Genomic DNA, 57,671 nt, shown 5'->3' on the forward strand with positions numbered 1-57,671 from the left:
TAATTTCCGGAGCATGCTGAATCAAGACCCGCTTCTCATCATAATCATGATTAGCTAATTCTTCTTTTATCATTTCTTCAGGGCCTACTAAAAGAACAGTAAGTTTACTGTTCTCTTCGATTGCCTGAAGGGCTCCCTTTACCGGATTTTGTGGGTAGTAATCTCCACCGGCTGCATCTAAGGCAACAATCATAAATATCTTTTTTAGTTAGCTGCTTTCATCACCTGACGACCGCGGTAGTACCCGCATTCTGCACAGGCATGATGGTAACGATGTAGTGCTCCGCAGTTAGAGCATTTAGCTAAATTAACGCCGGCAAGTCCGTGGTGTGTACGTCTTTTGTTCTTGCGGGAATTAGAGGTTTTTCGTTTTGGATGTGCCATTAATTTATTTTGTAAGTATTAGTCTTTTAAGTCTTTCAATTTTTCCCATCTTGGATCGATCTGATCTTCGTCTTCATCAGGAATGTCACCGAATTGTTCATTCAGTACTTCCTTCGGATTTCCATTTTCGTCCAAGAACCTGGGGTGTAATTTCTTTGTCGGGAGATTAAGCAAGATTGTATCACGAACATCCTGCTCAAGATCTATTTGCTGAGATGCGTGATCGTAACTGCGCACCGCGCCATTCTCATCTGCAGATTCTTCAATTTCATCTGCTTTGAAAAGAACTTCATAATTCTGGTGCACTTTATGATCAAAAGCATCAAGTGAGCGGTCACAGATCAATTCTACAGTGGCATCAACCTCAAACTGTGCGCGAATGAACTGCTCGGTGCGATAGAAATCAATTTCTAACACTCCGCCCCTAAAAGTAACGTCTTCCCCCAGATCCAATGCATCCGCATCCAACTCAAGGGTTTTGTTACTTTGTCCTTCAGGTAATTCAAAGATCTTAAATCTAAACATAGAACATCTCCTCAATAGCTACCCAAAATAAGCATTATAGTTCTGTGGTTCAATCAATTAAATAACCCAAACATTCGTTGCTCAATCATCTCTATAATTTTCCCTAAATCTTCCTGGTTATTCACAAAATCGATGTCATCGGTATCAATAATCATCTTTTCGTGAGGATAACGGTCGATCCAGTCTTCATAAAGCTTGTTCAGCCTCTCCAAATATTCAATACGGATGGTGTTCTCATAGTCTCTTCCCCGCTGCTGAATTTGCTTCACGAGCGTGGGAACTTGTGCACGTAGGTAGATCAGAAGATCCGGCGGACGTAAGTAATGGCTCATCTCATGAAAGAGCGCTTCATAGTTACTGAAATCTCTGTCACTCATCAGGTTCATTTGATGAAGGTTTTTGGCAAAAATCTCTACATCTTCATAAATAGTTCGGTCTTGAATCAGGTTAATGTCATCCTGAAGCATTTCTTTCTGATGACGAAACCGGCTGGAAAGAAAGTAGATCTGAAGATTAAAACTCCATCGGCGCATGTCTTCATAAAAATCCTGCAGGTAAGGATTATCGTCCACAGACTCATAAAATGCTTCCCAGTTAAAGTGTTTAGCAAGCAACCCGGTTAAGGATGATTTCCCGGCACCGATATTACCGGCTACCGCAATGTATTTTGATGAAGTTTTCTCGTTATCACTCATAGTTTATAGTTAGCGTCGGTTAAATCTATTTATTTTCCCAGGAGTCGGTACATAGCTTTTTTGTAATCTTCCACGCCCGGCTGATTAAATGGATTTACACCGAGACTATATACAAATATACCCGTTAAAAGTTCAAAAAAGTAAATGAGTTGGCCTATGTGTTCTGCATTCAAAACCGACATTGCAATTCGGACGATCGGTACATTTCCCTCAAGATGTGCTTCAGTAGTACCTTCCCTGGCTTTCATATTGATCTCGTGAAAAGATTTTCCCGCCAGATAGTTCAGCTCATCATCATTACCGTCCAGTTTATTTACTTTGAGATCTGAAAAAGGTTTTTCCACTATAATCATGGTTTCCATCAGGCTTCGCTGCCCTTGTTGAATAAACTGGCCAAGACTATGAAGATCAGTTGAAAAGGTAGCCACGGTAGGAAATATTCCTTTTCCTTCCTTACCCTCGCTTTCTCCAAGCAGTTGCTGAATCCATCCTCCTAAAGAAGTCAATTCCGGTTCAAAAGTAGCAAACACATCGATCGTTTTGCCTGATTCATGTATCGCATTACGCAGCGCAGCATACTCAAGGATATCCTCGGCATTCTCTTCAAATTCGTTATAAGCTGAAACGGCTCCGTAAAACAACGTTTTAATGTCAATGCCCGCTACTGAAATAGGCAACAGTCCCACCGGCGTTAACACGGAAAAACGGCCGCCCACATCATTCGGAATCACAAACTTGCGATATCCCTTTTGGTCGATCAGCTTATTCAGGATCCCTCCTTCCTTGCTGGTAGTACAAATGATATGTTCTGCGGCATCTTCATACATTTCTTCCAGCAGTTCTCTCAATAAACGAAAAGCGAGTGCAGTCTCCAGCGTTGAACCGGATTTTGAGATCACATTTACGTAAATGTTTTTTTGTGAGCCATCCGCTTTGGGTTCTTTAAGATAGGCAAGTAATTCTTTTAAATACTTTCCCCCAATATGATGTCCGGCATACAGGATCTCAGGACCTTTCTTATTAAAGTGCGGAGTTAAAGCATCAATTACGGCTTTAGCACCCAGATAGGAACCTCCAATTCCACAAACCACAAAGACATCAGCTTTGGCACGAATCTCTTCACCTAAAGAAGTCAATTGCTCAAGTTCGGCATCATTTGGATCGGCTAAAATATCTCGCCAGCCCAACCACTCCGAGCCGGGTCCGGTTTTGGATTTTAGCTGCTCGAATGCCAGATCGGCTTTATGCCTGGCTTTAAGGTATTCTTCATCTTTAATGAATTTACGGGCAAAACCTATGTCGCATGTAATCATAATTATCTAAGTAATTTGGCTAATTCTATCAGTGTGTGATCTAATTCTTTTTTCTTGGAAATAGCTACCCGAAGAGGTGTGATCTTTAATGCATTATTTACCACCCCAACCATAACTTCGCTGTGGCCTTCGAGCAGTACCCGAACAGCAGCCGCTCCAAGCCTGCTGGCAAGTACCCGATCCCGTGCTGTTGGAGCTCCGCCCCGCTGAATGTGTCCCAAGATACAAACCCTCATGTCATAATGAGAGAAATCATCTTTAATTTTTTCAGCCAGCTTTATCGCCCCTCCGGTTTCATCTCCTTCAGCTACTACAACCAAACTGCTTCGGCGTTGTGCTTTCAACATGTCATGCAGTTGGCGCTTAACCTCTTCTACATGGGTCAATTCTTCCGGGAGTAAAGCAAGTTCTGCTCCGGTAGCTATGCTTGTTTCCAGCGCTATGAAGCCAGTATCGCGCCCCATAACTTCTACCAGGAACATGCGCTCATGAGCATCAGCTGTATCACGGATTTTATCAATCGCTTCCAGCGCTGTATTTAAAGCTGAATCGTATCCAATGGTTTCATCCGTGCCAATAATATCATTGTCGATGGTTGCAGGAACGCCAACCACATTAAATCCATGTTCTTTGGCTAAAAAATTTCCGCCGGTGAACGTGCCATCACCGCCTATTACGACCAAAGCATCAATGTTGTATTTCTTGAGATTTTTTGCGGCCTTCTCTCGTCCTTCCTTTGTGCGAAACTCTTCCGAACGGGCAGACTTTAAAATAGTACCTCCCCGCTGAATGATATTCGATACGGAATGGGTATCTAATTCTGTGAATTCTTCGTGTATCAAACCGTAATAACCGTGTTTAATACCATATACTTTTAAATTTACGGTTGATGCTGCGCGTACAACCGCTCTTATTGCGGCATTCATACCGGGAGAATCGCCCCCGCTTGTTAAAACTCCGATAGTCTTAACCTTGATGATATCGTCTGTCATAAAATTTCAGTGAGAGTGAGTGATTGAGAGTAAATAATTGTTTCGTATTATCAGTAAATTATTCACCGGCAAGTTTAAGAAAATTTCAACACAATTGATGATTGATAACCAAGAGTTAACAAAGATAAATTCTGAAACCGTTACGCGAAAAACGCTCAAAGAGATAACCGAACCGGTTGCAGATAACTTGTCGGAGTTTCGGAGCTTTTTTAAGGAGACTATTCGCTCGGATGTATTCCTGCTCGATCAGATCATCAATTACCTGCTTAGACAGAAAGGAAAAGAGTTACGCCCCACCCTGGTGTTCATGACCGCTAACCTTTTTGGTAATATCAATCAACGAAGTTATATCGCAGCAACCATGATTGAATTGCTGCATACTGCCACGCTCATCCATGATGATGTAGTGGATGAAGCCGATACCCGACGGGGGTTTGTGAGCATCAATAAGATCTGGAAAAATAAAGCAGGAGTGCTTCTTGGAGATTATCTGCTCTCAAAAGGACTACTCATTTCATTAGAAAATAAAGAATACGATCTGCTGGAAGTGCAATCCCGGGCGGTTCAAAAAATGAGTGAAGGGGAATTGAGACAACTGAAGACAGCCGGTTTATTCAATATGACCGAGGAGCGTTATTTCCAGATCATCTCAGAAAAAACTGCCAGTCTCATATCTACCTGTTGTGAATGCGGCGCTGTTTCCGCCACCGATGATGAAGATATGCACACCCTGATGCGTGAGATCGGTATGTGTATAGGGATCGCTTTTCAGATCCGTGATGACTTGTTCGACTATGGCGTTTATGACGTCGGTAAACCCACCCGCAATGATATTCAGGAACGCAAGGTAACCCTTCCTCTCATCAAAGCATTTGAACATGCTCCAAAACGGAAAGCAGCTCACATCCGGGCTTTAATGAAAAAAAGGAAAAAATCCTCCAAAAACGTCGATGAAATCGTGGAGTTTGTTCATGAAAATGGTGGTATGGAGTATGCAAAAAAATCGATGTATGAGTATGCCAATAAAGCTATTGAAGGACTCAGTACCCTCCCACCTTCCTCAGCACGGCAAGACTTTGTAGACCTTATCCACTTTGTGATCACCCGAAAAAAATAATCGGTATGAATTTTGAGCAGCATGTATTCATCTCTGATGTTCACCTCGGTGCGTTTTCTACAAAAACTAACCTGGAAATAGAAGAAGATCTTCTTTCCCTTATCGAGCACTGTGCAGTGCATAATATTGAGCTTCACATTCTAGGCGATCTTTTTGATTACTGGATGGAATTTCCCGAAAAAGGATTTATACCGAAACTGGGAAAGCGGGTACTGGATGCCCTTCAAAGCTACAATGATGAAATTTCTCCGGCTTTATTTGTTACAGGAAATCATGACAACTGGACGTTTGGTCATTTTAAAGACCGTGGCTTTGACGTAGAAGAAAACTTCCGGTTAAAGGAAATACAGGACAAAAGGTTCCTTTTAATGCATGGAGATGGCGTAGCGGCTGCAAAAATAGATTTTCCGCGTGCAGCTTTTCACCAGATATTAAGGAATTCGAAGTTTATCAGTGCCTACCAGAAACTACTTTCACCGGAAGCCGGGCTGGCAGTAATGAAGAAGTTTTCTTCCCTCACAAGACTTCGAAATAATCATAACCCCGAACCGTTGAACCGGCAGGCAAAAAAGATCTTTGAACGGCATCGCCTTGATTTCATAATCACCGGACACGACCATGTAGCAAGAGTGGAAACATTTCCTCAGGGAAGTTATATAAATTGTGGTCCTTTCTTTAAGCATCGGACGCTGGCTTTATACTCAAAGGAAAAAGTCCAACTTGTTAAGTGGAATGCAAAAGACAAAAATTTCATACCTTTTAGCTGAAATTAAATCACATTATGAGCGACGAAACGAACGAACCCATTGATCATAAAAGGTATTTCAACGACCCGGAATATCGCAAGCGCATATTGCAGGAACGCAAGGAGAAGGGCAAAGGGCAAAAAAAGTCTTCAACTCCATCTGAAACGAAAAAGACCAATCCATACCTGCAAAAAATTAAGGTTTGGGGTGGCGGTTTCGCAGCTGCATTAACGATCATTATTGGAGTTTATGTAATCTATCTTTTCCAGGGATTACCCTCTGCCGATGAATTTGAAAATCCTGAAACCGCGATCGCTTCAGAAGTTAGAAGTCGTGACGGCGTTACCCTCGACAAATATTTCACTGAAAACAGGAAGTGGGTTCGATACGAAGAAATTTCTCCAAATGTAATTGATGCTCTTATTGCCACAGAAGATCATCGTTACTACAATCATTGGGGTATGGATATGTTCAGAACGCTGGCTATTCCCTGGCACCTAATTAATGGCCGCTGGCAGGGAGCTTCTACTATTTCACAACAGTTAGCCCGAAACCTGTACAAAAAAATTGGTCAGGAGTTTTCAGTTACCCGGAAGTTTAGAGAGATGATCACCGCGGTGCAATTGGAGCGCCGATATACGAAACGTGAGATTGCTGAGATGTATCTCAATACGGTTGAGTTTCCAAATTCTACTTTTGGGATCGAAGCTGCTGCTCAAACACATTTTGGGAAGCCCGCTAAAGAATTGAATATTCCGGAAGCTGCAGCTATGATTGGTTCATTAAAAGCTATCTATGCTTATAACCCGCGTATTTTTCCGGAGAGAGCTCAAGGCCGGCGAAATGTTGTACTCCGCCTGATGTACGATCGTGGCTTTATTACAGAATCAGAATATGCGGTAATGGCAGAGCAACCCATCGAACTCGATTATCACCCCCCATTTAAAACAGGACGGCAAAGCCGCTATTTCGGTGAGTATGTTCGCCAAAAAGTTCAGCCTTGGCTGGAAGAAAATGGGTATGACCTGTATAAAGACGGGCTGGTCATCTATACCACTATAGATTCGAGACTGCAAAAACACGCCGAACGTGCTGTTAAGGCAAAAGTTGATTCCATACAATCCATATTTGAAGATGAGTGGACCTCCCCCGGCGGTGAGTACATGGATGATTACTGGGATCGATATCCACAGTTTTTGCGTGAGTTCATCAGAGAAACAGACCGCTATAAAAATGGTTTTGCAGAATATGACACCCGACTCGAAAAGGTGGTTTTTGATTCCCTTTTTGCAGATACCGCTTTTGTTGATTCCGTTAAAAAAGCACGCACTAAACTACAGGCCAGTTTTGTAGCTATTGAACCCAGCAACGGAAATATTCTGGCATGGGTGGGAGGAACCGATTATGGTAATGTACAGTTTGACCACGTCTATCAATCCAGAAGACAGGCAGGTTCTACTTTTAAACCTTTTGTTTATGCCGTTGCCATTGACAACGGCTATAAACCCTACCACAAATTTTCGAAATATCCCATCTCATTTTATGACAGAGAAGGAAGAGTTTGGAACCCTAAAGATGAATCGGTAGCGGAAGGCCCGGTGGAGGTCCCTCTTCGGGAGGCTCTTGCCCGAAGTATGAATAATGTGACCGTACGTTTATTACCGGAATTAGCTGGAGCGCCCGGTACCAATAAATTGTGGGAATTAGATCCCGCCGCTCGCAAGATCAAGGAAATGGCTTCAAACCTTGGCATTGATATGAGTAATACCCGTGCTTTCCCTTCTATCGCTTTGGGAACGGCCCGTGTTTCTTTGCTGGAACTAACCAGTGCCTACACAACATTTGCCAATAAAGGAGTTCATATCGACCCGATCGCCATCACCCGCATCGAAGATCGGGAGGGAAATGTGTTAAAAGAATTCTTTCCAAAATACACCAAAGAAGTGATCAGTCCTGAAACGGCATATATCATCACAGATATGCTCCGCGGGGTGATCCGGGGTGGGGAAGATTTTTACGGCACCGGCGTTCGTTTGAGAAATGTGTATGGTGTTCGCCAGGATGTAGCCGGTAAAACAGGAACCACCAATGATGCCTCTGACAACTGGTTTGTAGCCATGATGCCTCATATTGTGATGGGCGCTTGGGTGGGAGGTGCTGACCGCAGGATCCGGTTCAACCAAAAAATTCCCAGCAGTGTCAGTATTGGTCAGGGCGCCAGAACAGCACTACCCATTGTAGGAACTTTTATCAACAACGCTACCGCGGATGAAAGTGCTTTCTGGAAATATGATGCCTTCGAACCGCCACCAGGGTTTGTTCCGCCGGAAGATCCCGATAAAACAAAAAATGAAATGGTAAAAGACGGAAACAAAGGAAATATTGGCTGGTAACTATTAATCCAGCCAGTGTATCAGGTTCAACAGAAAAGAAATATTTTGAGGAGCCATCTCTTTGTTATTTAATCCCACATTAAATGTGCCGTTCGGTGTTTGAATGGTTTGAGCAGTGAACATAGCGGCTTCTCCAAAAACAGCCAGTTTACCTTCTCCATAATTCATGAGTGCTCCTTGTGCATATCCGTGGATGGGAACGGTTTTGGTATTTTCTTCAAATTGCCAGGCGATCTGCGGATCAAGACTAAAATCTCCCTCTGTAAAAACCATAACAGGTATGGCAGATTCAGGATATTGGAAAGAAGATCCGGTAAATGAGGTTACACTCGTTACGTTGTTACCCGTAATTGGGCTTTCTTTCAACCTGCCATTCTGAATGGAAAATACATCCGGTTGGTTTTGCTCTTTTTCGACCGTTGCAAACCCATTTCTGAACTCAAAGCCAAATGATTTTCCTAAATCAGAAGCAGCCCCGGCAAACGGCATGTGGTCAGCAATCAAAAAGAATGCTCCTCCAGACCTTACCCACTCATTTACGATCTCAATTTCTTCCTCCAAAAAAGCCGATGGCGTTGGAAGGACCCAATTTCCTAAGTTGGTTTGATGAAGCGGGTTTATAATCATCAAAACGGAGCAATCTGCAAGTATACTTTCCGAAGTTAATTTTTCGGTTATTCCTTTTACTTGATATCCATCGGCTTTAACTACCCGGGCAAATGGACTAAAACCCCCATCAGCAGTATGAAAGTTATTATGTGCGGCATCAATACAGATCACCGGCCCCTCACCTATCTCGTGTTCAGGTTCGTTAATGGAAAAGGCAAATGTAGTGTCGGGCCGTTGCTGAGCACACAAAAGAACCGGACAGAGTAAAAGAAGTAGAGATAAAAGACGTTTCATATCTTTTTTCCGGGATGATAGGAAATCCGGGGCATAAAAAAAGCCGACATGAAAATTCATGTCGGCTTAAGTTCGTTCACTTTAAACTAAGTTATTCGGCTTCTTCCACTGATTCAGCTAAAAGTGTAAGCTTATTATTGTTCACTTCCACAAAGCCGCCGGAGATATTGAAATTGGTATCTCCATCCTTCTTGCGAACCAATACGCTTCCTTTATCTAACGTAGATACAATAGGCGCGTGATTGGCTTTCACTTCAAAACTGCCTTGTGTTCCCGGAAGCTGTACGCCGGTTACCTCTCCTTCAAAAAGAGAACCGTTCGGAGTAAGAATCTGTGCATTAAATGTGCTCATAATAATTCTTTAGCTCGTCTTAATTTACGCTGCTTCTTCTTTCTCAGCTTCAGCAAGTAGTTTCTCGCCTTTTTCAATCGCTTCATTGATATCCCCTACCATATAGAAAGCATTCTCCGGAAGGTGATCAAGTTCTCCATCGAGGATCATCTTGAATCCTTTCACGGTGTCATCTACTTTCACATACACACCGGGTTGACCTGTAAACTGCTCGGCCACGTGGAAGTTTTGTGACAAGAATCGCTGAACACGACGTGCACGGTGTACTACCTGCTTATCTTCGTCAGATAGCTCATCCATACCAAGGATAGCAATGATATCCTGAAGATCTTTGTAATTCTGCAACAAACGGGTCACGCGGTTAGCGACATCATAATGTTCTTGTCCTACCACTTTAGGATCCAAAATTGTTGAGGATGAATCCAGGGGATCTACCGCAGGATAAATACCGATCTGCGTAAGTGCACGGGAAAGTACGGTAGTTGCATCAAGGTGAGTAAATGTTGTTGCCGGAGCAGGGTCAGTCAAGTCATCGGCAGGTACATAAACAGCCTGAACAGAAGTAATAGACCCCGCTTTAGTAGAAGTAATACGCTCCTGAAGATCACCCATTTCAGTAGCCAATGTTGGCTGGTAACCTACCGCAGAAGGCATACGTCCCAATAGTGCAGATACCTCAGAGCCGGCCTGCGTAAATCGGAAAATGTTATCAATAAAAAGCAGAATATCACGGGATACTTCATCACGGAAATATTCAGCTACTGTAAGTCCGGAAAGTGCCACTCGTGCACGCGCTCCCGGAGGCTCATTCATCTGGCCGAATACCAATGTAGCCTGAGATTCTTTCAATTTGGTCTTGTCTACTTTATCGAGTTCCCACTCGCCTTTTTCCATAGACTCTTTAAATTCATCACCGTAATTGATAATACCGGACTCAATAAACTCACGAAGAAGGTCATTTCCTTCACGGGTACGCTCACCAACACCGGCAAATACGGAAAGCCCACCGTGCTGCTTAGCAATATTGTTGATAAGCTCCTGGATCAAAACTGTTTTACCTACACCGGCACCGCCGAACAAACCGATTTTACCACCTTTAGCATACGGACAAAGCAGGTCAACTACTTTAATACCGGTTTCAAGCATTTCGGTAGAGGTAGCAAGTTGATCGAAAGCGGGAGCTGAACGGTGAATGGGATAGGAATTCTTGCCTTCCGGAGCATCAATCCCGTCGATTGACTCTCCCACTACATTGAAAAGACGACCTCTGATGTCTTCTCCAACCGGCATTGAGATGGCTTTACCGGTATCAACCACTTCCATGCCGCGAACCAGTCCATCGGTAGAGTCCATCGCGATGGTACGCACACGATCTTCCCCAAGGTGCTGGGCTACTTCAAGTGTAAGGGTTGAACCGTCCGTCATCTTGATCTCAAGCGCGTTGAGAACGGCGGGAGTTTTACTTTCTGAAAAATCAACGTCAACTACAGGTCCAATTACCTGTGCGATAGTTCCTTTATTCATGTGCTAAATCGCGATTTGTTAAATTTTTTCTTTAAAATTTTAGATCTAAATATGCTTTGTGGCAAAGGCTGGTTAAGATAGGGAGATCATTAAAGAGAGGCAACGAAAAAACAATCTTTAATTTCATCTCCTCCATCACACCTAAACTTAATGATCTTTCTGAAATATCCGTGAAGAATAATGGGCTTTTGAGCCCTGAGAGCAGAACAGGATCCGAAGAAATAATCACTCCACATTTCCGCAACAGGTACTATCTGCCTGCAGGAATAAAGTTTTTCAAAAAAACTGCTCATACAGCGAACTATCATTAGCAACTCCCCCTCTAAAATTTTATCTTTACGGCTTGCTAAGCCACGCCAAAACCGTGGCTTGTTTTTATTACTTCAATGGAAAACGAAGGTGGTCTGAATCACCTTTTTTTATAGCAGGTAACCCCAATTTTAAACTATTACTCTTTTGGAAACTGAATTATCAGAGCGCTCGGTAAGTGTAGATATCCTCATTAACTTCGATGAACATCAGCGAATCGATTATTATATGGCTGATGAGCTTGAAACCCGCGAACGAGCGCAAGTTCGTGAATATGTGCAGAATATTTTACGAAAGCGCAGTTACCTCGATTTCCTCATCGATGAATTTTCAAGTGTTTCTGTGGAAGAAATGAAGCCGGGACTGAAAAATATCCTGCGACTTGCTATTTATGACCTGCTCTTTATGGACAGTACACCCGATTACGCAGCTATTAATGAAGCCGTTGAGATCGCCAAGATGAAGCTCGGTTCAAAAACCGGAGATCTCGTAAATGCTATTATGCGAAATCTGCAGCGCGATCGGGATAAACTTCCAAAACCAGCCTTCAAAGATCGTAATAAATTAGTGGCTACCACTTTTTCACATCCCGAATGGATGGTGGCTCGCTGGAGAAAACGTTTTGGTGAGCGTGAGGCTTTTCAACTGATGCAGGCTAATAACTCCCGCCCACATTATTATGTTCGGGTAAATAGCCTAAGAACCAAGCCTGAGAATTTTGAACTCCGCATGGAGAAAATGGATGTCATTTTTGAGCCGAGTGAATGGTTGCCTTACTACTATAAGGTAGATTCTGTTCAGCCTTTCATTGAAAAGGGATTACTTGAAAAAGGAATTTGTCTGGTTCAGGATGTAGCAGCAGGTTTTGCACCTACGATTCTGGACCCTCAACCCGGTGAAAAAGTGTTTGACCTCTGTGCAGCACCGGGCACAAAATCTATTATGATGGCCGACCTGATGCAAGCTGAAGGCGATATCACTTCGGTGGATATTTCCAGCGAGCGACTTCAGAAATTGGCAGAAAGCGCCCTCAGTTATGGAGCTGAAAACATCAAGATCAAAGGTGGTGATGTCCGGGAAATTTCTCTTGGGCTTGCTGATGCAGTCCTATTAGATGCTCCCTGTACCGGAACCGGTGTACTTAGCAAAAGAGCCGACCTACGCTGGAGACGTGACCAGGAAGGACTCGATAACGCGGTAGCCCTTCAGGAAGAGCTGCTCGAAGAAGCTGCAAATATGGTGAAACGTGGCGGACGATTGGTTTACAGTACGTGTTCGCTCGAACCTGAGGAAAATATGGATCAAATCACCAAATTCCTCGAGAAGTACGATAATTTTGAGCTCGAACCTTTGGATGATTATCTCCCGGAAGAAGTCTTGGCAGAAGACAAACTTTCTTACCAGACCTTCCCCCATAAACACGGGTGTGATGGTCACTTTGGCGTACTCCTGAAGCGAGTTAAATAATATTTACGCTCCGACGCAAAGCGTTCGGAGCGAGTCTTTATTGTAAAATTAAATCCTAATAATCTGGTTCCGTACGCTCTGCGTCGGAACCAAATTGTTTAAACAAGTCTGAAGTTTTGAGTAAAGAAATTCCCGCACAATACGACGCCTCCCAAGTTGAGGATAAATGGTATGAATACTGGATGGAAAACAATTATTTCCATTCCGAACCGGACGATCGAGAATCTTTCACCGTGGTCATCCCTCCTCCGAACGTGACGGGCGTGCTCCACATGGGGCACATGCTCAACAACACCATTCAGGATGTTTTGGTCCGCCGAGCTCGGATGCAAGGCTATAACGCCTGTTGGGTTCCGGGAACAGATCACGCTTCCATTGCCACGGAAGCGAAAGTGGTGAAACGTCTGCGCGAAAAAGGCATTAAGAAAGGAGACCTTGAACGGGATGAGTTTTTGGAACATGCCTGGGAATGGACACACGAACATGGTGGCATCATCCTGGAACAGCTCAAAAAGTTAGGAGCGAGCTGTGACTGGGATCGCACCAACTTCACGATGAATCCTGAGTATTCGGAAAGTGTGATCGATGTGTTTATTGATCTGTATGAAAAAGGAAAGATCTACCGCGGTGCGCGGATGATCAACTGGGATCCCGAAGCCAAAACGGCCTTGAGTGATGAAGAAGTGATTCACAAGGAAGTGAATTCCAAACTCTATCATATCAAGTATAAGATCGTGGGGGAAGATGATTTTGTGACCATCGCCACGACCCGACCCGAAACGCTGCTCGGTGATACCGCCGTTTGTATCAACCCGGATGATGAACGATACAAGCATCTGCATGGCAAAAAAGTGATTGTACCTTTGGTTGATCGCGAAGTACCGATCATCCTGGATGATTACGTGGATATGGAATTTGGAACCGGTTGCCTGAAAGTGACACCGGCTCACGATGAGAACGATTACAACCTCGGCCAAAAGCACAACCTGGAAACCATCAACATGCTGAATGAAGATGGTACGGTTAGCGAGGAAGGCGAACTGTATATCGGCATGGATCGCTTTGCCGTTCGCAAGCAAATTGAGAAGGATTTGGATGAAGCAGGATTACTGTACAAAGTAGAAGACTATCAAAATAAGGTAGGATATTCGGAACGAACCGATGCGGTAATTGAGCCGAGATTATCCCTGCAATGGTGGGTTTCTATGAAAGAGTTATCCCAACCTGCTCTTGAAAATGTAATGAATGACACGGTCGAATTTCATCCCGCAAAATTCAAGAACACCTACCGCCACTGGATGGAAAACGTGCGCGACTGGTGTATCTCTCGCCAACTTTGGTGGGGACACCGAATTCCGGCCTGGTATAATGAAGACGGTGACTTTGTAGTAGCCAAAACCAAAGCCGAAGCCGAGGAAAAACTCAAAATTAAAGGTTTAAAATTTAAGAATTTAAAACAGGATGAAGACGTATTAGATACGTGGTTCTCTTCCTGGTTATGGCCAATTTCCGTTTTCGATCCAAAATATATTGGAGAATACCAGGAGCGCGAACCTAATTCCGAATTGGATTACTACTACCCTACCAAAGATCTGGTCACCGCACCGGAGATCATGTTTTTCTGGGTGGCACGGATGATCATCGCCGGTTATGAATACATGGACAACAAACCGTTCGATAATGTGTATTACACCGGAATTGTGCGCGACAAGAAAGGCCGCAAGATGAGCAAGAGTCTGGGGAATTCCCCGGATCCTATTGAGCTGATCGGTAAATATGGTGCCGATGGAATTCGCATGGGAATGCTGTTTGCCACTCCTGCCGGAAACGACCTCCCCTTTGATGAAAAGCTATGTGAGCAAGGCCGGAATTTCTGTAACAAGATATGGAACGCCTTCCGCTTCCTCACGATGAATATGGAAGACGGCGTGGATTATGAGCCTACAACTGCCATCAATAAAGACGACATTTCCGACCGATGGATGGCTGCCCGCATTCAGGAAACCATTGCCGGAGTGAACGAGGACTTCGACAATTACAAGCTGAACGATGCCCTCAAAAAAGTGTACTCGCTGATCTGGGATGATTTCTGTGATTGGTATATCGAATTGGCCAAACCGATGGAATACGGGCAAAACATCCCAAAAGAAAAATTGAACACGGCTCTCGGATTCTTCGAGCAATTGATGAAGCTGCTGCATCCTTTCATGCCGTTTATCAGCGAAGAGATCTGGCAGCATATTCAAGAGCGTACTGAAGAAGAAGCCTTGCTGGTTTCAGAATGGCCGGAAATGGATGGTTCGAAAATGGATGAAGCCGATTTAAAACTGTTTGATACACTCCAACAAATGGTTTCTTCCCTTCGAAATATTCGGGCTGAAGTACAGGTTTCTCCGAAAGAAGAGCTTGATGTGCTCATTCAAACCAAAGATCAAAAAACAGCAGATGCTATTTTGTCTAACCGCATCGTTTTGGAGAAACTGGAAAGCATTAAATCGCTTGAAGTCGGTCCGGATGTCGAAAAACCCAGTGTTTACTCCTCCTCTATTGTAGATGGAAACGAGATATATGTACCACTGGAAGGATTGGTAGATTTCGAAAAAGAACGCGAGCGAATCCAAAAAGAGATCGATCGTTTGGAAGGGTTTCTGAAAGGCATCAACGGCAAGCTTTCAAATGAGGGTTTTGTGAATAATGCTCCCGAGACCGTCGTTGAAAAGGAAAAGAAAAAGAAAGCGGACACCGAAGAAAGCCTGGCGAAACTCCGCGAGCAACTCAAAGATTTTGAAGATTAACCACCGAGTTCACTGAGGAACACAGAGAAAAGATTATCATACGAAACTCTCCAAATCTCTGTGCCCTTCGTGGTTAAAAAGTATTTATGAAAACATTTTCACTTCCATCTGAAGAACCCAAAGGCCGGCCGGACTTTCTGTCGGGATTGAACAAACAGCAGAAACAAGCTGTCACGCATACCGATGGTCCCCTACTGATTGTAGCCGGTGCCGGTTCGGGAAAAACACGCGTACTCACGTACCGAATCGCTTACTTACTGCAACAATACAAAGCGGCACCTGAACAAATTCTTGCTCTTACGTTTACCAATAAGGCCGCACGTGAAATGAAAGAGCGAATCCGCAATCTCATTGGTGATAAAGCCGGCAAACTCTGGATGGGAACCTTCCACTCTATTTTTTCGAAGATCTTGCGGTTTGAGGCGGAAAAGATCGGCTTTGGATCCGACTTTACCATTTATGATACCAACGATTCCCAAACCGTGGTGAAGCAGATTCTGCAGGAATTGAATTTTGATCCTAAAGAGATCAAACCAAAGACTATCCATAATAAAATCAGCGATTCCAAGAATCAGTTGATCACGGCGGATACCTTCCAGGAGAAATTCATCAGCAGCACGCTGGACGATATTACAGCAAGAGTGTATTCAATCTATAACAAGCGGCTTAAGCAAAGTAATGCCATGGATTTTGACGATCTGTTGGTAAAGCCGATCGAATTGTTTCAGAAGCACCCTGAAATTCTGGAAAAGTACCAGGACCGGTTCAAATATATCCTCATTGACGAGTATCAGGATACCAACCATGCCCAATACAAAGTAACCAAAATGTTGGCCGACAAATATGAGAATATCTGTGTGGTGGGCGATGATGCCCAAAGTATATATTCTTTCCGCGGAGCCGATATTTCCAACATCCTGAACTTTAAGGAAGATTACGAAAATGCCACGCAGGTGCCATTGGAACAGAATTATCGCTCAACCAAAGCCATTTTGCAGTGCGCCGATTCCATCATCAAACAAAATACCAAGCAGCTTGACAAAACACTTTGGACCGAGCAGGACTATGGTGAACGCATCACCTTGCTGGAGAATTTTGACGAGCGGGATGAAGCCAATCGCGTAGCCAGTCATATTCAGAACCTGAAAATGAAGCACGGTTACAAGAATAATAATTTTGCCATTTTATACCGCACAAACTACCAGTCGCGGGTGTTTGAAGAGGCTCTTCGCCGCAAAGACCTCACCTACCAGTTGGTTGGAGGGCTTTCCTTCTATCAGAGAAAAGAGATCAAGGATGTGTTGGCGTATTTGACGCTGTTGGTAAACCCGCATGATGAGACCAATTTACTCCGCATCATCAACGAGCCAAGCCGTGGAATCGGAAATAAATCCATCCAGGATATCTTGAAGAAAGCCCGTGAAGAAGGTCGTTCAGTGTGGAGCATCATTCAGCATGTGGAAAGTCTGGATGTGTACAAACCTGCGAAAGCCCGTGTTCGGGAATTTGTGGATATGATCGACCGGCTCCATAACAACCTGGAAAATGGAGAAAGTTTGACCGATACCGTGAAAGCAGTATTGGAACAATCCGGTTATATGCGGGCACTGGTTGAGGAAAATTCTCACGAGTCTATGATGCGCCGCGATAACATCATCGAGCTTCAAAATGCGATCTCCTATTTTGAAAAAGGGAAATCGAATGCTTCGCTGAGTGCCTTTTTACAGGAAATTAGCCTGATCACCGATCAGGATAAGTTTGATGAAGATAAGCCGGCCATCACGTTAATGACGGTTCACGCCTCTAAAGGATTGGAATTTCCTGTGGTGTTTATTGTAGGTCTGGAAGAAAACCTCTTCCCCATGGGTGCCCGTAATAATTTTGATGTGGATATTGAGGAAGAGCGAAGGTTATTCTACGTGGCCATTACCCGCGCTGAAGAACGGCTGTTCTTTAGTCATTGTCGCAGCCGATTTAAATTCGGCGAAGAAACTCGTCAGGCTCGATCCCGTTTTCTGGAAGAAGTAGATTCAGGCGTGGTTCAAACCGAAACCGGGGCAACTATCGCTCAGAAAAAAGATCGGTTCAGCAATAACGATTCCGGAAGTTCTAACCATGAAGTGGAATACGACTGGAAGCAAAATCCCACCAAGAAAACCTACAAATCGCCTTCTGCTACCATTCATTACGACTATCAGGATGGCGAAGATCCCTTTCAGGTTGGGGTTAAAGTAATTCACAAAAAATTCGGCCCCGGCAAGATCATATCAAGAGATGGCTCGGGCTCGGACTCCAGGGTGGTGGTATTCTTCAAGAACCGTGGACAAAAAAAATTAATGTTGCGCGCAGCACCATTACAAGTGATCGATTAAGGTCTTATATTGTTAGTTAGGCTAGTTTAGGAAGGAAGTATATGAGGCAGGCACTATTTACGCTGCTTTTTTTATGTGTCTCCGGAATTCATCTACAGGCACAACCGGTTTTTACTCCAAGAAATATGGCGCTTGGTGGTGGCGGAAGTACGTACCTGACGGATTACCACACTAATTTTTATAATCCTGCCAACCTGATGATACAGGATCGGGAAGGTTCTTTTTCCTTTGGTATCGGTACCGGCAGTTTTCTTCTTGGGGGAATGCGTAACTACAGCAACTTAAATGATCAGATTCAAAATGCACGGGACTATACAAGTACTTATAACCCCACCGCCGCAGCCATAGACAATGCTCAAAGGGAAGAATTCCTGGAGAAAAATTATCCCGGAAATACCCTGATATCTGATAAGAGATCTCGTTATGAGGCCACAGTACTTGGTATGAAGTGGCAACGAAATGACAAGGCATTTTCGATCGCTGTACGAACTAGAACAGCCTCCAATTACGGAGCCGGGAAGGGATGGTATGCAAACCAATTTGAAAATATTGAGGGCCGCCCCCCCACTTACGAGCGCTCCCTGGTTCACCGGTTCCAAAGATTGCATGAAATATCATTAGGTTATGCAGAATCGTTTCAGTTTTTAACCAACTTGACGCCACGACTTGATAACTTTGTGATCGGCATCGCTCCAAAATTCGTGATCGGAGGAAGCTACCTGAATGCTAATTGGACAAATTTCTATGAAAACAATAATGGAAACCTGGAATACATAGAGTCATTCTCTTACGATGCCAGTGGTGAGTTTGGAGCTTCTACAGCTGCATATTCTTTCGGTTCTACTGCCGATGCTGCCAATGCAGAGTTTACCTCAAACGACTATTTTGATGTAAATGGGTTTGGAGCAGGGCTTGATATCGGAATTACTTATTTATTGACCTTAGGAAACGACCTCTCAGCGGTTCGACCCAACCAGCAGCCCACACAAAAATCGCTTAGGCTTTCCTTCTCTATGACTGATATCGGTTTCGTCTCTTACAATACGGATGAGATCTCCTATTCCATTAAAAAAGATACTACTGTTGTTTCGTCAGTTCCCGGAAATCTTGCAGATGAATATTTTATTGGTTCTCAAGGTCAATACCTCCATTTTGTACAAGAATTTGCGAGTGTAAATCCCTTTTTGGGAACAACTCCGGAACGGGGAGGCTTCTCTACCCTGCTACCAATGGCCATTCACGGCGGGGCTTTACTGGAGATCAATCGTCTTAAGCTAATGGGTGATCTAAGTATAGGCCTAACCAACAGTGCTTTCAATTCTCCTAAGGCCATCAGTTCGGCAGGTATTGAAATACGCCCATTTACTTTTCTTCCCTTAAGGGGAGGAATTCAATTCAAAGCTCAGCGCCCTGAATTCATTAGTCTGGGAATGGCCATTGAAACCCGATATTGGGATCTCTCGTTAGCGGCACAATTTACTCCAGACTCCTTTTCATCGGCACCTGTAGTAACCGGAGTATCTGCCGCCACCCTTCAGTTTCATTTTTAAACCTGACACTTTGCCCTACTTTACTGACAGGCAGCGGGTGAAACTGACGGTTTGTTTACAGTGAATGTTATGGCTTCGTATTTGCCTTATAAAGAGAAAGTAAAAAATTTTTAGTTTATTAATCCCTATGAAGAATCATTTCGATCTATTTCAAAAGCTGGATGAGTCTGACGATAATTTTGAAGATTTTGAGCAGGCAATTCCTTTAATGTCTGAAGAGGAAGAGAAAGAACTTACCGAGGCTGAGATCCCGGACTCGCTTCCAATTCTGCCTTTGAAGAATACCGTATTATTTCCGGGTGTGGTAGTTCCCATCACTGTTGGGCGAGATCGCTCACTAAAGTTAGTTAAGGAAGCTTATGAGGGTGACAAAATTATTGGTGTAGTCACCCAAAAGAATGAAGATATTGAAGAACCTGAGTATAAAGACCTGCATACCATTGGTACAGTAGCTCAGATCCTGAAACTCATCAAGATGCCGGATGGCAGCAAAAGTATCGTGATTCAGGGTAAATCTAATTTCAAAGTTAAAAAATTTACGCAAGATCAGCCCTACTTCAGAGCAGAAGTAGAGCCCTACCAAAAAGAGATGGATATTGAAGGCGTAGAACTGGATGCTTCGGTGCGAAACATCAAGGAAACAGCGACCAAGATTATCAATATGTCGCCAAATATACCTTCTGAGGCTTCCATTGCTGTTAATAATATCAACAGCCCTACTTTTTTGTTGAACTTCATCTCTTCGAATTTGAACGTTTCTGTATCAGATAAACAGGAATTGCTGGAAATCAGGAAATTCTCTGAAAATCTCGATAAAGTCATGGAGTTCCTGGAAAAAGAGATACAGGTGCTGGACATGAGCGAGAAGATCCGAACCAAAGTGAAATCGGATATTGACGACCAACAGCGCGAGTTTTATTTGCGCCAGCAAATGAAAGCCATTCAGGAAGAGTTGGGAGAAGATGCCGAACAGCAAGATATTGAAAAGCTTCGGGAACGACTGGCGAAGAAAAAGCTTCCAAAAGAAGTAAAGGAAACAGCAGAGAAGGAACTTCAGCGACTCGAAATGACGCCAAGTGCTTCCCCTAATTACGGCATCATCTACAGTTATGTAGAATGGATCCTGGATTTGCCATGGAACGAATATTCGAAGGATAAGCTGGATCTTGAATTTGCTCAGAAAGTACTGGATGAAGATCACTACGGCCTCGAAAAAGTGAAAAAACGTATTATTGAGTACTTGGCTGTTCTTAAGCTGAAGAAAGATATGAAAGCGCCCATCCTTTGTTTTTACGGACCTCCGGGCGTGGGTAAAACTTCTCTCGGTAAATCCATAGCACGAGCATTAAATCGTGAATTTGAACGATTTAGTTTGGGTGGCATCCGAGATGAAGCCGAAGTGCGCGGCCACCGAAGAACATATATTGGTGCGCTACCGGGACGTATTATTCGTTCGATGAAAAAAGCCGGAAAAGGAAATCCAGTCATTATGCTGGATGAGATCGACAAAGTGGGTGCTGACTATCGAGGTGATCCCACCTCTGCCCTGCTTGAAGTACTTGATCCCGAGCAGAACGATACTTTCACCGATAATTACCTGGAATTGGAGTATGACCTTTCCAAGGTCATGTTTATTGCTACGGCCAACTCTCTGGATACTATTCCTGCTCCGTTGAAAGACCGGATGGAGATCATCAACATCAGCGGATATACGCTGGAAGAGAAAACACAGATCGCCAAGAAATACCTCATTCCAAAACAAATTGAAGAAAATGGACTGAAGGAAGAACAGATCACTTTTACGGACGAAGCTATAGAACGGCTCATCGATCAATATACACGTGAGTCCGGCGTACGTAATCTTGAGCGTCAAATTGCCGGCTGTTGCCGTGGTGTAGCCGCCAAGATCGCTTCCAATAAGATCGAGAAATTTGATGTGGAAGCCGATGATGTAGAAGAGTTTCTCGGTAAACGTAAGTTCTTCAGTGATGCTGCCGAACGAACCACCGTTCCCGGCGTTGCAACCGGAATGGCATGGACCCCTTACGGTGGCGATATCCTCTTTATTGAAGCAAGTGTTTCTAAAGGTTCCGGCAAACTAAATATAACCGGTCAGCTTGGCGATGTGATGAAAGAATCGGCAATGTTGGCGGTTTCCTACCTGAAAGCACATTCTGATGCTATTGGAATCCCCGAGGAAGCTTTCAAATACTGGGATCTGCATGTGCACGTTCCGGCTGGAGCGGTTCCCAAAGACGGTCCTTCTGCTGGGGTTTCGCTGATGTCAGCCATTGCCTCCATCTTCACTCAGCGTAAAGTGAAAGGCACCATCGCTATGACAGGTGAAATTACCCTTCGCGGATTGGTACTTCCTGTTGGCGGGATCAAGGAAAAAGTATTGGCAGCCAAACGAGCCGGTATCAAGAAAGTACTACTTCCGAAGAAAAATGAGAAAGATGTAGCCGAGATCGAGGAGGATGTACTTGGTGATCTTGAGGTTGAATACCTGGAGCGTATGGATCCATTGTTGGATCTTGTTCTGGACGAAGAACCTGAAATAGATCCCAAAAAATTCTTCAAGGTCAGTGATGCACATAAAGCAGCGGTTTCCGGCAACAATGGTAAACTTCCTGATGATGTGGAAGTGGCCACGCGAGACGACGACTAATCTTGAAATCCAAAATAATGAAAGGCGGGCATCAAGCTCGCCTTTTTTTGTGTTATCAATTTAGTCCAAAATAATTCTGAGATTAAATTGAATTGAACCTGAAAAGGTGCCTATATTTGGAATCTTCAAATACCTGGATGCGCGTTCTTAGCTCAGTTGGTTAGAGCGCTACGTTGACATCGTAGAGGTCGGCAGTTCGAATCTGCCAGAACGCACTTTTAAGCCTGTGTAAGTAATATATTTACACAGGCTTTTTTATTTTTTATCTAAAACCGTCTTCTTAAAAATAAATTCGAATACAGTACCTCCGTTACTGTGGTATTCAAAATCAGAATCAAGCTGTTTGGCGAGCGTTTTGATAAGTGTCATTCCCATTGATTCATTGATATCCAATGTAGAATGTTCGGGGAGGCCGACCCCATCATCTTCTACCTTCAGCTTAAGTTTGTTCTCTTTCCGGATCAGATCAACTCTTATACTTCCATATTTTCTGCCGTCAAAAGCATGTTTGAAGCTGTTTGTAATGATCTCATTAAGCAGAAGTCCACAGGGAATGGCTTGCGTGATCGGTAATTTTATAGCATCGATATTGAGTTTAATATCAACTTCTACAGAAGAATTACGCATGGTTCTGTGTATGACATCCGTCAGTTCCCCAAAATACTGTTGGATATCCACTTCAGAAAAATCATCACTTTTATAAAGTTTCTCATGAACCATGGCAATGGAATTCACCCTCATCTGGCTGGCCTTCAAAATTCGACGTGCACTTTCATTATCAGCAGAAAAGGATTGCAGTTCCAGCAAGCCGGTGATGACGGCCAGATTATTTTTGACCCGGTGATGGACTTCCGCCAACAGCATTTCTTTTTCTTTTAGGGATTTCCGAACCTGTTCTTCCGCTTTCTTGCGATCGGTTATATCTACATAAATACCATAAATGCCAACCACTTGTTTTTCTACCACAACGGGTACAGCATAAATAATAACATCAATGATCTTTCCATCCTTGCGGATCCTTTTTTCGGTCACCTCTTTTACACGGTCACTCTGAGAAAGCATTTGAGCCTGCTGATGACGTTTTTCCGGTACAATCAGCTTATCCAGTTCCAGTCCTTTGAGCTCAATCTCCCGGTAACCGAAAAGCTGTTCAAAACCGTCATTAACCATTTCCACTTCACGATGTTCATTCAGAAGGGCTATGCCAATTGGAGATGAATTGAACAATCTGCTGAATAATCCCTCCCGCTGTTTCAGGGCTTCTTCTGATTCCCTCCGGTCAGAGATATCGCGCTCAATCACGATCAAGACTTCCTCACCAAAATAAGTACCGGTATTGATCAAAAATTCGGTCGGTATGATCTCACCGTTCTTCTTACGGCCCCATCCCTCATATTTTCCAGGCTTTCCATCTCTCGCTTTTTCAATGATCTCCTTGATGCGTTCTTCATCATATTTTCCGGGTGCGGCCATGATCTTGTTGTGCTTACCAATAACGTCACGGCGCCGATATCCAAACGTTTTTTCGAGCCCTTCATTGGCTTCAATAATGATCCCGTCTTTATCCAATAAATAGATCGCATCACTTATCGAATTGAACAAATCCTGATAGCTCATCATGCTTCGCTTAGCATTGTCAAGAGCTTCTTCCCTGGCTGAGACATCATGAGTTAAAGAATAGATAGCGACCAGATTGCCTTCTTCATCGTACATTATGGAGTTGTACCATTCACAATAAATAACTTGCCCGTCTTTGGTGATATTTCGGTTGATGTGAGATATATTTCGTTCCTTGTTCGAAACGGTCTCCCGGATCTTATCACGAACAAGTTCAATATCATCAGGGTGTATAAACGACTTTAACAAGTTGTCTGAAGAAATCACTTCTTGCTGGGTGTACCCAAAAATTTCCTCGGCTTTTTCAGACCATCGTATAATGTTAAGATCTTTGTCCCATTCAATTTCAGCCAGTGGATAATTTCCCAAATCAAGCTGAGTGGAAAGAAGTTTTTTATTTCCGGTTCTCCCCTTTATAGCTTTGGTTACATTATGTGCGATCACCAATTTTGCGGGCTTTGCCTTATAGGTGATCAGGTGAGCGGAAAGTTGAAAATAAAGTTCCTTTCCGGCTTTTGATAGAAATAACCAAACCTTGTCAGCAAAATTTCCATCACGGTAATCCAGTTTAACATTCAGTTCACAAAGTGATTTTTCAGTCCCAAAGTCGATCACCCTTTTCTTTAAGAATTGTTTCTTTGGGAAGCCCAGAATATGTATTGCGGCAGCGTTTACATCCAATATTCTTAGCGTACTCTGCTCGCATACGAACATAGGTTGTGCATCGAAGAAGCTTTCTTCGGGGGTAAATTTCATGTAGTACCGTAGATGTTAATTACGTTAGCGTCCGAATATGCCATTTCTGATCCAGCAAATCCAATGTTATTTTAGTGTGATTATAGGCAGAATTGATCTGTGCGTACGTACTATTTTTTTTATCTTCCATGATCATCAAAATTTTGAGAATTAATACTGAATGTCAAACCAAAAAATAACGCTCACTTTACCCGACGGATCACAACGCGAATATTCATCAGGAGTCACCGGACTTGAAGTTGCACAATCTATAGCAGCCGGCTTAGCCCGTGCTGCCCTTAGCATTACGGTGAATGATGAAATTATAGATTTAGATCGCCCCATTACCGAAGATGCTGATATTGCCATCAACACCTGGGACAGTGAAGACGGGAAATATACCTTTTGGCATTCATCGGCTCACTTACTTGCAGAGGCTATTCAGGAACTGTATCCTGAAGCTAAGTTTGCTATTGGCCCGCCCATCGAAAATGGCTTCTATTATGATATCGATTTTGGAGGACAGCAGATCAGCCAGGAAGACCTACCAAAGATCGAACAGAAGATGATTGAGATGGCCCGGAAGAAATCCGAATTCGAGCGCAGGAATGTTTCTAAAGAAGAAGCACTCTCCTTCTACAAAGAAAGAGGAAATGAATATAAAGTTGAGCTGATCAAAGATCTGGAAGACGGTAATATCACTTTTTATACCCAAGGTGATTTTACCGATCTGTGTCGAGGTCCGCATATACCCAATACCGGTGATGTGAAAGCAGTGAAGCTTACCAGCCTGGCAGGAGCCTATTGGCGCGGTGATTCTGACAAACAGCAACTGACACGTATTTACGGCATCAGCTTTCCAAAGCAGAAGATGCTTGAGGAACACTTACACCGCATCGAAGAAGCCAAAAAGCGGGATCACCGAAAGCTTGGGAAAGAACTTGGCATTTACATGATCGACAATATGGTAGGCAGTGGCCTGCCTATGTGGCTCCCTAATGGAACCATTTTACGAAGAACACTGGAGGCTTTTCTTCGGGATGAACAGAAAAAGCGTGGTTATAAAGAAGTTATCACCCCACATATAGCAAATATTGAGCTGTACAAAACTTCCGGACATTATCCGTATTACAAAGACTCGCAATTCAATCCTATGGAAGTGGATGATGAGGAATACATGCTCAAACCCATGAATTGCCCACATCATCATCGGATCTATTCCAATGAACTCAGAAGTTATCGGGATCTTCCGTTGCGATTGGCTGAATTTGGTTCGGTTTACAGATATGAGCAATCCGGAGAACTAAGTGGACTTTCCCGCGTTCGGGGCTTTACTCAAGATGATGCCCATATTTATTGTACGCATGATCAGCTGAAGCAAGAGATCAAAAACACCATTGAATTGACCCAACTTGTATTCAGCACGTTTGGCATGCCGGTGGATATTCGCCTCTCCTACCGTGATGAAAATGAAAAGAAATATGGTGGAAACACCGATTATTGGGATCGCGCTCAAAAAGAAATTAAAGAAGTGGCCGATGAGATGGAGCTGGATTATACTATCGCTCCGGGTGAAGCCAGTTTTTACGGCCCAAAAATTGACTTTATTATTCGGGATGCCATCGGACGAAAATGGCAGCTCGGAACCGTACAGGTTGATTATGTTATGCCCGAGCGGTTTGATCTTACCTATATAGGTTCAGACAATGAGAAACACCGTCCGGTTATTATTCACCGTGCACCGTTTGGATCCATGGAGCGTTTCACCAGTATTTTGATTGAGCATTTTGCCGGTGATTTTCCACTTTGGCTATCACCTGAGCAAGTACGCATTCTTCCTATTTCAGATGAACAGAATGCATATGCAGAATACTGTTATGAGAAATTGAAAGAACTTGGAGTTCGTGTAGAACTTGACTCCCGAAGCGAACAAATCGGCGGAAAGATCCGTGATGCTGAAACGAGCAAGATCCCTTATATGTTGATTGTAGGTGCGAAAGAAGTCGAAAATGAAACCGTTTCAGTTCGCCGTCATAAAAAAGGCGATATTGGAACTTTCAAATTTTCTGATTTTCTTTCAGATGTAAACGAAGAAATTCAAACAAAAGCTTTACCAAATAAAGACTAACTAAACAACGAGGTTACTATCGCAAGAAGAAGTTACTCGCGGCGACCACCCAAAAATGAGGATCGCCCAAGAATTAATGAAGAAATCAGAGCCGATAAAGTACGGGTAATTAAACCCGATGAAGAACACGAGATCACATCCGTGGATCGTGCCATTAAAATTGCTGAATCGTACAATCTGGATCTGGTTGAAGTTGCTCCTAAAGCAAACCCTCCCGTTTGCAAGGTGATCGACTTCGGTAAGTACATGTACGAAAAGAAAAAGAAAGAGAAAGAAGCCAAAAAGAAACAGCATACTGTTTCTGTGAAAGAATTGCGCTTCCGGCCTAATACGGACGATCATGATCTTGAATTTAAAACCCGCCACGCCCGCGAATTTTTGGAAAGCGGAGATAAGGTAAAAGCAACCGTTCAGTTTCGTGGACGTGATATGCTTTATACAGAAAAAGGCGAATTATTGCTTTTGCAACTCGCTAAAGATCTTTCTGATGTGGGTAAAATTGAATCAAAGCCAAATATGGAAGGCCGTAGAATGATCATGATGTTAACCCCTTCCAAAAGTTAATTCCTTCGTTGCACAGGGATATAATTCTCCCTATTTTATAAGTCTTTAAATTTTCACAAAAGTTGGTGGATTTCCATGCCAAAAATGAAAAGCAACAGTGGTGCCAAAAAGCGGTTTAAAGTTACCGGATCCGGTAAAATTAAACGTAAAAAAGCTTTTAAGCGTCACATTTTGACCAAAAAAAGTAGTAAAACTAAGAGACAGCTTGGAAAAGACACATTGGTGGACAAAGCCGATGAAAAGTCTATCAAAAAGCAGATCCCTTATAAATTTTAATCACTAAACACACGACAAAATGCCACGTTCATTAAATTTGGTGGCTTCCCGTCGCCGTCGCAAGAAGATTATCAATCAAGCGAAAGGTTACTGGGGCAAGCGTAAAAACGTTTATACGATTTCTAAAAATGCGGTTGAGAAAGGTCTTCTATACCAATATCGCGACCGCAAGAATCGTAAACGTAATTTCCGTCGTCTATGGATTACCCGCATCAATGCGGCTGCTCGACTGAACGGTACTACTTATTCTAAGCTCATCCACGGGATGAAGCAGAAGGATATGCAGATCAACCGTAAAGTACTTGCAGATTTAGCCGTACACGATGCAGACACGTTTGCTGCTATTGTTCAGGAAGCCACTGCTTAATTGCATATATTTTTACTAAAACCGGTAGATCTTTTTCATAAGGTTTACCGGTTTTTTTATTTTTGGGAATTGTGTTTTGGTTCCAATTAAGAGCTTATTGACACAGTCACAATAATATACCTTATAACATACTTCGTTCTCGTTCCACACGCTCCGCGTTGGAACGCACATACTCACAATTAGATAAAGCATCTATGCTTGATGACATCAAAGTCTTAGAACAAGAAATTCAACAATTCAAGATCACTAACCAGGATCAGCTTGAGGAATTCCGGTTGGAATTCCTCTCCCGAAATGGGAAAGTTCAGTCTATGTTCAAAAACATGGGCAAAGTTCCAAAACAAGATCGAGCTGAGGTGGGAAAGGCCATGAATCTGGTAAAAGTATTGGCTGAATCAAAATTTGAAGATGCCAAACTGGCGCTTGAACAAGACCAAACCAAAGACCTGAGTGCCCGTGATGATATCACGCTCACTCCACCTTCCTGGCCTCTGGGTTCGTTGCATCCGCTCACCCAAACGCTTGAAGAGATGAAATCTATTTTCTACCGGCTGGGTTTTACCATTGCAGATGGTCCGGAGATCGAAGATGATTTTCACAACTTCACCGCGCTGAACTTCCCTCCCAATCACCCCGCCCGAGATGAGCAGGACACCTTTTTCATCCGGAAAAGTGACGATCCTGATATGCAGGATTTAGTGCTTAGAACACATACTTCCCCGGTTCAAATCAGATTGATGGAAAATACGAAACCGCCCATTCGTGCTATTATGCCAGGACGTGTATATCGGAATGAAGCGGTATCCCCGAAATCGTATTTCCTGTTTCACCAGGTTGAAGCGCTTTACGTGGATGAAAATGTCAGCGTAGCCGATTTAAAGGAAACGCTTATCACTTTTGCCAAACTTATGTTTGGAACGGATGTAAAATACCGGTTACGTCCCGGTTTCTTCCCTTTCACCGAACCCAGTTTAGAGATGGATGTTTGGTGGGGATCTGAAAAAGATGGAAAGTGGCTGGAAATTCTGGGCTCCGGAATGGTAGATCCCAATGTATTCAAACATGCCGGCGTAGATCCTGAAAAATACACCGGATTTGCCTGGGGTATGGGTGTGGAACGCATTGCGATTCTGCGTCACGGAATTGATGACATCCGTACCTTTTACGAAAACGACGTACGCTTTTTAGAACAGTTTAATTAAACACCGCTCTCTCTTTAAATGAAAGTATCCTACAACTGGCTTAACGAATTTATTGACCTTCCGCTTTCACCGGAAGAAACCGCAGAAAAATTAACGCTCATTGGACTTGAAGTCGAAGAGATCGAAGAATACGGCAGCTCGCTGGACGGCGTGATAGTCGGCGAAGTACTCGAAGTTCGGGAACATCCCAATGCCGACAGGCTTCAAGTTTGCGATGTAAACCTGGGCGATTCCAAAACGCAGATCGTATGTGGAGCAAAAAATGTGGCAGCCGGACAAAAAGTACCCGTAGCAACCGTGGGCTCTACCCTGCCAATCAAACTGGATGACGGCTCATTCCTGAAGATCAAGAAAGCCAAATTACGCGGGGAAGTTTCTGAAGGGATGATCTGTGCGGAAGACGAATTGGGCCTTGGCACCGACCATTCCGGCATCATGGTTTTAGAAGGAAATCCAAAAGTGGGAACCCCTATATCTGAGATCTTCGATCTTTATCAGGATACGATTATTGATATCGCCATCACACCAAACCGGCCGGATGCCACTTGTCATTTGGGAGTTGCGCGGGATTTATCTGCAGCATTGAATCTGGAACTGAAAAAGCCTGAAATTCCATCCGGGAAAGTCGTTGAGGATTCGGATGACATCACCATAAAAATTAAGAATACAGATAAGTGTCACCGCTATGTAGGTAAAATGGTGAAAGGTGTGGAAATCAAAGAATCGCCCCGCTGGCTGCAAAATAAGCTAAAGGCAATCGGAGTGCGGCCGGTGAATAATGTGGTCGATGTAACCAATTTTGTGATGCTGGAACTGGGTCAGCCCCTGCATGCTTTTGATTATACTACGATCCGCGGAAAAGAAATCGTTGTTAAAGATTTTGACAACGAAATTGAATTTGAAACGCTGGACCATGTAAAACGAAAATGTTCTCCGGGCACGTTGTTCATTTGTGATGGAGAAGGTCCCGTTGCTATTGCCGGCGTTATGGGTGGAGTGGATTCTGAAGTCAACGATGACACCACCGACATCCTCATCGAAAGCGCGTATTTCGATCCGGGTTCTATCCGCAGAACGGCAAAAGAGCAATCGCTTCAAACTGATGCCTCCTATCGTTTTGAGCGCGGAATTGACCCTAATTTACAAGCCATTGCTGCGGAACGAGCCGCTCAGTTGATTGCAGAATTGGCTGGTGGAACAATCTCAGATGAAACCATCGACATTCATCCCACCAAAACAGAAACGCATGAACTCACGCTTCGCAAAAGTTATGTAAATCGATTGCTGGGTACTGATTTCGAGATCGAAACGATTGCTAACATTTTGGATGGCCTGGAGCTGAATGAAGTTTCCAGAGATGAAGACACCATCACCTATGAGATCCCAACCTTCCGCCCTGATCTTGAGCGAGAAGTGGACCTGATCGAGGAAGTTGGGCGATTGTTTGATTACAACAAAATTCCTTATCCCGGACATGGAATTTTTGTTTCATCTGAGCCCATCAATGAGTGGGAGAAATTGAATCAGAAAATTCGTGAGACGGCTCAACAGCTTGGACTTCGGGAAATTTATTCCAACTCGCTGATCTCAGAAAAAGACGCAGCCCTTTACGGAGACCTTGACGATATGATCCCTGCATTAAATCCACTCAATAAAGATAACAGCACACTCCGTCCTTCCCTTTTGCATGGTTTTATGAAATCAGCGTCCTATAATTTCAACCGAAAAACAGCCGGAATTCGCTTTTTTGAATTGGGACATGTGTTCAATAAAGACGAAAAAGGAAGCTACTATAAGGGCATCAAAGAAGAAGTGCATGTACTTTTTGGGTTGGCTGGGTTAAAAAACAAGGATACCTGGTCTAAAGAGGCTGAATCTTATTCCGTATTTGACCTTAAAGCGCTCGTTAATGCTTTTTTCACCAAACTGAATTTGATCGATCATATTTCCGCAAAAGCTGAAAACGAGACTACCCTTACCTATTACTGGGGAGATGTTGAGATCGGTTCGTTGTTTGTTCCGGGCGATGACCTCAAGAAAGCCTACGATTTTGATCAGGAAGCCTTTGTAGCGGAGCTGTCAGTTTCTGACATTGCTGAAGCGCTTAAAGTGATTCCGCCTCACACCTTCCAGTCGGTGCCCAAATTCCCGGCTTTTGAATTCGATTTTGCAGTGATTGTCCCTCAGCAGGTGTCCGCCGGAGAGCTGATGGAAGTGATCAAAGACAAAGCCGGCGACCAACTGCAAGACATTGATATATTTGATGTTTTTGAAGGTGAATCAATCGGTGAAGGGAACAAAAGTCTGGCCTTCAGGCTACAATTTCTTGATCGCAACAAAACCTTGAATATCAAACAAGTAGAACCTATTATTCAGCGTATAGTTAAATCCCTTGAAAAGGAATTTTCAGCTAAACTCAGAGGGTAATTAATCTCGATAACGTATGAATAAACTTGCACAACAAAGTGATAAGTTCAGGCGGCTGCTGGATGAAGTTGGCACCGAGGTTGAACAACTTAAACAGGAAATTCGTGAGCTCAAACGAGACAACGCCAAATTAAAGGCTAAGCTCGAAGAAGAGCACGAAAAGCAAACCGATATTTTTTCTGCTATAAGTGAAAGCGAGCGTTTGGCTTTACGGCAGCATGTGCAAGGACTCATTCAAAAGATCGATCATCACCTGGGAGTTGACTCATGAAATCTATTAAAGTTTCCATTTTAGGAAAACAATACCCGCTGAAAGTAGAAGATCATGAAGAAGAAGCGATGCTGCGCATTTGCAAGTTCGTGGATGAGCGGTTCAAAACTTATCGTCAACAGTTGGTGAAACAACCTGAGTCTACGGTAATGGTATTAGCTGCCCTCAGTATAGCTGAAGAGTTATTCGAAGCACGAAATGCCAAGAGTGAGCTTGAGAACAGTGAAGAAGTCCTCATGGAACGGGTAAATCACAGCCTTGAACGGTTACTTTCAGAAATTAAAGAATAAAGCACTTATAAATAGCAGGAGTCCATTTTGGCTGATACAATCAGCATTTTTTTTGTAGGAGATATTGTTGGCGACCCCGGTATCGAAATGGTAAATACATTTCTTCCCAGTCTGATCAAGAAATATGATGCCGACTTTGTGATCGCTAATGCAGAAAACTCCCATGAAGGTTTTGGAACGAATCGGCACATCATAAAAAACTTGTTAGAACTTGGGGTCAGTGTTGTAACCGGAGGCGACCATTCCTTTGATAAATGGAAAGTGTTCGACTACATGCGTGAGCACGATCACATCCTCCGCCCCCTTAATTATCCAAAAGGTAATGCAGGACTTGGATTCAGTGTTTTCCCGGTTCCCAATAAAGAGCGCCTCAAAGTAGGCGTGCTGAATTTACAGGGAAGAACGTTTATGAACGCCATAGATGATCCATTCTCTGCGGCCGAATGGGCTTTGGAAAAGATCAGAGAAGAGACCAATATCATTTTTGTGGATTTCCATGCCGAAGCTACCGCCGAAAAACAATCCATGGGCTGGCATATTGATGGCAAAGCTTCCGTGATGGTTGGAACGCACACACACGTGCAAACCAACGATGCGCGAATTCTACCGCAGGGAACCGGCTACCTGACCGATGCCGGCATGACCGGCTCATTCAATTCTGTGATTGGGATGGACAAAAAAGTAGCCATCAAGCGGCTAATGACCGGCGTTCACCAAAAATATCAGGCCGCCAAAGGAGATAACCAGCTTTGTGGAGCATTTGCAAAAGTGGATGTAGAAACCGGCCGGTGCGTTCATATTGAACCTGTGACCTATCCGGGACTAGAATCCTCAAGGAATTAAATAATGGCTGAGAAAAAGATTGTTTTAGAGGCCAAAGACCTTTACAAAAGTTTTCCTGCCGGACAAGGCAAAGATGAATTGCATGTGTTGCAGGGATTAAATCTTGAGATCGAGGAAGGCAGTATCACCTCTATTGTAGGATCCAGCGGAAGTGGTAAAAGCACCTTACTTCACATTCTTGGAGGATTGGATACCGCAGACCGTGGAGATGTATTCTGGGGTGGAAAGAATATCACAGAATATAAATCAGATGACCTTGCGGAATTCCGAAACCGGTACATAGGTTTCGTGTTTCAGTTTCATCACCTGTTACCGGAATTTACTGCTTTAGAAAATGTGGCTATGCCCGCTCTTATTGCAGGAACTTCCAACAAAGAAGCTTTTGCAAGAGCCCAGGAATTATTGAACCTTTTTGGTATTGAAGGTAGAAAAAATCACCGACCGACCGAACTTTCAGGGGGAGAACAACAACGAGTTTCCATGGCCCGGGCGCTTATGAATCATCCCAAGATCATTCTTGCTGACGAACCCACTGGAAACCTGGACCAAGATAATACCAATATAATTCTTGACCAGTTATTTGAGCTTAGGGATGCTGTTGGGGTTTCGGTGCTGCTCATTACCCATGAAAAGGAAATAGCAGAACGTTCTGACCGTATCCTGAATCTTAAAAAAGGTATCCTGAAACCACTTTAACGTTTTGGGAAGTCCGAAAACAGTCCTATTTTTACAGCCTTAAAAAATCACAGCTATATCAATTAAAAATTATGTCTAAACGGCTTTCAAAAGAAGAATTAGAATCAGATCCGCTGATTGAGAATTTCAATCGCTTAAATGCTTTTTATAATGAGAACAAGACCACTGTAATAGCAACCTTGGTTGCGTTCGTTGTAATTGTTGGAGGGTTCTTTGGCTGGCAAGCCTATTCATCTTCTCAGGAGACTCAGGCTCAGGAATATCTTGCCATTGCTGAGAATTATTACACCAATGCAGAGTACGAAAATGCCCTTTACGGAGACGATGCAGCCCTCACATATGGCTTTGATCAGATCGCTGATGAATTCCCCATGACAAAAGCCGGAAACATGGCCAACTATTACGCCGCTGTTTCAAGTTTTGAACTGGGTGATGTTGAAACTGCGTTGACATACATCGAAGAATTTGAAATACCTGAAGGCATCCTGGGTGTAGGCCCCCTTACTTTCCATGGGAAATTGTTACTTGCCAACGGGAGCTATGAAGCAGCTGCTCAAAAATTCCTTGAAGCTGCCGAGTGGTCGGAAAATAATGTAACCACCCCTTCTAATTTATTTGAGGCCTCACAAGCTTATTATGAAGCTGGTAATTTTGAAAAAGCCGGTCAATTGGCTGATCAAATTATCGAAGAATACCCTGAAAGCAGTCAATTTGTGAAAGCTCAAAAGATGAAAGGAATGTTGGCAGCTAATTGATCAGCATTGCCTGAAATTTTCTAAAGGCCTTGTTATGATTATAACGAGGCTTTTTTTTTGCTACTGCTCTCTGTACTTCTTCATTTTTTATGATTCAATAGAATTCAAATAACTGTGCAAATCTTTGTCTGTTTCGATATCCAGTTTCTTTCTGAGTCGAGAACGACTTATGTACACACTCGAAGGTTTAATATTTAATAAATCTGCGATCTCTTTTGAATCGAAACCAATTTTGATATATGCACAAAGCCGTAAGTCATATCTCGTAAGATCGGGAAAATCGTGCCTTAAGGAATCAAAAAAGTCCTGATGAAGTTCATCAATCTGAATTTCAAAAGTATCGTCTTCTTTGGAATCCAGATTCTCATCAATAATATGCTTTATTTCAACCGCTCTTCGTTTTAATGACGCCGGGTTTTCCTGAATTTTCTCAAATTTATCCTTAATCTTTTTCAGAACTTTGTTTTTTTCGTCATTTTCTTTCGCTTTGGTTGCCAATTCGATAGTCTTATTTTTTAGCTCTGCTTTCAAATTTTTGTATTCTGCTCTGAGCTTTTCCTCCTCCACCCTCTTCAAACGTTGCTGAAAATGCTCCTGCTGTTTCTTAAGGGTTTTTCTCTGAGTTTCCAACATCCGTTTTTTCTGTTTATCAAGAGATAATCCAAACCAGGAATAAAATAGATATACGGCGACTAAAACCAATCCTAAATAACTCAAATAAGCATACCAAGAATGGTACCAGGGAGGCATCACCTTAAAATTAAATGTTGCGATGTTTGATGTCATTCCATCTACCAGCGCCCGCGCCCTTATTGTATGTTCCCCAAACGATAATCCTATAATTTCCAACGTATTGTTAGTACTTAGATTGGACCACTCTCCCGTTTTATCTGACCAAAACTGATATGTTACATGAGCCTGATTTGGGACTATGGCCTTTACTCTTAGATTGTTGAACTTATAAGAAACCTCATCTTTTCCTGATAGTTTTTTTCTTTGATCATTGTTAAAAGCCCAGGCATTTCTGAAGATCAAATTAAAGGTGGAATCCGATTCTTTTTCCTTAATGGACAGATCTTTTAACGCAAACCCATTATAAACCGGGTAGAATTGATACTGCTCGTTTAGGGGCGTTGGGGCACCATTTGGGAAGAGCAAATCACTGATACTACTTTTTGAATTTTCTTTGGGATATGCCTTAAACTTTTTTTCATCCGGCAAATATTCATATCGATATTGATCAGTTATTAGCGCAATTCCATTCTCATTTTTTTCCAGGTAATGATCCATACCTTCAAATTGGCTCACCTCAAAAATATCTCTGCTCCCGGGATAAAGATTCTGGTTAAGATCTGCTCTGATCACTCCATAGTTGGGAATATTTATCCACAAAACTCCATTTTGATTTACAAAAATCTGATCAACGGATCCTGCAATCAGCTCCATTTGTCTCAAGAACTGCCAGTTCTCTCCGGATCTTTCATAAATCAAAATACCATTGTAAGTTCCTGCTAATAAATAGTCACCATAGGGCTTTAAGGTTAAAATTCCCCGTTTTTCACCCACTCTTTCAAGTTCAGAATTCTTCACAACAAACAATCCCCGGTCGTGAGCAACCCAAACTTGATCATCAACAATATTCAAACTCCAAACCTGCCCCTCTGAACCATCAATGAGATCAAAATCATAAAACTCATTGCTGTTATTTAATCCCTCCCATTTTGATGTGTACAAACCCTGATTGGTGCCCAGATAAAACATATCATCTTTAAGCAAAGCATCGTGAGCCGTCCCAAAGGTTCCTAAATTGTCTAATACTACGGTGTAATTATCGCTTAGATCTATCGCCGAAATTCCATAATCCATTCCCAACCATAATTTATTGTTAGAACTGTAATGGATGCTCAAAATGGTATTATTTTGGAGCCCTTTACTTTTGTTGATGTGATGAATTAAGTTTCCTTCTAAATCAGTAATATAAAGTCCATTTAAAATGGTGCCAAAAGCCAGGTACGCATCACTTATCTGTTCAAAACTGAATACATTTGCGGTTTTCAGATCGTCTGTTATTTCAATTTCGAAGGGATTGAGTTGCCCATTTTCCAACCTCAACAATCCTTTGTTTTGAGATACAAAAATTAACTCATCTTCATATTTATAAATGCCCACGAATTCAACATCGAACTCTTCACCAAAAGTATTTTTTTTTCGGGGAGACAGGTTTTCTAATTGAAATAAACCATCAGCTTCATCTATGATAAAAACCTGGTCTTTATACTGAAAACTTTGCGCGATTCTGGTTGGCGCAGGTATCTTAGTAAGATTTTGTTCTTTATAGATATAAATATTGTATTCGGATATAAATAAAGGCGTTTCGTCCAGGTAGTGAACATTCCAGAATTCTTCACTTATATCGGTAAGATCTTCTTTAAATGGATACAGTGAGGTGTATTCAAATTCATTAAACCGATTTCTTTTCCATATCCCAAAGTCGCGGTCTGACCCGGTAAATAGTATGGAATCGTTTACTGCCACCACAGAACGAATGATGCCCTCACTGCCGTTATAATTTTTCCAGGTTTCCCCATCATATTCCAGCAATCCTTTATTCGCTGCCATATAAACTATTCCGTTGGGTGCCGTATCGATGTCCCAGATTTTGCCCATATGGTCAAATTCATCCGGTGTGAATCCTTTAAGCAGCGGCACACCTTTTTGTGGAATTTGCTGCGCATAAAGTGAACTGAAACTGCAAATCAGAATAAATAAATATCTAACAACTAACTTCAAAGTAAGCGGATGTTTAAATGACTAATAGATCCTGTTGAAAAGTACTAATGATTGGTATGCTTCCTAAATGACAATTTGAATATTTACATTCCCACCCGAATATAATCAACACATTCTCTATTACAAGAAAGCAATCTTAAGTTGTAGAAGGAATCTTTCGGGTATAAAAAAACCGGTTCTGAAACAGAACCGGTTTTTAAGCATTCTTAATAATGAATGGAGATTTTTATTTAATCAACATCATTTTACGAGTTGCTGAGAATGTTCCGGCTTCAATGCGGTAAATATACATTCCGCTTGAAAGATTTGAAGCATCGAAAGTTATAGTATAGGAACCCGGAGCTTGCCGGCCTTCATTTATTCTGGCAATCTCTCTACCTGTGATGTCAAACACAGCGAGTGTTACATTTGCAGCATTTGGTATCTGATAAGAGATATTGGTAGTTGGGTTGAACGGATTCGGATAGTTTTGATCGAGAGAAAAGCTGTTTGGCAGTTCATTATTCTCGATAGATGTACTCATATTACGGGTCAACGTAATGGTATAAACTTCATCAGCAAACCGAACGCTGTCGCCGGCCATTGCAGTTACTGTCCAGTCCAGAGTAATGGATGCGCCTTCTTCAACACCAAGATCGGCAAGGGTAGCGTCAAGAGCTCCATAAGTGAGTGTAAGAACTGTGTCCTGTCCTTCTACGTCAGATGGGATGCTTACCAGGGGATTGGCAAAACTGCTTCCAACAGTATCTGCATGCCAGGTATAGGTAACATCGGTATTAGATGCTGCCTGACTCCATTCAATTGCTACTTCAGTGGCTTGATCTCCATTTAGGCTTAATGAAGTATTATCGGGAGGTGAAAGCAGAGAGAACGCTTCGATGGTAGCCGGTTCTGCAGAACCTTCTCGGTACAGGTAAATGTTATCTACATAAGCCAAATCTACATTAGATGTGATCAAGAACTGGGCAAATGCACTTCTGTCGTCACCATTTATAATATTGGCTTCTGACAACGGAACATCCAATGAAACCCACTGACCTGATTCATCTCCTGTAAATGCATAATTTATTTCATAAGCATTAGTTTCGCCTGAACCACCTTCATGATTCGACCATTTTGAGTTGAATACTTTTCCAGTCAGATCTGTATCGGGTACCCAAAAGTCGATGTGGAAGTGCGTCATTGCAGAAGCATCAAATGGGCTTGAGGCAAAATCTACTCCCAAGAAGTTCACGAAAGAGACTTTCTTAGTATCGTTTCCATCAATAACTACATCTTCTATATCGGCTTGATCCCATTCTGCTGACCAGGAATCTACGGTGATATTGTCGTAGGAATTGCTGAATAATGAAATTACATCGCCTGCATTTCTTGCAGGAGGTGCGGGAGCTGCAACTTCAGGCTCAGGGATTACCACTTCGGAAGTATCAACAACGAGCGATACGTTATCGATCACAATTACGCCTGTTTCAGCACCCATATCAAACAGAACACGGCTGTTTGCGGAACCAAATCCGGTAGCTGTTAGCGGAAGCTCAAATGTTTGTGTTTGATCGGTTAAGTTAATGGTTTCAGTCACTGATGTGTACGGTGCTTCATTTAAACCAATTCCAGCGATCATAGTTCTGGTATTACCGGCTCCTGTTGAAGCGTCAAAGGAAAGAATGTATCGCTCGCCTTGAGTGATTTCTACCACTTGGCTCAGATTAACATTATAAGGTTCTGTAGCTGTTTCAACATTTGCAAAGAAATAGCTGTTTCCACCCTCTGTTCTGATCTCTCCGGCCGTTTCGGTCCAGGGAGCTCGTCCATCTTCAAAATCTCCGTTTACTAACAGCTCATCTCCTGGAGTTACTCCGCCATCTCCACCACTGCCTGATGAAGTGACTTTGATGCTATCTACTAAAATAGTACCGCCTTGGTCCTGGGCAGCACCGGCGGCTAAATTTAACTGAAGTTTTAAAGAGTTTGCAGAAGCTGAAATAGCCTCATGATCAAAAGTAAATGTGGTATATTCAGTATCACTGAGTTCGGCTATAATTCCATCATTTCGCTGTACAATGGAACCGCCAATATCGGTAAGAACGAATACGTTGGTACCAACTAAAGCTTCGGTTTTTATAGAAACTGACACCGTAACGGCTGTTTCACCGCCAAAGTCGATATCCGTAAATACTTTTTCCAGGATATAAGCTCTGCCGCCTTCACCATCAGCATTTACTCCCCCAAATCTCATAGCTCCGGTTCCATCTATACCTGCTGTTTCAGCCCATTCCAGGGTAACTTCATCAGGCTTGCTTGCCGCATCTCCGGCCGCGGTCCACCCATCAACAGATGTGGCTGCATCAAAGGATTCTATGGATAAATCCAAATTGTCCTGTGCAAATGCCAAATTCGACATCGCCAGCAGGGCAAATGTTAGTATTGTTGTTAATATTGATTTTTTCATAATTCTAAATTTATATGATTGTAATTTGTAGCTTTGGTTATGTTGATTTCGTATTTATTTATGAAAGTATGTGTTCTTTTTTATCAGTGGATGTACCCACTAATTTCTTTGAATACATAGACCGTATAGCCATTTTAGGCGTTCTGTCTATGTAGAATAATCCCCAGTGTTTTTCGGGCTCCAGAGGCTCGGATGATCCTTTCCAGTCTTCATCAAAGGCCTCGAAGAAAAAGGTTAAAATGCCTTCCTCATCCGTCCATTTCATTAAATGCTCGAAGTATATTTTCTGGTAACTTTCGCTTACATGAGCCGGATTTATGCCATTTCCATTAGACTTTGTAGCCCATCCTGCTTCGGCAATTACCACCGGCGAATCGGGATATTTTTCAGCCACGGAGTAGTAATTTTCTTTGGTGTAGTCGATGGCCTCATTAATGTGCTTGTATTCCCAAACGGGATACGTGTGGACGCAAATGAAATCCAGAGCCTCAGCTAATATCTCGAGCTTATGTAGCCACGGCACGTAATTTTCGCAAAACGTAACGGGTTGAACCGCTGTTGACTTCAACATATTTACATACTCCAGCACTTTATCCTCATGCACATAATGATCGGTCCAGTCCACGCAAGCTTCATTTCCTACTGATAATGAGAAAATTACGTCGGAGTATTTGTCAGCAAATCCCGCAAGTTTTTGGATCTTTTCTTTGTTTTGAGACGCATTTAATTCAAGCTCTTCTTCAGAATAGACTCCTCCGCCCCACGGACAATTAAAGTTGTTCATTTCCGCTTCGATGTAGGCACCAAGCATCACTTTAAAATCCAGGTTTTCCTTTTCGATCACATCTAAAACAGTCTGAGAATGATCGTCACAATTATAGAGGCGCAAATATTTCCAGTATCCTTCAAGAAGCAGAAGATCTTCCTTTACCTCCTCGTAGCATGGGATGGTATGTCCCGGCCTCTGACCTTTCCTGTAACCTGAATAACAGATGGCTCTTCCTGGCTCAATTCCTATGTTGCTGAAGCTGTTCATGCTCAATATTTGAGGTTTCCGTCTTTGTCCCAGATGCCCCAAAAAGCACCTACATCTCCTTCAGAACCTACTTTCCAGGATTCATCAAAGGAGGCGAAATAGAATACTTCAATGTCATCATCCTGCGACCACAAATTGGTGTTGATGAAATACTTCATCGCATTTTCATCAGATGGAATGGCCCCGCCCAAACTTTTGCCTTTACTCGGCCAGCCGGTTTCGGTGATGATGACACGTTTTCCTTTTCCGGCTTCCTTCGCCTGATAGTACATTTGGCGCATATGCTGGAAGGAATCTTCAAAACTCGTACCCTCCCAGAATGGATAGCAGTTACAAAGAATCACGTCACAGGCTTCGGTAATCTCAGGTCTTTGAACGAACTCGTAATAAGCATCTACATAGCCAACCGGAATGTGTTTAGGCAAACGACTTTTAACATCTTTGATGTAATCCAATAGTTCTTTCTCTTCCAGATCTTCGCGATACAGCACCTCATTCCCAACTACAGCGATATCTACTAAGCCTTTGTTGGCCAGTTCGATAAGGCTTTCAGTTTCCTCCTCGTTTTTCTCCTGATCATCTCCCAGCCAGGCACCAACCAGTGTTTTCAGTCCAAGTTCTTTGGCTACTTTTGGGATGTGCTCGTTGCCTTCAATACAGGAAAAGGATCGAACCCACTTCGTATGTGGTTTGATAATTTCCATGCGACGACGAATTTGCTCTTCCGAAATCACATCACCGGGCTTCTGTCCTTCTTCATACAAACTGAAGCAAAGTCCATGTATTCCACTTTCCAACACTTCCCGAAATAAGCAGTCCACTTCTTTTTCTGACAGCTCTTCCAGATAGTTGATCTTGGAAACCTTATCAGACTCTTTATAACTCAGATATTGTTCTTTTCTAAACGACATTTTAGTTTACTTTTAACTGTTCATTTTTATTCCAAAGACCCCATCTCGCTCCGACATCTCCTTCGTGGCGAGCTTTCCAGGATTCGTCGAAGGAGGAAAAGTAAAACACTTCTACTTCCTCCTTTTCACTCCATTTCTTTAAGCGAATGAAATACTTCATCATATTTTCGATGGATGGTTCCGCTTGGTCCACGCTTTTTCCGTAAGTCGGCCAACCAGTTTCTGCGATGATGACTTTTTTACCCGCAGCTACTTCTTTAATGACTTCATGCATCTTGGTCAAATACACCGAGGCATGGTCTGCATCATAGCCTTCCCAGAATGGATAGCAGTTCACAAGTATCACATCACAGGCTTCAATTACTTTCGGGCTTTGGTGAAGTTGATAGTAAGTATCCACATAGCTCACCATCACTCCGGGCAGCGCCTCTTTCACCTGATTGATGTATGCCACAATCTCATCTTCACTTAATTCTTCGCGCAATAAACATTCGTTACCAACAGCAACGATATCAGCTTGACCGGCTTTAGCAACCTTGATCAAATTCTCGATTTCCGTTTCATTCTCTTCCAGCTCATCATTAATCCAGGCGCCAACCAAGGTCTTTAATCCCATTTCTTTAGCCACTTCAGGAATAAGCTCATTGCCATCGGTACAAGAGAACGAGCGGATCCATTTGGTATGCGGAGCCACTACTTTCATTCTTTTCTCTATTTGTGTTCTTGAGAGCTTATCACCCAAATTCTGACCTTCCAAATATGGACTGAAACAAAGTCCATGAATACCGCTATTCAACGATTCTTTGAACTCTTTTCTCAATTTCTTGATGCTGAGATTGTTGATTTCGGCGTCGATGGCTTCTGCGTCGGGGTCGATAGAAATCATGGACAAAAGGCGGTCTTTTTGGTAGAAATAAGGTGCGGGAGCCGTTTCCTTTTCCGCTTTACGAGCATCCAGTATTTCGCGGACCTCATTCGCTTTTTCTTCGGTTACGTCATAGTCGCGCATCACCCAAAGAGCCACCAGAGTTCCAAACATGGGTAAAGCCGAAAAGAATAATCGCAGTCCAGTGATTGCTCCTTCAGGTTGAGTATCCAGGTTGCCATCAAATCCAACTACAGATAAAATGACACCGCTTAAACCACCTGCTATGGCAAAACCAAATTTCACCATGTACCAGTAGATGGCACCGAAAATTCCTTCTCTGCGTTTGCCATATTTGAGTTCATCCAGATCTATAACATCCGCCGTCATCGACATCATCAAAACAAACAAACTTCCGATCCCGAAAGAGTGGAAAGGTAAGGCCAGCAGGAACATCCATGGTTTTCCGGGAACAAATAAGAACCACAGACTCGCATACCCAATTAATGCAATTGTTTGGGCTATCATAAATGCATTCTTCTTACCCAATTTTTTGGACATTCGAGCGACAATGGGAATCACCAGAAAGGTGGTAACCAAGGCTCCGGCACTTCCAAAAAGTGGAGTCCAGATTCCCGCTTCACCGGCATCCCCGCTAAACAAGTACCAGACAATAATGAAGAACGAAAATCCTGCTACGGTGTTAAATGCATTGAAAATGAAAAAAGTGGAAATACAGAGTTTTCGGAATGGAACGGATGTAAATGCTTCTTTAAATCCCCTTAGGATCTCTTTCAAGCTTCGACTCACATTTTGCAGGGTCAACGGCTCGTAATCCTCATTTACGGTAGATTTACTGGGAATGAAAATACCCGGAATCATCGCACATATGGCAAAAGTGATTCCTACCCAAATAGCCAGTTCTCGTGTAGCAACTTCTGCAGTTGGAAACCAAGCTGGATCATACATAATAACCCAAAACCACGGTGCAATCACCCAGGCCCACTGACCAATCCATTGAGCAATCGCCATAATTTCGGTTCGCTCATGAAAGTCGTCACTCATTTCGTAGCCGATAGCTACATAAGGCACGCTAAAAATGGTTAAGCCAATGTAGAAGGCGAACGACCAAAACAAGAAATAGCCAAAATTATAGTTGACCGAGTTTTCCCCATAAAGCTGCCACATGATGGTAAAAGCAATACCCATAATAACGGCACCGGTGATTACATACTGCCTTCTTCGCCCCCATTTTGAGCGGGTGTTATCCGAAATAAATCCCATAATAGGATCGGTAACGGCATCCAGAATGCGCGGCAGAAAGTACACAATTCCCCACATCCAGCCGGGAAACCCGAGATTCTGCACCAGCACCACCATGAAGATCCCCAACGTAGCAGGAAACATCTGATTGGCCAACATACCCATCCCGAAGGCAATTTTATGCCGATAGGGCACTTTCTTTTTTAAAGCTTTAGGCTGCGACATCTTTTTGTTTTTTTAGATTTATGACGGATCACGAACAGGTATTACGACCGTTTGAATGGCTTTCCCTGCTATTTGGATGGGGACAGACTTATCTCCCAGCTTTAATTTGTATTCCTTCGCTTGCGCTTCTTCATTCAGGAGCACCACTGCAATATTTCCGTCGGGATTTTGAACGGCTGTAAGCTGTAATCCCTCTTCGGTTTGACTGTGACCAATTCTTACCGCACCGGGTCGAATCCACCGGCTAAAATGACTCATTGTGTAGTACAACGGGGTGAAGTACACTTCATCAGCTTCCTCATCCACAATAACCGGAGCCACACACCAGTTTTGTGCCCAATTCGGTCCACCCTTTCGGTTCAGCACCATATTCCAGTCTACCCAGCCATCAACCCAATTGTTAAGCGTACCGATGATATCCCGCGCATAGCGAAATACCGGCACATATTTGGGGTGAAGATGTTTGCGATCTTCAGGCGCCCAATCCCAGCCCCAGTCGGTGGCTTCTTTAGACCAATACCAGGCGTCATCCTTCCATGCTGGAATGTCCGCATCTATCGTAGCCTCGGTTTGAATTAGATGCTTTTTTGGAGCTTTTTTATGCGCATACTGAAGTTCATCGGCAAAAATCTTGTACGTACTCGCATACCAGTGCACCGCCGTTCCATCGTAATATTGAGCGGCTTCTTCGTCGTCATACATCGCATCCACCCACTCTATGAGCTCTTCGTGGCGATTTTGATCGTAACCTAAAAGAACAACATCCGCGTACCCATCCTGCTCCAATCGTGGACCCAGATGATTTTTTACAAACTCGTTCTGTTCTTCCGGGGTGAAATGCATACTCTCCCAGTTGCTGTCGTTTCCAAGCGGCTCATTTTCCACTGTAATGCCCCAAATGTCGATGCCTTCTTCTTTGTAGGCAGTCAGATATTTTGAGAAAAACAGTGCCCAAGTATCGTAATATTCGGGAAGCAGCTTTCCGCCTTTCCAGTCGTTGTTGTTTTTCATCCAGGGGGGCGAAGTCCATGGAGAGGACATAATCTTGAAGCCATCCTGAGAAATAGCCATCGCATCTTTGATCATCGGAATGATGTCATTCCGGTCTTCTTCAATCGAGAAGTGCTCAAGGTCGCGATCACCTGGAACCGGAGCATAGGAATAATTCCCCAGCGAAAAATCACTGGAGTTCATGTGCGTACGAGTGAGTGAATATCGCGCACCGGATTCCCCAAAATAGGCTTCAAGGATTTCCTTTCTGTTTTCTTCACTTAATTTATTCAACAAATACGCACTTGCCTCGGTAAAGGAACCGCCTATTCCGGTAATTTTCTGGAAGGTTTCCACCGGGTTGATGGTCACCTGAACTGGATTTTCAGCCTCGGAAAGCGCTTCTATTTGCGTCAATTTATTTCCACTTTCGGAGGTTTCGTAGATCTCCACATCCAATGAATCCGAATTTGTGCAGCACGCCATAAAGACGATCATGATTAAAATAGTAAGTAGTTCTATGTGCGGAATCATCGTCTATAGCTCCTGTTTTGACTGAATTTCTGTATCCGTTGGTGGTACTTTCACCGTTTCCATCAGTGCATCCAGGTCCCCGTTAAATGTTTTGGTGATGGGTTTTCCATCTCTTGTCAGTCCGTCGAAAACTCCCGTATCTACTTCATCCCAAAGCATATATTTTGCCTCTGATTGCAGGTTGATCAGCCCAAAATGATTTTCCGAGCCTTGTTGATTATCCGCATCTTTCCACTTCTCATCAAAGGCTTCGAAGTAGAACACAGACACGCCGTTCTCCTCCGACCACTCCCTAATTAATTCATAGTAGCGGGCCGATTTAAACTCATCCGTCGCCCGAGAACCTTCATTACCGTAATAACCATTGGAAACGGTAGCCCAGCCGGTTTCCCCAATATGAACTTGCTTATCCACGCCCAGACTTTTCATATAATCCACCACGCTTTGGTATTGCGAAACCGAATATTCCAGTGATCGCTGCATGGCGGCTTCGATCTTTTCTTCATCGCTGAAATCGGTTTCATTTTCCCGAACACCCCAGAAATTGGGATTGTAATGCGTATCGTGCATGGGATAGGTGTGCATGGAAATGTAATCCACGGCCTGGATGAGTTTGTTCAAATCTTCTTTGTGATATTCACTTCCTCCTCCACCCCAGGATGCAAAATTGTCCGAGCTGGTGATCCATAAAGTTTCAGAAAGTTCGCCTTGTTTTTTCAAATCCTGCAGATGATTCACCCACCGCAAAATAATTCCCGGCTCCACCCAATATTCGGTTTGCCAGTGCACCATAGCTTCATTCCCCACTGCAATCACTTTCACGATATCGGGATATTCTTTAGCTAAATTTGCAGCCCGCTCAATTTCCTTTGCGTTACGCGGACTGTCTTCATCCCGAATGCGTTCCGGTTCATCAGTCCAGGCATTTTTGGCATCAATCCACGCGCCCATCATCACATACATCTCGAATTCAGGATCTGCTTCTTTCATCTCCCGAATGGCTTGCAGCAATCTTGGGACGGCTTCTAAATACACGTTGTAGGTCCGCACAATCTTGATGCCCATCGCTGACAGAATTCGCATGTCTTCTTTTAGTTCCGGAATAGATGGGACGCTGTCGCGGGTAATTTCCCGGTATCCGCTGTATGATATTGCGGGATATTTAATAGGATCGGCCAGGATTTTTTCGGCCGTAATCGTCTGCTCATTCATAGGATTTCCGGCTCGATCACCACAGCCCACAAACAGCACGGAGGCTATCAGGATGGTATATATGAAAGGTTTGTGCATGGTGATCAAGGTTTTGAGTTATAGGAGATGTTCCGGTTTTAGCGATACTGTAATTTGTTTGATGTGGCCGCTCCGCTTGAAGATTTGTTGGGATATCTCTTTGTCGAGTTTTGTATGCTGAAATTTTCCGGTTGAACCGTCGCTCATTTCAACTTCCAGTGCGTCGGAATCAGAAATACGATAGACCACCGGCACCTGACAATAGGTAAATGCAAGCGCTTGTTCGGGGACTTCAATTCGATAATTTTCCTGCTGTATTGAGATCAGTTCTACATCACGGGTTTCCTTCGTGAATTCCTCTTTTTTCAGCAGAAATGGATTGAATTCCACTTGTCCGGCTTCCACACGAATGCCCAATTCCCCGATTCTGGCAATGATATCTTCCTTCACCTGACCGGTCATTCCGGGCTGCTGAGCTCCCTTGTGATTCGGTGTATGCGAATATGGATCCGTTGGGAAAGCACCATACACATCCGGTGATTTATGGATACCAATTCCTTCACCGATCTCTTCGAAATGGCGGGCTAATTTTTGTTGAACCGATTTATCGGCATTGCTGCGATAGGCTTCTTCACAAACCTCATACACCGCGAGATACAGCTTCGAAACCATGTGCCAGTAGATAGAGCCCAATCCTTCATACGCAAAAAATGTCCCCGAACGACCCGTAAATGCTTTGTGATTGAAAACCTCTTCAAAGATCTGTAAGATCAGTTTTTCTTCTTTTTTAGCCAGATCAGCGTACTGGGTTGTGCTTAATTCGTTGAGTGCTTCTTTCAAATCCCGGGCATTTTTGAAATTTCCGCTGAAATGATAGCCACCGTTCACATCCTTCTGGATAATTTGACGATGTCCGTTTTCCAGCAACTGCGGCAAAAGTTCAGATTGCTCTACCAATTTTTTGGGGATGTTATTCCGCTCCAAAAACCCAGGTAATTCCTTATTTGGATACAGGATATAGCTCTGCTGATCTTTGCGATAAAGCGAACTTTGGCGAAGGGCATCCAGCATCTTCACTGATTCTTCCGGCGTTAAATATCCGGAGCTTAAAGCGGCAACCTGACCTTCCAGCATTTCCTGGAGGTACGAAATGGAAATCCCATCTTCCTCAAAACTCATGATGTTATAGGCGTGATAAAGCTCGTCGTCCCGTTTGTTTGCTTCAATGGAATGCTCCAGGTAATCGAGTGCCGTGGAAATGAAATCAGCAATATCGCTGATTGAAATCGTTGTTCTCTCCCCGGAAAACCCGTTTTCGTAGATTTTATTTCTAAACGTACTTCCGGCTTTTCCAAGAGCTTCGGTGATCGCCTCACGATCTTGGTTGCCGATGCTTCCATCCAGCAGATCCGAATGATCGCTGAGTACAGTGTGAATTCCCTCAAAAAACGTCTTCATTTCTACGGAAACAGATACCTCATCCTGCTCAACATGGTCCATAAGCGGCTCAAAAAACTTCAGAAATCTGCGCAGGTAATACAGCGTCACCATAGACACGCCATTCCCGACCAGTGCGTTGTTGGCATCGTTCCATTCGGGGCGTTGCGTGTTCATCCAAATTCCGGCTTCAGGAATGAAATTCGACACTTTAGCCAGCACCGTTGCCAGCGTTTTTTCCATAAAATTGACGCGGTGAATATCGTCTTTTTGGCTACCTCTCAAAGCGCCATCGGCTCCCAATTTTTCAACTTTATCGCGAATTTCGGCATCGGCCACATCATCAAATTCGATGGTATCTTTGGGATCGTTGGCAATGTCTTCGTAGCCCTTAATTCGGTACGGAACGTTGGCATATACGAACACTTCTTTATCAAAAAGTTGGGTAAGTGCTTCCGGCTCGTGCGACTGATAAAACTCCAGGAACTTGAGCAGGTAAATGATCTGATGATCACCCCAGTATCCGATGTACGACCACGGATCATCCGCATCGGCAATTTCCCAGTCAAAGCCGTCTTTAGTCACACGGTATGGGTTGTATCCATCAAAAGTAGAAGCATTCAGAAACTTGAAGATCATTCCTTCAATAAACTTGGGATAGGAATGCGCCAGTGCTTCCCAATTCTGGAAAATATCGCGCCAGTTGCCTTCATAATCCAGAATTTTGGAACCGTCTACTTCATTGTGGGTGTTGATGGAAAATATATTCCATGGCCGACTTGGATCTCCATGGCGACGACTGAATTTTAGCGGCAAATATTCTTTTCCAAGCCTGAGTAAATCCGGATCATCGGATTCCGCTAATTTTTTATTCAACGTGAATTTGTCGAAAGTTTCTTCCAGTCCGCTAATGAACGAACCGTTTTTCTCCACCACCACTTTGCTGGCGTTTTTCAGGTACGCAACAAAATCCCCTTTCTCAATTCGGTAGTTATGATCAAAAGTCCCGCCGCGCATAATATTGAACAGCGTATTCGAGAAATGGCGGGCATTTTTAAGCTGATCCGAACTTCGCTGAATGCCATCGGCACCGGCTACCAGCTGCTTCAGCTTTTCGGTGCCCCGCTCGATGTCGTCCTCAACTTTAGCCTCCAGATTCTTGTCTTCTTTCAGGGCTTTATTCAACTCAATCACGTTGGCGTGATTCTGATTTACGTTTGCCGCCATCATCCATTTTTGGGTTGAACCGGATGAAAGCTCCAGGTCAGAAACTAAAAAGTAGGCCCCTTTTTCGGCTTTGATGTCTTCTTCCTGCTCAAGCGGTTCCTGTTTTCTGAACCGATTTAACTGAAGCGAAGAAAGTAAATAGGTTGGATTTTGGAGTCCTTTGGACCACGCCACGTTTGCTTTCAGAGCTTCACTTGGCTCCGCTTTATCTACGATGATAGCGCTGAGGGCATATATTCCCAATCCAGTTTCGGAAACCAGTTCGCTGCGTTTGTAGGCATCTACCAGGTTGCTGGAGCGATTTTGGAGATCGCTGCTTACGCCGTACGGCATAATGTTTTGCATCCCATCCAGCACGCGAACTTTTCGGTTTTCATCCGAATGGTTAGTCAGCTCGGACTTCCGCACAAAACCATACAAATTGCTGGAATTCCACTGGTATCTAAAGGTTAGCCCGAGATCGTGGTTGATCTCTTCAAATAAGATCTTATTGCCATGCCAGCTTTTGTACACGTTTCGGCTGGTTTTAAAGCGAAATTCACCCCGTTCTGAAAATGGTTCCCAAACCAGTGTTTTCCCATTTAGCTGAACTTGAAAAATGGTTTTACTGCCCGTGGTGTGCGCCAGTTCTGTGATCTTGTCATCCGTGTAATAGGGAAAAAGTGCGTACTCGGCATTTTTTCTTCCTGCAGTAAGTCCGCCATTGCTTGAGATAAACATCCAATGATTGGAATCACTGACTACGCTCATAAAAAATGGACGTTGCTTGTCAGAGTCAGATATTTTGAACCAGGTTTCGCCTTTAATTTCTTGAACAGTGATAGACACGCTATATTCTATTATTTAATTAATTTTTTTGATTTACTTCTTGAAGAGTTCTTACTGTTTATAGACTCTTATATAATCCACTAACATGGTTTGTGGAAATCGGGTTGAGCTGTTTGGCGGGCCGACAAAGGATCCTCCCACAGCCACGTTCAAAATGATGTAGAAAGAGTTATCATTGAATACCCACTCACCATTTACATCTTCAGGAGTGATCTCGTTGTAGAGCACATCATCCACATAATATTTGATGGAATTCGGCTCCCACTCTATCGCAAATACATGAAACTCCGTATCAAATCGTCCGGTGGTGAGTTCATACCGGTCGGTGACCGCATTTCCAGCAGAATAGCCCGGTCCGTGCACGCTTCCGTTAATCACCGTGGGCTCCTGTCCGCGATATTCCATGATGTCGATCTCCCCGATTTGTGGCCAGCTTACCGTTCCATCGGAATCATCTCCCAGCAGCCAGAATGCAGGCCAAATTCCTTGTCCCCACGGCAGTTGAATTCGGGCTTCAAATCGACCGTAGGTGGTTTGGAATAGATCGCGCGTCAGGATTCGGGCTGAAGTGTAGTTAGAGTTTTGGAAGGATTCATTCCGTGCTGTGATCTCCAGCATTCCGTCTCGAATCTCCACATTTTCGGGGCGATCCGTATAATACTGAAGTTCATTATTTCCCCAGCCGGGCTGGCCGAAGATCTCCTCTCCGGTTCCGATATCGAAGGTCCAGTTTTCGGAATTGACGCTTCCATCAGCATCGAATTCATCTTGCCAGACGATTTCAGTGTAGGTTTCTTCGGGTTCATTGCTTTCGCAGCCCGTAATGATGAATGCAATAACTGCAAATGGAAATAATGATACTCTATTTAAAAATGTCATGTACAGAATCCTAATTTTGACTGACTGATTTTCTGCTTTAATGTCTATCGGTACAGGTAAATATTATCCACATAAATGGTTGCACCTTGCAATGCAGTACCGCTATCTGAATCAAATACGATCTGTCCCAGATTCGCTTTTCTTGCCATTCCCGAAATATCAAGATTGATGGTAATCCACTCTCCTGAAGTTAATTGAGGCGGAGTGATATTGATTCTTGCTTGTGTATCATCACTGCCCCCAAAAGCATCATCTGGGCCAAAGTCTCTGATATTTACCGCAAAAGCAGAGCCAACGGGCACTTCATTAGGCAAGAAAATATCAACGGAAAGATTGGTCATTTCACTTCCATCAATAGTTGGTACGTTTTGGTTGAACTCTATACCCACAAAGTTGAAGTTTTCGTAGCCTAGCACATTGTTTCCATTTACAACAAAATCATTGGAAGTGGTCGTCTGATATGGTGCATAAAATCCGTTGTAGAAATCGACCGGTACGTTTTCGTAGGAATCACTGAAGATCGAGATTACATCCTCAGGACTTTGCGTTGGCGTTGGTGCAGGGGTAAACTCTCCTAAAGATTCAACGGTTAGCATTCCATCCGAAGGTTCGCCATTCATGCTTGCGGTAATTTCAGCGGTGCCGGTCCCTACTACCGAAACCTGTCCGTTTGCATTCACCGTAGCTACATCCGTATCGTTTGAGTTGAATGTGAAATAAGCAGGTGCAGGTACCACCGTCAAGTCCTGACCATTTGCCTGATTTATTGTAAAATTCAACCCGGAAAGCTGGATATTTGAGCCGATGAAACTGGTTTGGGTTTCATTCTCTCCACCAAGAATAGCAGAGCGAGGTTGAGCGATATCAGTCAGGTTCTCATACTTAAGCTCATCAATCCAAAAAGAGTAGCCATCACCGTCTTCAGGTCCTTCAGAATACCAGAACATTCCCTGAGTGCGGGTTAACACTGACGCATTTGGAATGGGAATGATGTATTTACGCCAGTAGGTGGTCAGTTTCATATTATTGAGTGCAACGGCATATTCATTTCCCATGAAATCCTGCCCAAAACCGATCTCGTTTACCGTTCCGGCGGTGGTTCCTTTGGCATAAAAAGTGAGTGCATTGTAGGAGGATAAATCACGTCCTCCGTTATCATCACGAAATATGGCACCGGCATAAGCTCCTTCCGGATCGCCGACATTGGGAACATCGAGTCGCATAGCGGCCGATGAATTGTCGTAGGTTTCATCATTATCTACCGTAAATGCATTCAGTTTTGAACCCTCGAACGGATAATATTCCAGTCCGGAACTAAAACCATCAATAAAAACTTCAGGATTTTCAGTGAACCCGGGTTCTTCCAATCCATCTACTGAGCGCTCACAGCCCTGAGCAATGAACATGAGCAGCAGACCTGCCATTAGTGTACGTGTGGTGTTTTTTAAGACCATTTTTTTCATGTTTCTTGCCTCTTATTAATTCGTAATATCAATTTGAATGTATGTTCGGAACTCCCACTCGCTTCCATTTCCGAAACCGGGAGCCGTTGGATCTGGAACAATTTGACCGCTTGGGTCTGTGGTGTACGCCGGAGCATAGCGCGGAGAATATTGATCCAGTGTTCGATAGGTTCCTCTCACACCAATTCGGGTGGATGGCAAATCGAACCAGGTTGGGCTGCCCAGATTAGTAGAAAAGTCAGCCATCAACTGAAGCGGGAACGTTAGGTTGAAATCGCGGTGATAATCGTATGGGCCCCAGTCGTTCACTTTTGCAAATGCGCTGATTTTTGCTTTTTTGTAAATGGCTCGCACATCTCCGCCAAAGTGGGTAATTAGCCGTGGATCACTTCCTCGGGCTTGAGCATCTCCACCATAGAGATTTGCTATAATTCCAAGATCACGATTCACTTTAGAAACCACGCGAGCATTAATCTCCCAAAGGTCTTCGGCCGGCGGTGCTCCGGGGAATGGGAAAAAGGTTCGTCCATCAGGCAAAATACCTATGGCGGCATCCCGTGTGGTTGGCAAATGGCGGAATACAAAGCCCAGGCTCATGGCTAAAGGAGCATCCTCAGCCATGTCATTATTCCATTCGTACATGTAAGTTCCGGGCGTGGGATCGTAGGTCAGTAATAACTCACCAGCAATTTGTTCACGGTTTCCATCATGAACGGTGAATGGATCATCCAGAATATTTCGGGGTCGGCCTGGTGCCTGTACATCGGTAGAAATGGGGCCTTCAATAGGTTTTTGCCATAAGAAATTCGGGGCAATCTGCAGATTTCCAATATTGTAGGTAAAACCGGTTAAAGCATTGTATTGGTTTCCACTTCCGCTGCCTTTCAATCTCCAGCCGGTGAAGGTCATGGTTTGATCGGCTCCGCCATTGGCAACCAATCCCATTACTGCCGATTGCGCATACCAGTTGAAAAGTCCTTTCGTGTACGTAAATTTGATTTTTCCACCCCAGTTATCTTCGGGTTTGATCTCATCTACATACACATTGTAACTGCCATCGGGCTGCTCTCGCACCAACTGAAATTCACGCCCATTTAGAGGCTGACCGGCCCAGATTCCGCCAATTTCAACGCCAAAGTTTCCAAAATCACGTGCGACATGAACGGCAAGTCTTCTGGTTTTGGGCTCAGGAATAGCGAAGGAACTTCCGGTCAGTCCTTGTCGCTCAATATCTTCATGGTATATGGCCGTTAGATCGGTTTGAGCTACATTGGTTGAATATTTCAGCAGTACAGCCGGGTTGGCTCCCCACCACAACTGTGGGCCAAAAGCCAGCTTAAAGCCGTCAAACATTTTCTTTCCTTCGGCTTCAAATCCAAAAGGGGCATCGCCATTATAGATATCGATCTGCTCACCATAGTTAGCTTCCGGGTACAATCCGAAGAAATCGCCTTCATAGCCCCAGTGATAGTGTCCGGTTCGGTAAAATCCATCCAGGTTGAAATATTCCTGGTTCCAGGAATAGCTGGCGCTGTAAATATCAACGGTATTAAGAGCTGTAGTAACCACTTCTCCGTTTTGGTTTACCAGGTCTCGGGTGCGGCCACGGTTTTCATAAAAGATCTCGTCAATCGGATTTTCGGCTACATTGCCCAAAATGTTGGTAACCACTTCTGCCCGCATGTTGGGAGAAGGATTTGCCTCTACCCCAATAAAATAGGATTGCATGTGGTCAAAACCCTGCTCATCGGGATAGGTGTTTTCGGTGGGATCTGCATCTTGTGGAGTGGTGATAAGATCGCCACCGGTGTTAAATGTCTCAAATGTGGCTGAAAAACGGCTTAGTGAAATTTTCTGAGCACCACTTTCAACCTGACCGCCTCCTGCTCTTGATCTCAGTTCAGCATCTACCACAGAAATGTTCGCAAAGTACGATTCCAGTGTAGAATTATTCGCATTAGGTGCATAAGGATCGAATTGGTGTATTTCCTTCAACACATAATAAGCCGCCCTTGGGTAAAGCTCGTAAAATCCTTTGAGGTCGGTTGGGCCTTTAGCCATAATTCCAAACCATTCCTCGTTCATGTTGTTCTCGCCTTCAACAAAATCAAACTGATAGCCGCCGTTGGACCAGGATGCATGGGTATCGTGCGTGTTTAGTCCCTCAGTTTGGCCGAATTTCCACCAGCCATCACTAAACTGAAAAGTAAATCCACCGATGGAGTTATCATTTCCTCCTAAACCGGCTGCATTTTTGTAGATCTCCTTCCAGTTGCTGAAGAGATATTGAGCTTGTGCTCCCTGTGCTTCCTGAAGCGTTCTTGCGTTAAAAGCATCTGAGCCAAATTCAGTTAGTAAAACCGGTTTTCCATATTCATCTTTCACGCGATCGTAAAGATCGGTGAAGGTCATTCCGCGATAGGTGTTGGTTCCAAAAATATCGATATCGGGAGCCAGCTCCGTGATCAGTTCCATGAACAGCAGGTCACCGTTGGCGATAGCGATTGGTCGGTCTGTGGAAATCTCTTTCATTGCAACCGCTGCATCGTTAAAAAGCTCATACATGGCACGTGCGCGGATCGTGGATTTTCGGTCTTCGATGGGAATGTCTTCCGTCTCGGCTCCACCCCAGAAAAGGCCATAGTTATTTTCATTTCCTAATAAATAGAGTAGCAAACCCGGAGTACCCTTGTATTCTTCAACCAGCTGGGTGACTTCACTCAGCAATAATTCACGAACTCTTGGATCGGAGTATTCTGTGTTGGCCATCCACGCACCATCGATGGTAAGACCGTAACGACCAAATGAATGATTCAACATCGTGTAGATGCCGTGATTCTCATATATATAGGTGATCCATCGTTTGGGAATTCCGGTATAAACTCGAATGGCATTCACACCCATATTTTTCAGCAACGACATTTCATAGTCGAGGGCTTGTTGAATGAATTCGGGAGATTGGTTCCACAAGCTGTACGAGTAGTTGGTTCCTCTTGGGAAGTAATCCCAGTTCATCCCGTTAACGATGAGAGGCTCACCGTCAACCAGCAGCTTCCATCCTTCCTGAGTTTGTTCAACTTTAACCTGTTCCGACTGCCCCATACCAGTCATTGAAAAGCTGAAAATTGTGATGATGAGTATGGCGATTCTTTTCATATGTATTCCGTTTTTTATTCCTGTAATGAAATTTTGGACGCTGCCGAAATATTCACTTTTCCAATCGTGAACTGTCCGACAATAATTCCGGAGAAGCGAAATGGCAATATTTACAACGTATATACAATTCAATAAGAAAGCGCTTTTTTAGATCATAAATGCTGTTTATGCATTTAAAGAAAGCCTTTTCATGGCTTCACACTTTCCACAACAGAATCCAAAAAAATTCTGTTGTATATACTTTATAAAGGCAATTAGTAACATTTTCTTAATTCAATGGTAATCCAGAGGACTTAATTCGAGCTGAAATGAACAGGATTTATTATAGACACCTTTACTGCCAAGAGTATTTAGTTCTGCTTAAGAAAAGCCTCATCTATACAAGCATTTTTGGGTTGAGATGTTAGCAACTCAACTATCTTTCAATATTGATATTGTTAACTCATCTGAGCTTGTATTACATTAGATCCCAATATTTTCCCCGATAGCATCTCAAGTTGAGATCATGAAATAAGTTAATAAGTACCAACTTTACTTTATACAATGGCTGATCAAAACAAAACGTACCGCTCTGCTTTCATCGTCGTAACTGTTTTATTTTTTATGTGGGGATTTATCACCGTATTAGTAGATGCGCTCATTCCCCGCCTTCGTGATGTTTTTGAGCTTTCTTATTTTGAGGCCGGTTTGGTGCAATTTTCCTTTTTTACTGCTTATTTCGTGTTTTCTATCCCCGGTGGTGGTTTGATCTCTAAGATCGGCTATAAAAAAGGAGTGGTTGTGGGATTAATCACAATGGGAATTGGCTGTTTACTTTTTTATCCCGCAGCATCCTTCCGAATATTCCCGATATTTTTACTGGCAATGTTTGTGCTGGCGGGAGGAATCACCATCTTACAAGTGGCTGCCAATCCTTATGTAGCTGCACTCGGGCCGGAAGAAACCTCTTCGAGCCGCCTTAATTTATCGCAAGCTTTCAACTCTCTTGGAACTACCATAGCGCCCCTGGTAAGTGCCGCTTTTATCCTGAGTTCTACCGTAATGAGTTCAGCCGACGTAGCCACACTCCCCGATGCCCAACAAATGGCTTATTATCAGGCGGAAGCAGCAGCCGTACAGGGCCCCTTTTTGGTTTTGGCAATGGTTCTAATTGTTTTAGCCATTGCCTTCGGGTTATTTAATCTTCCCAAAATTCTGGAGAGCCGGGAGAATAAAAGTGGAAGCTATGCGGCGGCTCTCCAGATCAAACACCTAATGTTTGGGGCAGTCGGTATTTTTGTTTATGTGGGAGCTGAAGTTTCAATTGGCAGCTACTTGGTCAACTACTTCCTGCACCTGGATATAGAATCTTTGGTTGAAGGAAGCCCGGCAATGGCTGCTATTGCTTCCGGCCTTTCCACCATTTTTTCGGATACGAATCTCAATGATATGAATGCTTCTCAACTGGCCGGGACTTATGTGTTCTTTTATTGGGGAGGAGCAATGGTTGGCCGTTTTATCGGGTCAGGACTTTTGCAACGGTTTAAAGCCGGCAGTATGCTGGCCATCTATTCCGGATGTAACATCTTCTTACTTTTCATTAGCATGAATACCGGGGGACTTATTGCTTTCTGGGCAATCTTGAGTGTCGGCCTTTTTAATTCTATTATGTTTCCCACCATTTTTACACTCGCCATCAAAGGCATTAAGGAGAATACGGCCCAAGGTTCGGGAATTTTATGTACCGCCATAGTTGGCGGTGCCATTATACCTCCACTCTATGGAGCTATGGCCGATCAATTTGGGCTTCAGTTGGCTTTAATGGTGCCAGTGATGTGCTATTTATACATTCTTTGGTACGGAAAGGCAGGCTCTCAAGTTGATCTTAAGGCATAAAAAAATGCCGGATTTCATAAATCAGTTATTCTGATACAATGCAATGATCCCGGGATAACTAAGCCCGTCCAGCATATCTCTGCGGTATAATTCTTGAAGAAATTCCTCGGTTACTCCATTACTGTACAGTGCTATGATCCCGGAATATGAGATTTCATCGAGGTAGTCGATGCGGTTCAGCGTTTGGATATATTCAAGTGGAACCCCGTTGGAGTAAAGAGCGATAGCTCCGGTATA

Annotated in this window: 42 protein-coding genes and 1 tRNA gene (2 of these 43 cut by a window edge); 21 read left to right on the top strand and 22 right to left on the bottom strand. The window is 43.5% G+C overall.

Annotation, left to right across the window (positions count from 1 at the left end):
* The 6 genes in view from plsX to pfkA are tightly spaced (at most 53 nt apart) and all read right to left on the bottom strand, a layout consistent with a single transcriptional unit that may run on beyond the window.
* Positions 1–193, bottom strand: the beginning of a protein-coding gene (plsX, locus tag B151_RS0108060) for a phosphate acyltransferase PlsX (RefSeq protein ID WP_020403111.1). It extends 791 nt beyond the left edge of the window; 193 of the gene's 984 nt are visible here — the first part of the coding sequence; its start codon is at positions 191–193; the stop codon falls past the left edge of the window.
* Positions 194–204: 11 nt separating this feature from the next.
* The gene (gene rpmF / locus B151_RS19890) at positions 205–384 is read right to left on the bottom strand and encodes a 50S ribosomal protein L32 (RefSeq protein WP_071594690.1); all 180 of its coding nucleotides are present in this window, start codon (positions 382–384) and stop codon (positions 205–207) included.
* An 18-nt stretch (positions 385–402) separates the two neighbouring features.
* Entirely contained in the window at positions 403–909 is a 507-nt protein-coding gene (locus B151_RS0108065) for a YceD family protein (RefSeq protein ID WP_020403112.1), read from the bottom strand.
* Positions 910–962: 53 nt separating this feature from the next.
* Entirely contained in the window at positions 963–1,604 is a 642-nt protein-coding gene (locus tag B151_RS0108070) for a deoxynucleoside kinase (protein ID WP_020403113.1), read from the bottom strand.
* A 29-nt stretch (positions 1,605–1,633) separates the two neighbouring features.
* Positions 1,634–2,917: a glucose-6-phosphate isomerase gene (locus B151_RS0108075; protein ID WP_020403114.1), complete on the bottom strand. Its 1,284-nt coding sequence runs from the start codon at positions 2,915–2,917 to the stop codon at positions 1,634–1,636.
* A gap of 2 nt (positions 2,918–2,919) precedes the next feature.
* On the bottom strand, positions 2,920–3,909 hold the full coding sequence (gene pfkA, locus B151_RS0108080; RefSeq protein ID WP_020403115.1) for a 6-phosphofructokinase: 990 nt from the start codon (positions 3,907–3,909) through the stop codon (positions 2,920–2,922).
* A gap of 97 nt (positions 3,910–4,006) precedes the next feature.
* Here pfkA and B151_RS0108085 point away from each other — a divergent pair, with 97 nt between their 5' ends.
* The 3 genes from B151_RS0108085 to B151_RS0108095 are packed head-to-tail and all read left to right on the top strand — an operon-like array spanning position 4,007 to position 8,165.
* A complete protein-coding gene (locus B151_RS0108085) occupies positions 4,007–5,026 on the top strand; it encodes a polyprenyl synthetase family protein (RefSeq protein WP_051069728.1) in 1,020 nt (339 codons plus the stop codon).
* Between the two features lie 5 nt (positions 5,027–5,031).
* Complete coding sequence (locus B151_RS0108090) at positions 5,032–5,793, top strand: UDP-2,3-diacylglucosamine diphosphatase (RefSeq protein ID WP_020403117.1); 762 nt, start codon at positions 5,032–5,034, stop codon at positions 5,791–5,793.
* Between the two features lie 14 nt (positions 5,794–5,807).
* Complete coding sequence (locus B151_RS0108095; RefSeq protein WP_020403118.1) at positions 5,808–8,165, top strand: penicillin-binding protein 1A; 2,358 nt, start codon at positions 5,808–5,810, stop codon at positions 8,163–8,165.
* A 3-nt stretch (positions 8,166–8,168) separates the two neighbouring features.
* Here the strand turns inward: B151_RS0108095 and B151_RS0108100 are convergent, their stop codons facing one another.
* From B151_RS0108100 to atpD, 3 genes are all read right to left on the bottom strand, one after another.
* The gene (locus B151_RS0108100) at positions 8,169–9,068 is read right to left on the bottom strand and encodes a hypothetical protein (RefSeq protein WP_157470782.1); all 900 of its coding nucleotides are present in this window, start codon (positions 9,066–9,068) and stop codon (positions 8,169–8,171) included.
* A gap of 91 nt (positions 9,069–9,159) precedes the next feature.
* A complete protein-coding gene (gene atpC, locus B151_RS0108105) occupies positions 9,160–9,420 on the bottom strand; it encodes an ATP synthase F1 subunit epsilon (protein ID WP_020403120.1) in 261 nt (86 codons plus the stop codon).
* A 24-nt stretch (positions 9,421–9,444) separates the two neighbouring features.
* Entirely contained in the window at positions 9,445–10,944 is a 1,500-nt protein-coding gene (atpD, locus tag B151_RS0108110; protein ID WP_020403121.1) for a F0F1 ATP synthase subunit beta, read from the bottom strand.
* A 456-nt stretch (positions 10,945–11,400) separates the two neighbouring features.
* Here atpD and rsmB point away from each other — a divergent pair, with 456 nt between their 5' ends.
* From rsmB to B151_RS0108140, 6 genes are all read left to right on the top strand, one after another.
* A complete protein-coding gene (gene rsmB, locus B151_RS0108115; RefSeq protein ID WP_020403122.1) occupies positions 11,401–12,720 on the top strand; it encodes a 16S rRNA (cytosine(967)-C(5))-methyltransferase RsmB in 1,320 nt (439 codons plus the stop codon).
* A 116-nt stretch (positions 12,721–12,836) separates the two neighbouring features.
* The gene (locus B151_RS0108120; RefSeq protein WP_020403123.1) at positions 12,837–15,515 is read left to right on the top strand and encodes a valine--tRNA ligase; all 2,679 of its coding nucleotides are present in this window, start codon (positions 12,837–12,839) and stop codon (positions 15,513–15,515) included.
* A gap of 86 nt (positions 15,516–15,601) precedes the next feature.
* Positions 15,602–17,887, top strand: a complete 2,286-nt coding sequence (locus B151_RS0108125) for an ATP-dependent helicase (protein WP_020403124.1) — start codon at positions 15,602–15,604, stop codon at positions 17,885–17,887.
* Positions 17,888–17,928: 41 nt separating this feature from the next.
* A complete protein-coding gene (locus B151_RS0108130; RefSeq protein ID WP_157470788.1) occupies positions 17,929–19,437 on the top strand; it encodes a DUF5723 family protein in 1,509 nt (502 codons plus the stop codon).
* Positions 19,438–19,564: 127 nt separating this feature from the next.
* The gene (lon, locus tag B151_RS18250; RefSeq protein ID WP_020403126.1) at positions 19,565–22,105 is read left to right on the top strand and encodes an endopeptidase La; all 2,541 of its coding nucleotides are present in this window, start codon (positions 19,565–19,567) and stop codon (positions 22,103–22,105) included.
* Positions 22,106–22,246: 141 nt separating this feature from the next.
* A tRNA-Val gene (locus B151_RS0108140) sits at positions 22,247–22,320 on the top strand.
* A 40-nt stretch (positions 22,321–22,360) separates the two neighbouring features.
* Here B151_RS0108140 and B151_RS0108145 read toward each other — a convergent pair.
* Complete coding sequence (locus B151_RS0108145) at positions 22,361–24,478, bottom strand: PAS domain S-box protein (protein WP_020403127.1); 2,118 nt, start codon at positions 24,476–24,478, stop codon at positions 22,361–22,363.
* A gap of 160 nt (positions 24,479–24,638) precedes the next feature.
* Here B151_RS0108145 and thrS point away from each other — a divergent pair, with 160 nt between their 5' ends.
* From thrS to B151_RS0108200, 11 genes are all read left to right on the top strand, one after another.
* Entirely contained in the window at positions 24,639–26,585 is a 1,947-nt protein-coding gene (thrS, locus tag B151_RS0108150; protein WP_020403128.1) for a threonine--tRNA ligase, read from the top strand.
* A gap of 18 nt (positions 26,586–26,603) precedes the next feature.
* Complete coding sequence (gene infC, locus B151_RS0108155; protein ID WP_071594691.1) at positions 26,604–27,149, top strand: translation initiation factor IF-3; 546 nt, start codon at positions 26,604–26,606, stop codon at positions 27,147–27,149.
* Between the two features lie 75 nt (positions 27,150–27,224).
* Complete coding sequence (gene rpmI / locus B151_RS0108160; protein WP_020403130.1) at positions 27,225–27,425, top strand: 50S ribosomal protein L35; 201 nt, start codon at positions 27,225–27,227, stop codon at positions 27,423–27,425.
* A gap of 19 nt (positions 27,426–27,444) precedes the next feature.
* The gene (gene rplT / locus B151_RS0108165) at positions 27,445–27,792 is read left to right on the top strand and encodes a 50S ribosomal protein L20 (RefSeq protein WP_020403131.1); all 348 of its coding nucleotides are present in this window, start codon (positions 27,445–27,447) and stop codon (positions 27,790–27,792) included.
* A gap of 194 nt (positions 27,793–27,986) precedes the next feature.
* On the top strand, positions 27,987–28,994 hold the full coding sequence (gene pheS, locus B151_RS0108170; protein WP_020403132.1) for a phenylalanine--tRNA ligase subunit alpha: 1,008 nt from the start codon (positions 27,987–27,989) through the stop codon (positions 28,992–28,994).
* Positions 28,995–29,012: 18 nt separating this feature from the next.
* Positions 29,013–31,421: a phenylalanine--tRNA ligase subunit beta gene (gene pheT / locus B151_RS0108175; RefSeq protein WP_020403133.1), complete on the top strand. Its 2,409-nt coding sequence runs from the start codon at positions 29,013–29,015 to the stop codon at positions 31,419–31,421.
* Positions 31,422–31,437: 16 nt separating this feature from the next.
* Complete coding sequence (locus tag B151_RS0108180) at positions 31,438–31,692, top strand: hypothetical protein (RefSeq protein ID WP_020403134.1); 255 nt, start codon at positions 31,438–31,440, stop codon at positions 31,690–31,692.
* Positions 31,689–31,982, top strand: a complete 294-nt coding sequence (locus B151_RS0108185; protein ID WP_020403135.1) for a cell division protein ZapA — start codon at positions 31,689–31,691, stop codon at positions 31,980–31,982. The genes B151_RS0108180 and B151_RS0108185 overlap by 4 nt, the downstream gene beginning before the upstream one ends.
* Before the next feature lie 27 nt (positions 31,983–32,009).
* Complete coding sequence (locus B151_RS0108190; protein ID WP_020403136.1) at positions 32,010–32,825, top strand: TIGR00282 family metallophosphoesterase; 816 nt, start codon at positions 32,010–32,012, stop codon at positions 32,823–32,825.
* 3 nt (positions 32,826–32,828) lie between these two features.
* Positions 32,829–33,521 carry an ABC transporter ATP-binding protein gene (locus B151_RS0108195; RefSeq protein ID WP_020403137.1) on the top strand — a complete coding sequence of 231 codons (693 nt, stop codon included), beginning with the start codon at positions 32,829–32,831 and terminating at the stop codon, positions 33,519–33,521.
* Between the two features lie 71 nt (positions 33,522–33,592).
* Entirely contained in the window at positions 33,593–34,276 is a 684-nt protein-coding gene (locus B151_RS0108200) for a tetratricopeptide repeat protein (protein WP_020403138.1), read from the top strand.
* Between the two features lie 87 nt (positions 34,277–34,363).
* Here B151_RS0108200 and B151_RS0108205 read toward each other — a convergent pair whose 3' ends face one another.
* The 11 genes from B151_RS0108205 to B151_RS0108255 form a co-directional block, all read right to left on the bottom strand.
* Positions 34,364–37,066 carry a ligand-binding sensor domain-containing protein gene (locus B151_RS0108205; protein WP_040516733.1) on the bottom strand — a complete coding sequence of 901 codons (2,703 nt, stop codon included), beginning with the start codon at positions 37,064–37,066 and terminating at the stop codon, positions 34,364–34,366.
* A 226-nt stretch (positions 37,067–37,292) separates the two neighbouring features.
* Complete coding sequence (locus B151_RS19490; RefSeq protein ID WP_083909883.1) at positions 37,293–39,515, bottom strand: carbohydrate binding domain-containing protein; 2,223 nt, start codon at positions 39,513–39,515, stop codon at positions 37,293–37,295.
* A gap of 58 nt (positions 39,516–39,573) precedes the next feature.
* A complete protein-coding gene (locus B151_RS0108215; protein ID WP_020403141.1) occupies positions 39,574–40,551 on the bottom strand; it encodes a glycosyl hydrolase family 17 protein in 978 nt (325 codons plus the stop codon).
* Positions 40,552–40,553: 2 nt separating this feature from the next.
* Entirely contained in the window at positions 40,554–41,462 is a 909-nt protein-coding gene (locus B151_RS0108220; RefSeq protein WP_020403142.1) for a glycoside hydrolase family 17 protein, read from the bottom strand.
* A 1-nt stretch (position 41,463) separates the two neighbouring features.
* The gene (locus tag B151_RS0108225; RefSeq protein ID WP_020403143.1) at positions 41,464–43,815 is read right to left on the bottom strand and encodes an MFS transporter; all 2,352 of its coding nucleotides are present in this window, start codon (positions 43,813–43,815) and stop codon (positions 41,464–41,466) included.
* Between the two features lie 18 nt (positions 43,816–43,833).
* Complete coding sequence (locus B151_RS0108230) at positions 43,834–45,339, bottom strand: glycoside hydrolase family 30 protein (RefSeq protein ID WP_020403144.1); 1,506 nt, start codon at positions 45,337–45,339, stop codon at positions 43,834–43,836.
* Positions 45,340–45,342: 3 nt separating this feature from the next.
* Positions 45,343–46,629: a glycoside hydrolase family 17 protein gene (locus B151_RS0108235; RefSeq protein WP_020403145.1), complete on the bottom strand. Its 1,287-nt coding sequence runs from the start codon at positions 46,627–46,629 to the stop codon at positions 45,343–45,345.
* Positions 46,630–46,647: 18 nt separating this feature from the next.
* Positions 46,648–50,061 (bottom strand): hypothetical protein, encoded by a 3,414-nt coding sequence (locus B151_RS0108240; protein WP_020403146.1) that lies wholly within the window; start codon positions 50,059–50,061, stop codon positions 46,648–46,650.
* Between the two features lie 51 nt (positions 50,062–50,112).
* Positions 50,113–50,940: a glycoside hydrolase family 16 protein gene (locus B151_RS0108245; RefSeq protein ID WP_020403147.1), complete on the bottom strand. Its 828-nt coding sequence runs from the start codon at positions 50,938–50,940 to the stop codon at positions 50,113–50,115.
* 44 nt (positions 50,941–50,984) lie between these two features.
* Positions 50,985–52,403 carry an Ig-like domain-containing protein gene (locus B151_RS0108250; protein WP_026166570.1) on the bottom strand — a complete coding sequence of 473 codons (1,419 nt, stop codon included), beginning with the start codon at positions 52,401–52,403 and terminating at the stop codon, positions 50,985–50,987.
* A gap of 15 nt (positions 52,404–52,418) precedes the next feature.
* Positions 52,419–55,559 (bottom strand): glycoside hydrolase 5 family protein, encoded by a 3,141-nt coding sequence (locus B151_RS0108255; protein ID WP_020403149.1) that lies wholly within the window; start codon positions 55,557–55,559, stop codon positions 52,419–52,421.
* Between the two features lie 543 nt (positions 55,560–56,102).
* Between B151_RS0108255 and B151_RS0108260 the strand changes: the two genes are divergently transcribed.
* On the top strand, positions 56,103–57,434 hold the full coding sequence (locus B151_RS0108260; RefSeq protein WP_020403150.1) for a sugar MFS transporter: 1,332 nt from the start codon (positions 56,103–56,105) through the stop codon (positions 57,432–57,434).
* 21 nt (positions 57,435–57,455) lie between these two features.
* On the opposite strand, the gene B151_RS0108265 is transcribed toward B151_RS0108260, so the two are convergent.
* Positions 57,456–57,671, bottom strand: partial view of a hypothetical protein gene (locus B151_RS0108265; RefSeq protein ID WP_020403151.1) — the end only. It continues 624 nt past the right edge of the window; 216 of the gene's 840 nt are visible here — the last part of the coding sequence; its start codon lies off the right edge, out of view; it ends in the stop codon at positions 57,456–57,458.

It is taken from the genome of Gracilimonas tropica DSM 19535, assembly GCF_000375425.1.
Lineage (GTDB): Bacteria > Bacteroidota > Rhodothermia > Balneolales > Balneolaceae > Gracilimonas > Gracilimonas tropica.

Excerpts from the sequence above, each read along its gene's own strand:
- atpD (WP_020403121.1), bottom strand. The coding sequence starts at position 10,944 with ATGAATAAAGGAACTATCGCACAGGTAATTGGACCTGTAGTTGACGTT.
- B151_RS0108180 (WP_020403134.1), top strand. The coding sequence starts at position 31,438 with ATGAATAAACTTGCACAACAAAGTGATAAGTTCAGGCGGCTGCTGGAT.
- B151_RS0108130 (WP_157470788.1), top strand. The coding sequence starts at position 17,929 with ATGAGGCAGGCACTATTTACGCTGCTTTTTTTATGTGTCTCCGGAATT.
- B151_RS0108070 (WP_020403113.1), bottom strand. The coding sequence starts at position 1,604 with ATGAGTGATAACGAGAAAACTTCATCAAAATACATTGCGGTAGCCGGT.
- pheS (WP_020403132.1), top strand. The coding sequence starts at position 27,987 with ATGCTTGATGACATCAAAGTCTTAGAACAAGAAATTCAACAATTCAAG.
- B151_RS0108100 (WP_157470782.1), bottom strand. The coding sequence starts at position 9,068 with ATGAAACGTCTTTTATCTCTACTTCTTTTACTCTGTCCGGTTCTTTTG.
- atpC (WP_020403120.1), bottom strand. The coding sequence starts at position 9,420 with ATGAGCACATTTAATGCACAGATTCTTACTCCGAACGGTTCTCTTTTT.
- thrS (WP_020403128.1), top strand. The coding sequence starts at position 24,639 with ATGTCAAACCAAAAAATAACGCTCACTTTACCCGACGGATCACAACGC.
- B151_RS0108225 (WP_020403143.1), bottom strand. The coding sequence starts at position 43,815 with ATGTCGCAGCCTAAAGCTTTAAAAAAGAAAGTGCCCTATCGGCATAAA.
- pfkA (WP_020403115.1), bottom strand. The coding sequence starts at position 3,909 with ATGACAGACGATATCATCAAGGTTAAGACTATCGGAGTTTTAACAAGC.
- B151_RS0108200 (WP_020403138.1), top strand. The coding sequence starts at position 33,593 with ATGTCTAAACGGCTTTCAAAAGAAGAATTAGAATCAGATCCGCTGATT.
- B151_RS0108065 (WP_020403112.1), bottom strand. The coding sequence starts at position 909 with ATGTTTAGATTTAAGATCTTTGAATTACCTGAAGGACAAAGTAACAAA.
- B151_RS0108185 (WP_020403135.1), top strand. The coding sequence starts at position 31,689 with ATGAAATCTATTAAAGTTTCCATTTTAGGAAAACAATACCCGCTGAAA.
- B151_RS0108145 (WP_020403127.1), bottom strand. The coding sequence starts at position 24,478 with ATGAAATTTACCCCCGAAGAAAGCTTCTTCGATGCACAACCTATGTTC.
- B151_RS0108095 (WP_020403118.1), top strand. The coding sequence starts at position 5,808 with ATGAGCGACGAAACGAACGAACCCATTGATCATAAAAGGTATTTCAAC.
- B151_RS0108215 (WP_020403141.1), bottom strand. The coding sequence starts at position 40,551 with ATGAACAGCTTCAGCAACATAGGAATTGAGCCAGGAAGAGCCATCTGT.
- rpmI (WP_020403130.1), top strand. The coding sequence starts at position 27,225 with ATGCCAAAAATGAAAAGCAACAGTGGTGCCAAAAAGCGGTTTAAAGTT.
- rplT (WP_020403131.1), top strand. The coding sequence starts at position 27,445 with ATGCCACGTTCATTAAATTTGGTGGCTTCCCGTCGCCGTCGCAAGAAG.
- B151_RS0108250 (WP_026166570.1), bottom strand. The coding sequence starts at position 52,403 with ATGAAAAAAATGGTCTTAAAAAACACCACACGTACACTAATGGCAGGT.
- rpmF (WP_071594690.1), bottom strand. The coding sequence starts at position 384 with ATGGCACATCCAAAACGAAAAACCTCTAATTCCCGCAAGAACAAAAGA.
- lon (WP_020403126.1), top strand. The coding sequence starts at position 19,565 with ATGAAGAATCATTTCGATCTATTTCAAAAGCTGGATGAGTCTGACGAT.
- B151_RS19490 (WP_083909883.1), bottom strand. The coding sequence starts at position 39,515 with ATGAAAAAATCAATATTAACAACAATACTAACATTTGCCCTGCTGGCG.
- B151_RS0108230 (WP_020403144.1), bottom strand. The coding sequence starts at position 45,339 with ATGATTCCGCACATAGAACTACTTACTATTTTAATCATGATCGTCTTT.
- pheT (WP_020403133.1), top strand. The coding sequence starts at position 29,013 with ATGAAAGTATCCTACAACTGGCTTAACGAATTTATTGACCTTCCGCTT.
- B151_RS0108235 (WP_020403145.1), bottom strand. The coding sequence starts at position 46,629 with ATGCACAAACCTTTCATATATACCATCCTGATAGCCTCCGTGCTGTTT.
- B151_RS0108220 (WP_020403142.1), bottom strand. The coding sequence starts at position 41,462 with ATGTCGTTTAGAAAAGAACAATATCTGAGTTATAAAGAGTCTGATAAG.
- B151_RS0108245 (WP_020403147.1), bottom strand. The coding sequence starts at position 50,940 with ATGACATTTTTAAATAGAGTATCATTATTTCCATTTGCAGTTATTGCA.
- B151_RS0108085 (WP_051069728.1), top strand. The coding sequence starts at position 4,007 with ATGATTGATAACCAAGAGTTAACAAAGATAAATTCTGAAACCGTTACG.
- B151_RS0108090 (WP_020403117.1), top strand. The coding sequence starts at position 5,032 with ATGAATTTTGAGCAGCATGTATTCATCTCTGATGTTCACCTCGGTGCG.
- B151_RS0108195 (WP_020403137.1), top strand. The coding sequence starts at position 32,829 with ATGGCTGAGAAAAAGATTGTTTTAGAGGCCAAAGACCTTTACAAAAGT.
- B151_RS0108260 (WP_020403150.1), top strand. The coding sequence starts at position 56,103 with ATGGCTGATCAAAACAAAACGTACCGCTCTGCTTTCATCGTCGTAACT.
- B151_RS0108255 (WP_020403149.1), bottom strand. The coding sequence starts at position 55,559 with ATGAAAAGAATCGCCATACTCATCATCACAATTTTCAGCTTTTCAATG.
- B151_RS0108125 (WP_020403124.1), top strand. The coding sequence starts at position 15,602 with ATGAAAACATTTTCACTTCCATCTGAAGAACCCAAAGGCCGGCCGGAC.
- B151_RS0108075 (WP_020403114.1), bottom strand. The coding sequence starts at position 2,917 with ATGATTACATGCGACATAGGTTTTGCCCGTAAATTCATTAAAGATGAA.